This window comes from Parahaemophilus parainfluenzae (genome assembly GCF_001055095.1).
Taxonomy (GTDB): Bacteria; Pseudomonadota; Gammaproteobacteria; order Enterobacterales; family Pasteurellaceae; genus Haemophilus_D; species Haemophilus_D parainfluenzae_Z.
The window spans coordinates 1-57,671 of record NZ_JVHG01000002.1; the positions used below are offsets into that span (position 1 = coordinate 1).

Consider the following 57,671-nt stretch of genomic DNA (forward strand, 5'->3'; position numbering starts at 1 on the left):
GTTAAAAGATGAAGCTGAAGATAAAGCTGCTGAAGTGAAAGATGCGGCTGAAGATAAAGCTGTAAAAGCAAAAGAAGCTGTCGAAGATAAAGTTGCTGAATAAAAGATTCGCTTTCAGAGGCAAAAGATGTAATGTCTTCTAAAGTTGAAGCTGCAAAAGATGCCACAGTAAGCGCGGCAGTACAAGTTAAAGATGCTGTGGTTGCAGCAGCTAACTATGTTAAACATGTTGCGGAAAATAAAATGACTGAAGCAAAAGATGCTGTGTGCTCTAAAGCAGAGGAAGTAAAAAATGTAGATTCTGAAACAAAAGATCAATCTGCAGCCGTAAAAAAGTAACTGAAAAGTAAAAGCAATAGTTAAGGATTATTCAAATTAACTGAGTGGGATTGTTCAAAAAAAACACAAAAAAGTGATTTTTTATCTTTACAAAAAATAAAATTTTTATAATGAACTTTTTTACAAATCTTTTAATTTCATTGGGTTATAGTTGTTTTAGAGAGGTATTATAAAAAACTATATCTTTAGAAATGTAAATTTTTTTGGAAGATGTTTTATTTTAAGTTTTTTTTACGTAAACTAGATCACACAAAGCAGATAGCTTTGGATTAATTCTTAATTATAAAATGGAGAATGACAATGAAAAAATCAGTATTAGCCGTATTAGTATTAGGTGCATCTTTAGCCGTAACAGGTTGTTTCGATAAACAAGAAACAGCTCAAAAAGTTGAAGCAGCAAAAGATGCAACAGCAAATGCAGCAACACAAATTAAAGATGCAGCAAAAGAAGCTGCAACTGATGTTAAAGATGCAGCAAAAGAAGTTGCAACTGATGTTAAAAATGCGGCAATTGACGCAAAAGATTCAGCTGCAAATAAAATGGCTGAAACAAAAGAAGCAGTAGCTGATAAAGCTTCTGAAATGAAAGATGCTGCTGCAAATAAAATGGCTGAGGCAAAAGATGCAATGTCTTCTAAAATGGAAGAAGTAAAAAATGCAGCTTCTGAAGCAAAAGATGCTGCAGCAGATAAAGCAGTTGAAATGAAAGATGCTGCAGCAGATAAAATGGCTGAAGCAAAAGAAGCAATGTCTTCTAAAATGGAAGCAGCAAAAAACTCAGTTTCAGAAACAAAAGATGCTGTAGTAGATAAAGCAGCTGAAATGAAAGATGCCGCAGCAGATAAAATGGCTGAAGCAAAAGACGCAATGTCTTCTAAAATGGAAGCAGCAAAAAACTCAGCTTCAGAAACAAAAGATGCTGTAGTAGATAAAGCAGCTGAAATAAAAGATGCGGCAGCGGATAAAGCGGCTGAAGCAAAAGATGCTACATCTGACAAAGCAGCTGAAGTGAAAGATGCTGTGACTAAATAATTAAACTTTTGTAAAATGAAAACCTATCAGAGATTATCTGGTAGGTTTTTCTTTTGGAGCAATAAAATGTTATGTGCAATTTATAAAAGTTTACGTAAACCAGGCTGCTATCTCTATATTTCGAAACGAGATGATTTTTCAGCTGTACCAGACGTATTAATACAAAGTTTTGGTAAGCCTCAGTTTCTTATGCCATTTAATTTGAAAGGAAGCAAACCGCTTGTTCATGTAGATAAAAACGAGGTAATGGAAAAAATTACTCAGCAAGGATTTTATCTCCAAATGCCAAAACAAGATGATGGCTTGTTTAATAGTTTGAGTGAGATCAAATAAGCTTATTATTTTTTCGTAAAAATCTTCAAATATTGCTTTATCTCAATATTTTCTTCAAAAAACTCCTTTAAAATTCATCGCACTTTTAAAAGGAGAATGAAAATGAGTAGTTTCTTTGTGGCAGGTACAGATACCGATGTGGGCAAGACCACCGCCTGCCGTGCCATTATTCAGGCATTACAAGCAAAGGGCGTGCGAATTGTGGGTTATAAGCCAATAGCTTGTAGCTGTGAAGAGGGTATCTATCCTGTCGAAAATCAGTCTAATGAATCCCAAACAGATTATGATGCTGACAATAATTCAGATGTGTTAGCTTTAATGGATGCAACGAATGAGCCCGTATCTTATCAAGAAGTGAATAGCTATACTTTTGCTCATTCCTTGCCGATGCTGACTCGAGATAAATCACGCATTAAATTAAGCAAGATTAATCAAGCCTTAACGATATTAGTTCAAAAATATCAATCTGTTGTCGTGGAAGGTTCATTTGGGTTACTCACACCAATGGCAGAAGGTAAGAGTTTTGCTGATTGGGTTGTTGAGCATAAAATGCCAGTTGTGTTAGTTGTAGGTATTAAAGAAGGCTGTATTAATCATGCATTGCTGACAGCTCAAGTGATTAAACAGCTTGGTGTTCCTTTATTAGGCTGGATTGCAAATCGAATTAACCCTTGTTTAGGGCATTATAAAGAGGTGGTAGATATTTTAGAGGCTCAGATTGATGCGCCTTTGCTAGGTAAAATCCCTTATATTCATAAGCCAGAATCCCAAGAGTTAGGACATTATTTAACGAATATTGATCGTTTGATGTATATGCAAACAGAGTTAGTTAAATAGTAAGTTTGAAATAAAAAGTGCGGTTAAATTTCATTAGATTTAACCGCACTTTTTTTTTATTCTTCGTTTTCTGGAAGTTCTTTTTTCAGGATATCTTCTTCCGCGAGGCTAGATAGGCGAGCAATCGCATTACGGTAAGAGATTTCAAGAGTTTCCCGACTGGTTGCAATAACACCTTGATCTACTAAGAATCCATCATTTACATCATATACCCAGCCATGTAGGGAGAGTTTTTGTCCACGTTCCCAAGCGCTTTTTACGATAGATGTGCGTCCTAGGTTATAAACTTGCTCTGCAACATTTAATTTAGTGAGCATATCTGAACGTTTTTCTGCTGAAAGATTGCCCAATAGATGCCCGTGTTTAAACCAAATATCACGAATGTGGAGCAACCAGTTATTGATCAATCCAAGATCGTGATCTTGCATAGCAGCGTTGATACCGCCACAATTTGTGTGGCCACAAATAATAATATGCTCGATTTTTAGTACATCAACGGCATATTGCACAACCGAAAGACAGTTAAAATCTGTATGAATAACTTGATTGGCCACATTACGATGTACAAATAACTCACCTGGTTCAAGATTTGTGAGTTTTTCAGCTGGAACACGGCTATCAGAGCAGCCAATCCAAAGATAATGAGGTGTTTGGTGATCGGCAAGTTCTTTAAAATAAGTGGAATTTTCTTCTTTCATTCTTTGCGCCCAACTGTAGTTGTTAGCAAAGAGTTGTTTAATTTTGTCCATTTCTACTTTCCTTAATGTGATGTATTTGAAAGATTGATTCAAATACAATAAATGAAATAGGGGATAAATTTATCGCCTAAAATGATGACCGCACTTAAAAGAAAGTGCGGTCAATTTAAACAATATTTTTAGAAATTTGCATTTCTTGGTGCGCGAGGGAATGGAATCACATCGCGAATATTTTGTACGCCAGTTACATAAACAATTAAGCGTTCAAAACCAAGACCGAAACCTGAATGTGGTACAGTACCATATTTACGAAGATCGCGATACCACCAGTAATCTTCAGGATTTAAGCCCATTTCTTCCATACGTTTATCTAATACGTCTAAACGTTCTTCACGTTGTGAACCACCGATGATTTCACCAATTCCTGGGGCGAGAACATCCATTGCCGCAACAGTTTTACCATCGTCATTTAAACGCATGTAGAACGCTTTGATATCTTTCGGATAGTTTTTCACGACAACAGGTGATTTGAAATATTCTTCTGCTAAGAAACGTTCATGTTCAGAAGATAAATCGATACCCCAAGAAACAGGGAATTCGAATTTCTTACCTGATTTTAATAACACGTCGATCGCATCGGTATAGTCGATTTGAGCAAAATCAGAGTTTACGAAGTTTTCTAAACGAGTAATCACATCTTTATCTACGTGTTTTTCAAAGAATTTTAAGTCATCTTTGCGTTCAGCAAGCACGGCACGGAATACGTATTTCAACATGTCTTCTGCTAATTTCGCATTGTCAGCAAGCGTTGCAAACGCAACTTCAGGCTCAACCATCCAGAATTCTGCAAGGTGACGAGTTGTATTTGAATTTTCAGCACGGAATGTAGGACCGAAAGTATAGATTTTGCTTAATGCGCACGCATAAGTCTCACCATTTAATTGGCCAGAAACCGTTAAAAATGATTCTTTACCGAAGAAATCTTGGCTGAAATCAACTTTACCATCTTCACCACGAGGAAGATTTTCTAAATCAAGTGTTGAAACACGGAACATTTCACCCGCACCTTCAGTATCTGAAGCGGTAATTAATGGGGTTGCGACCCAGTAGAAACCTTGTTCATGGAAGAAACGATGAATAGCTTGTGCTAAACAGTGACGAACACGCGCCACGGCACCGATAATATTGGTACGAGGACGTAAGTGAGCTACTTCACGTAAGTATTCAATTGAGTGACGTTTTGCTGCCATTGGATAAGTATCAGGATCTTCTACAAACCCTGTCACTTCTACTTTTTCAGCTTGAAGTTCAACAGTTTGACCTTCAGCAGGTGACTCAACAATGGTACCAGTTACGATAACAGAGCAACCCGTTGTTAAGCGTAATACTTCACTTTCATAATTTTCAATATCGTTATTGACGATGACTTGAATAGGATCAAAGCAAGAGCCGTCATAAACAGCGAGGAAAGAAAGACCCGCTTTAGAATCACGACGAGTACGAACCCAACCGCGTACGGTAACTTTTTCGCCAATAGCGATTTTACCTTGTAACACATCAACAATGGATGCAACTTTAGACATATAAACCTCTGTAATTTATTATAAATTAGGCAATAAAACTGCGTTAGTTTACCTTAAATCGCAAAATTTTCCATAAAAAGTTAGTGTAAATCAGGCTTGCACAGTAAAATAATGCCTTCACTTTATTTAGGAGAAAAACTATGTGGTCTGATATTTTGACCGGCTATGGCATTTTTATTTTGGAGATTTTAACGATTTTACTTGTGATTGCCGCTATTGTCGCAATGATTATTTCAGCAAAACAGCGCAATGCAACACATCATGGTGAATTGGTCGTGACAGATCTTTCGGAAGAATTTAAGGAAACAATAAAGCATTTACGCGACTTCCAGCTTTCAGAAGAAGAACTTAAACAAGCAGAAAAAGCGCAGAAAAAAGTGAAAAAGCAAGAGGCAAAGGCGTTAAAAGCGAAATTAAAAAATGGTGAGAAAGAAACGCCTAAACCTTGTGTTTATGTGCTCGATTTTAAAGGTGATATTTCGGCATCAGAAACGACCGCACTTCGAGAGGAAATTTCGGCGATTATTAATGTAGCAAAAGCCGATGATGAGGTCTTACTACGTTTAGAAAGTCCTGGAGGTGTTGTTCATGGTTATGGTTTGGCCGCCTCGCAGTTAGCTCGCTTAAAACAAAAAGGGATTAAATTAACGGTTGCAGTTGATAAGGTTGCTGCAAGTGGTGGATATATGATGGCTTGTGTGGCAGATAAAATTATTTCCGCACCTTTTGCGATCATCGGTTCTATTGGTGTTGTAGCTCAAATTCCCAATATTCATCGTTTATTGAAAAAACATGATGTCGATGTTGATGTGATGACAGCAGGAGAATTTAAACGCACCGTTACAGTATTAGGTGAAAATACTGAAAAAGGAAAACAGAAATTCCAAGCCGAACTTGAAGAAACTCATCAATTATTTAAACAATTTGTCACTCAAAATCGACCGCACTTAGATGTGGATAAAGTCGCAACTGGTGAGCATTGGTTCGGTCAGCAAGCTCTAGCGCTTCAGCTAGTCGATGAGTTAGCAACTAGCGATGATATTATTCTTGAAAAAATGAAAGATAAGTCTGTGATCGCTGTGAAATATAAAGTGAAAAAGCCACTTTTACAAAAAATAGGTAAGCAAGCTGAAGAGAGTATTGAGGGAATTATCTATCGAAATTTAACAAAAAATGGACAGGATTTTATTCAATAAGAAAAAAATTTACTTATTTGACAACTCTTTACACAACTTTACAAAAAAGTTCCATAAAAAATCATTTTTTAATGTTTTTTTATTTACAAGTTAAAGAATTATGACTACCATACGCTATGAAACTTTTTATAGTTTTATTTGTAAAATTTATAAAGTTTAGTTGTGTAGGTTCTTCTTGCAAGGATTGCACCTTAACAGTAAAAAGGTAAAGAAATGAAATTATCTCGTATTTTATTATCTGCAGTAGCAGTAGCGACAGTTGCTGCTTGTGGTAACTTAAGCAAAGTTACAGAAGCTGGTACTCCAGAATATAAAGAAGTTGATGGTCAACAAGTACCACAACTCGTATGGCCTAAGATTGATAAAGCTGGTTTCAACCATGACGGTAGCCAATTTGGTTCATGGCCAAACTGGGATAACGTTCGTATGATCGAACGTGGTATGAACAAAGACCAATTATATAACCTAATCGGTCGTCCACACTTCTCTGAAGGTTTATACGGTGTTGAAGAGTGGGATTATGCGTTCAACTATCGTGAGAACGGTGTTCACAAAATTTGTCAATACAAAATATTATTTGACAAAAACCACAATGCTCAAAGCTTCTTCTGGTATCCAAACGGTTGTAACGGTAACTCAGCATTTACTTTAAGTGGTGACTTCTTATTCGACTTCGATAAAGATACTTTAACTCCACGTGGTAAAGAAGTTGTTGATAACGTTGCAGCACAATTAAAAGAAACTGGTGCTAAAGAAGTTAAAGTTGCAGGTTATACTGACCGTTTAGGTTCTGATGCTTACAACTTAGATCTTTCTCAACGTCGTGCAAACCGTGTTAAAGCTCGTTTAATTGAAGATGGCGTAACATCTGAAATTACAGCTGTTGGTTACGGTAAAGTGCCACAAGTTAAAGCTTGTAATGGTTACAAACACGCAAGTAAAGCTGAGAAAGACTGTTTACGTCCAAACCGTCGTGTAGAAATCACTGCTTCTGGTTCTGTATTAAAATTACAAGAAGGTGGTCAAGTTAACGGTGGAACTCAAGGTCCAGCACCTCTTTATCAAAAATAATTAGATAGAGAAGACAAAAAGAGCGTAATAAAAATTACGCTCTTTTTTATTTTATGTTAAGAAATTATTCAAGTAAAAGTTCTTCAATCAATTTAGTGGTTAAGTTGATATAACTTCCATTAAAACGATGGCTGAAATTTAGTAAATAATAGAGCTGATAAAGGTGTTTTCTTTCTTCAAAACCTTCTTTATCAAGTGGGAAAGTACGGTCATAAATTTCATAGAATTCAGCTGAGAAAGGTTGGAAAAGCTCACTGAATGCTAAATCGCACTCTCTATCACCCCAGTAGCAAGCAGGATCGTAAGTAAAGGTTTGATTTCCTACAATAGCGGTATTTTCAATCCATAAGTTACCATGTAACAAAGAAGGTTTAGGATTATGTTTTGAAAGTTTGTGTTTTACTTTTTCAATAATTAAATCAATATGACCAAAGTCTAAACCTTTATCTTTGCAGAGTTGTAATTGCCATCCAATACGCTGTTCTGCAAAAAACTTCGCCCAACTTCCATTCCATTTATTTGGCTGATACTCAGGACCAAGCCAAGTATCAAAATCTAATCCATAGTTTTTAGTGCCAGACACTTGATGGAGTTTTGCTAATTCTTCAGCAAAATGTGGCGTTGCATTGGTTTGTTGAGTAATAGGAAGCGCTTCTAATAATAAGAAACTATGGTTTTGAGAACAGCCTACGCCATATACTTGCGGAAGTCGGATTGTATTGGTTTTGCCTAGTAGGTTTAATTGGTCAGCTTCTGCACGAAACATTGAACGATAGGACCGTTCATTCACTTTAACAAAGACCGGTTGGATTCCATCCGTAATGAGCCAAGTTTCATTTACTTCGCCACCAGGCACTTTGTTTTTTTCTTTGATGTTATAGTAAGCACCAAATTGATCAGCTAAGACTTGAGAAATTGATTTCCACATAATACGCCTCCTAGACATGGTCGATTCTTCTTCATTCTAACGAAAGCACTAAAAATTACTGTGATATATCTCAAAAAATAGCAAAAATTTTTGTCATTTTTTATCTGAAACATCAATTCACCAATAAACGCGTGATTTTTTAATGAGTTAGTATTATCATTAGGTGTATTTTAGTTAGAAAAGATAATCAGGGGAAACTATGCAACATCTGAAAGATCTTGTTGAGAAAGCAAAATCGGCGATTGAACAAATCGAAAATAAAAGCTTAACCACATTAGATGAAATTCGTGTGGAATATTTTGGTAAAAAAGGGCATTTCACCCAACTTATGCAAGAATTGCGTAATGTTGCTGCAGAAGAGCGTCCAGCAATGGGCGCTAAAATCAATGAAGCCAAACAAGCAGCATTAGATTTTTTGAATGCTAAAAAAGCAGAGTGGGAACAAGCTGAACTCAATGCGAAATTAGAGAAAGAACGTATTGATGTGAGCCTTCCAGGTCGTAAAACAGAAACAGGTGGTTTACACCCAGTGACCATTACCATCAATCGCGTAACAAAATTCTTTTCAGAGTTAGGTTTTTCTGTGGAAACCGGTCCCGAAATTGAAAGTGATTATTACAATTTCGATGCATTAAATATCCCTAAACATCACCCAGCACGTGCTGATCACGATACATTCTGGTTTAATCCTGAATTATTACTTCGTACACAAACCTCAGGTGTACAAATTCGTACCATGGAAAAAATGCAGCCACCTATTCGTATTATGGCGCCAGGTCGTGTATATCGTAACGACTACGATCAAACGCACACACCAATGTTCCATCAAATTGAATTGCTTTATGTAGATAAAAAAGCAAACTTCACCGAGTTAAAAGGTTTATTACACGATTTCTTACGTGCATTTTTTGAAGAGGATTTACAAGTTCGTTTCCGTCCTTCTTATTTCCCATTTACTGAACCTTCTGCAGAAGTCGATGTAATGGGTAAAAATGGTAAATGGTTAGAAGTATTAGGTTGTGGTATGGTACATCCTAATGTGTTACGTAACGTAGGTATTGATCCAAATGAATATTCTGGCTTCGCTGTAGGCATGGGTGTTGAGCGTTTAACTATGTTACGCTACAACGTCACAGATTTACGTTCATTCTTTGAAAACGACTTACGTTTTTTAAAACAATTTAAGTAATTAACCGTTTGGTTAAATTGACGATAATGATTAATTTAGAACGTAACACGTTCATCAATAAGGGATACAGAGATAATGAAATTTAGCGAAAATTGGGTGAGAGAATGGGTTAATCCATCAATTTCAACAGAGCAGTTATGTGATCAAATCACGATGCTTGGTTTAGAAGTTGATAGTGTTGAAAAAGTAGCAGGCGACTTTACTGGAGTAGTTGTAGGTGAAGTTGTTGAATGTGCACAACACCCAGATGCAGACAAATTACGAGTCACTAAAGTAAATGTTGGTGGCGACCGTTTATTAGATATCGTTTGTGGTGCACCAAATTGCCGTCAAGGTTTAAAAGTGGCATGTGCAACTGAAGGTGCGGTATTACCTGGTGATTTTAAAATTAAGAAGACTAAATTACGTGGCCAACCTTCAGAAGGGATGCTTTGCTCATTCTCTGAATTAGGCATTGATGTAGATGCAGATGGTATTATTGAGCTACCGTTAGATGCACCAGTGGGTACAAATCTACGTGAATATTTAGATTTAGATGATAAAGCCATTGAAATTAGTTTAACGCCAAACCGTGCAGATTGTTTAAGTATTGCAGGTGTTGCACGTGAAGTTGGTGTGGTGAATAAACAAGTTGTTAATCAACCGCACTTTGATGCCGTACCTGCAACGATTTCAGATAAAGTTCAAATTGAATTAAAAGCGCCAGAAGCATGCCCTCGTTATTTATTGCGCGTGGTGAAAAATGTCAATGTTAAAGCGCAATCACCAATTTGGTTACAAGAAAAATTACGTCGTTGTGGTATTCGTTCTATCGATCCTATTGTAGATATTACCAACTATGTTTTACTTGAATTAGGTCAACCAATGCATGCTTTTGATGCATCAAAAGTGTCTCAACCTGTTCAAGTACGTTTAGCTAATAACGGCGAAGAACTTGTTTTATTAGATGGTACAACCGCAAAATTACAATCGAATACTTTAGTGATTGCAGACCAAACAGGCCCATTAGCAATGGCAGGTATCTTTGGTGGTCAAACTAGCGGTGTAGATGCTGAAACAACAAAAGATGTAATTTTAGAAGCAGCATTCTTTGCACCATTAGCGATTGCGGGACGTGCAAGACAATACGGTTTACACACTGATTCTTCACATCGTTTTGAACGCGGTGTTGATTTTACGCTACAACGTCACGCAATAGAACGTGCAACAGCATTGTTACTTGAAATTTGTGGTGGTGAAGCAGGCGAAATTTGTGAAGTCGTGAGCGAGCAATATTTACCAAAAGTCAATGAAGTCACTTTACGTCGTGAAAAATTAGATAGCTTATTAGGCCATCATATCGAAACTGAAACCGTGACCGAGATTTTTGAGCGTTTAGGTTTTGCGGTGAAATATGCTAATGATGTTTGGACCGTGATTTCAGCAAGCTGGCGTTTTGATATTGAAATCGAAGAAGATCTCATTGAAGAAGTAGCACGTATTTATGGCTATAACAGCATTCTAAATAATGCACCATTAGCACATCTTCGTATGCGTGAACATAAAGAGTCTGATTTAGACTTAAGCCGAATTAAGACCGCACTTGTTGACGCAGATTATCAAGAGGCAATTACTTATAGCTTCGTTGATCCAAAAGTACAAACTTTACTTCATCCAGAAATTGAAGCACTTGTATTACCAAATCCAATTTCAGTTGAAATGTCAGCAATGCGCGTTTCATTGTTAAGTGGATTACTCGGTGCAGTACTATACAACCAAAATCGTCAACAAAACCGCGTGCGTTTATTTGAAACAGGACTACGTTTTGTTCCTGATGCCAATGCAGAATTTGGTGTGCGCCAAGAATTTGTTCTTGCAGGTGTGATTACCGGTACAGCAAAATCAGAATGTTGGACAGGTAAAGCAGAAACGGTTGATTTCTTTGATCTTAAAGGTGATTTAGAAAGTATTCTTTCTCTTACCGAAGTGGGTAATCGAGTTAAATTCGTGGCAAAAGCATACAGTGCCTTGCACCCAGGTCAATCTGCATCAATTGAATTAGATGGAAAAGAAATTGGTTTTATTGGAACTATTCATCCACTTATTGCTCAAAAACTAGGATTAAATGGCAAAGCGGTTGTTTTTGAAATTTTATGGGATGCCATTGCAAATCGTCGTGTGGTTCAAGCCAAAGAGATTTCAAAATTCCCAGCGAACCGTCGTGACTTAGCTTTAGTTGTTGCAGATAATGTCCCAGCAGGCGATATTATCGAAGCATGTAAACAAGCCGGCGGAGAAAAATTAACACAAGTCAATTTATTCGACGTATATCAAGGCATTGGCGTTGCTAGCGGACATAAGAGCTTAGCAATCAGTTTAACCATTCAAGATAATGAAAAAACGCTTGAAGATGATGAGATTAATGCGGTAATCTCTGCTGTATTAAACGAAGTTAAACAACGCTTTAATGCAGAGCTTAGAGACTAAACAGGAGACTAACATGGCAACGATTACAAAAATTGATATTACTGAATACTTATTAGATAAGTATCAATTACAAAAAGCGGAAGCTAAAGCATTAGTGGAAGACTTTTTTGAGGAAATTCGTTTATCGTTAGAATCTGGTGGTGAAGTGAAATTATCCGGTTTTGGTAATTTTGAACTTCGTAATAAAGCTTCCCGTCCAGGGCGTAATCCAAAAACAGGTGAAAGCATTCCTGTTTCTGCGCGCCGTGTAGTGGCATTCAAGCCAGGACAAAAATTACGTGCTCGCGTGGAAAATACCAAGCCAAAACAATAGTAAGAAAAGTGCGGTCGTTTTTGACCGCACTTTTGTCAGGGTTGAACATGAATAAGATTAAATGTGCTTTTTTAGTCGCAGGAAGTTTTTTGCTTTTTGCTTGTTCAAGTGGTGTTCGTGAAGAATATGCCATGAACTATAAAGGTCAGATTGGTGATCCGATTATAGCCATTGCCATGTTAAGCGAACAACAATATGAATGGGCGGGGACACCTTATATTTTAGGTGGGCAATCTCGAGATGGTATTGATTGTTCTGGTTTTGTGCAAAAGACCTTTATTGATCGTTTTAATATCAACCTTCCTCGAACTACGAAAGATCAAGCGGGTTACGGAAAACTTGTTCGTAAAGAAGATATCCAAACAGGCGATTTAATTTTCTTTAAAACGGGACGCGGACCAAATGGCTATCATGTTGGGATTTATGTGAAAGAAGATAAATTTTTACATGCTTCAACCAAAGGTGGTGTGATTTACTCTTCGATGAATAGCCCTTATTGGAAAAAAGCTTTTTGGCAAGTTAGACGAGTATAGTGGAAATAAAAAAGTGCGGTTAATTTTAACCGCACTTTTTCTTTATGGATTTGTTGTAGGGCGAATGCCTAATGTGTGGCAAATCGCATAAGTGAGTTCACTACGATTTAATGTGTAGAAGTGGAAGTCATTTACGCCTTCACGAGAAAGGATTTTTACCATATCCATTGCCACACTCGCCGCGACGAGATTGCGAGTAGTCGGATCATCATCTAATCCCTCATACGCTTTAGCCAACCATGCTGGAATTTTTACATTCGTAAATGATGCCATTTTTTGAAGTTGTTTGAAGTTAGTGACAGGGAGAATACCCGGAACAATTTCAGCCTCAATACCAATGGATGCACAGCGGTCACGGAAGCGAAGATAACTATCAATATCAAAGAAGAATTGAGTAATGACATGATTAGCGCCTGCATCAATTTTACGCTTCAAATTGATTAAATCTGCTTGTGCTGATTTTGCTTCAGGGTGAACCTCTGGGTATGCTGCAACCGAGATATCAAAATCAGCTACGGAGCGGAGTAGTTCAACTAAATCAGCCGCATAGAAAGGTTTTTTCGCATAGCCTTTGGGCTCATCACCGCGTAATGCCACAATGCGACGAATACCGCTATCCCAATAATCTTTTGCAATTTCTTTTAATTCTTCAGGTGTGGCATCAATACCTGTTAAATGTGGTGCAGCTTCTATGCCTGTTTCTGCTTTAATGGCTTTCACGATGCTATGTGTACGATCACGCTCGCCAGAGTTTGCGCCATAAGTGACGGAAACAAATTTAGGATTTAATACTTTTAAGCGATGGATAGAATCCCAAAGCATGCTTTCCATTTTTTCATTTTTAGGAGGAAAGAACTCAAAGGAGACATTAATTTTTTTGTTAGTATCAGCAAGATGTTGATTTAATGTGTTAATTTCGTTTGCGTAGCTCATAGCATGCCTTCTTACGTTTTTTATTAGAATGCACTTATCATAAGATAAGAACTAATATGCGTCAATTTCAATGATTTCATCAAAATAATGAATGAAATTAATGATTGTTTATTGTGCGTTGTATTTTAAAAGAAAATCAATTTATTTGCACAAAAAGTTAGCATTTTTTCTAAAAATAGGTATAATACGCCGACCCTGTAAATGCACGGATTCCCACCGTGCATTATTTTATCGAGATCACACTCGAAGGGGTGGAGATTAAGATTAATGGTTGTGTTTCAATCAATATGGAACACTGGGTATCAAACTTATATTTTGGTAATTAATTAATGAAAACTTTTGTAGCAAAACCGGAAACAGTAAAACGTGACTGGTATGTGGTAGATGCGACAGGTAAAACTTTAGGTCGTTTAGCTACTGAATTAGCACGCCGTCTTCGTGGTAAACACAAGGCTGAGTACACTCCACACGTAGATACTGGTGATTACATCATCGTTATCAACGCAGACAAAGTGGCAGTAACTGGTCGTAAAGAAACAGATAAACTTTACTACTGGCACACTGGCTATGTAGGTGGTATCAAACAAGCGACTTTCAAAGAAATGATCGCTCGCCGTCCTGAAGCGGTGATTGAAATTGCGGTTAAAGGTATGTTGCCAAAAGGTCCATTAGGCCGTGCAATGTTCCGTAAATTAAAAGTGTATGCGGGTGCAGAACACCAACACGCAGCACAACAACCACAAGTATTAGACATTTAATCACGAGGTTTAGGAAATGGCAGAGAATCAAAACTACGGCACTGGTCGCCGCAAAAGCTCTTCAGCTCGTGTATTTATCAAACCGGGCAGTGGTAAAATCACTATCAACCAACGTGAATTAGACGTATATTTCGGTCGCGAAACAGCTCGTATGATCGTACGTCAACCGTTAGAATTAGTGGAATTAACTGATAAATTAGACCTATACATCACTGTTAAAGGTGGTGGTATTTCTGGTCAAGCGGGTGCAATCCGTCACGGTATCACTCGTGCATTAATGGAATATGATGAGACTTTACGTCCTGCTCTTCGTGCAGCTGGCTTCGTTACTCGTGACGCACGTCGCGTTGAACGTAAAAAAGTTGGTTTACACAAAGCACGTCGTCGTCCACAATACTCCAAACGTTAATTTTTTATTATCGTTTCAAGAAAGCAGAGAGCAATCTCTGCTTTTTTTGTGTCTGTAAAAAATAAATTAATTAAAAATTACCATTCTTTGATTTCTTGTTATGTATTTGTAATTGATTGATTTTAAAACAAAAACAAGAAAATATTGGCAATTTGGCTCTCGGTTATGTTAAAATAATCGCCCACTTTTAGTAGAAGTATATAGATTATTTTGGATCTTCGGAGGAATAAATGTCCAATGCATCAAGTAAACGTTCAGTAATGACTCTTTTTTCAAATAAAAATGACATTTACTGCCATCAGGTAAAAATTGTCTTAGCTGAAAAAGGTGTCGCTTACGAAAACGAAGAAGTTGATTTGCAAGCATTATCAGAAGATTTAATGGAATTAAATCCTTACGGCACATTACCAACATTGGTGGATCGTGATTTAGTATTATTTAGCTCACGCATTATTATGGAATATCTTGATGAGCGTTTTCCACATCCTCCACTTATGCCAGTTTATCCCGTTTCTCGTGCGAAAAGCCGTCTTTTAATGTTACGTATCGAACAAGATTGGTATCCAACATTAGAAATTGCTGAAAAAGGCACAGAAGTTGAACGTGAAGAAGCATTAAAACAGTTAAAAGAAGAATTGCTAGCGGTATCGGTTATCTTCCAACAAACTCCTTATTTTATGAGCGAAGAGTTTGGCTTGGTTGATTGCTATGTTGCACCATTATTATGGAAACTACGTAATATGGGCGTTGAATTTAGCGGTACAGGAAGCAAAGCAATCAAAGGCTATATGGATCGAGTATTTAGCCGTGATTCATTCTTACAATCTGTAGGTGAAGCTGCACCTAAAAATTTAATGGATGATAAATAATGACCCATACACCTTCTCCAAAACGCCCTTATTTACTAAGAGCCTATTATGATTGGTTAGTGGATAACGATTTCACCCCATATTTAGTGGTGGATGCTAATTATTATGGTACCAATGTGCCTGTGGAATACGTGAAAGATGGGCAAATCGTCTTAAATCTTTCTGCTGGGGCGACAGGGAATTTGCAATTAACGAATGATTTTATTCAGTTTAATGCGCGTTTTAAAGGTGTTGCTCGTGAGTTATATATTCCGATGGGCGCAGCTTTAGCTATTTATGCACGTGAAAATGGTGATGGCGTGATGTTTGAGCCAGAAGAAATTTACGATGAATTAAATCGTGAGCCAACATCAGAACAGCCATTAAGCTTTGCAGAAGCGGTAGATAAGCCTAAAACTGAAAAGAAACCACAGAAATCAGCATCTCATTTACGAATTGTGGATTAATGAAAGAAAAATAAAAGTGCGGTTAATTTTAACCGCACTTTTTTTATTTATTATTTGGTTGCAGCTTTCATATTGCGAACAAATTCGGCTAGTTCAGATAAGCACTGAGCCTGATTATCTAAGTTTCGCTCAATAATTTTTACAGTTGCAGAACCAGAAATCGCGCCTGCTGCACCTAGTTGAAGGGCTTCTTTCACTTGAGCAGGTTGAGCAATACCAAAACCTTGTAGAATTGGTGGAGCCTTGTGGGCTTTAAGTTGTTCTACAAGTGTATCTAAGTTTGCGGCATGAGCTTGATTCTCTGCACTTGTTACACCTGCACGAGAAACTAAATAGGTATAGCCTTCGCTGCTTTCAGCAACGCCTTGTACTGTTTTTGCATTAGCATTTGGTGGGCAAATAAAGACAGGTTGAATGCCATGCTTTTTAGCGGCTTGAATATAGTCTTCTTTTGCCAATAGTGGAATATCTGCCACTAAAACCGCATCTACACCGACTTCTGCACAACGTTGATAGAAATTATCTAAGCCTTTTGCAAAAATTAAATTCGCACAAAGGAGTAAGCTAATCGGAATTTCTGGATATTTTGACCGCACTTTAGCGAGTAATTTAAAGCTGTCTTCAGTGCTATGGCCCGCATTGAGTGCACGGTTATTAGCTGCCTGGATAACGGGACCGTCTAATAGTGGATCAGAAAATGGAAAGCCTAATTCCAAAGCATCTGCGCCATTTTCGACTAAAGTGCAAATAATCTCAAAAGAGCGATCAAATGTTGGATCGCATAATGTCACGAAAGGTACAAAAGCCCCTTCTTTTTTCGCTGCAAGTTCTGCAAATTTAGTTTCAAAACGGCTCATTATTGCATTCCTTTTTCTTTTAAAACTTTATCAACGGTGAAAATATCTTTATCTCCACGACCAGAGAGATTCACCACTAAAATTTGTTCTTTATTCGGTTCTTGATGAATCATTTTTAATGCATGTGCTAATGCATGCGAACTTTCCAATGCAGGAATAATGCCTTCATGTTTTGCTAATTCTTGGAAAGCATTTAACGCTTCATCATCTGTAATACTTGGGTATTCGGCACGACCAATGCTTTGTAAATAAGCATGTTGAGGCCCTACAGAAGGGAAGTCTAATCCAGCAGAAATAGAGTAGGATTCTTCTACTTGACCATCTTCAGTTTGCATTAACGGTGATTTCATACCGAAATAAATACCGACTTTTGCATGACCTAATGGTGCACCATGTTCACCACTTTCAATGCCGTGACCAGCGGGTTCTACACCAATTAAGCGTACACTTTTTTCATCAATAAAGTCAGTAAACATACCAATCGCATTCGAACCACCACCAACTGCAGCAATGACAGCATCCGGTAAGCGCCCTTCTTTTTCTAAGATTTGACGTTTAGTTTCTTCACCAATCATTTTTTGGAATTCACGTACAATGGTTGGGAATGGATGAGGGCCTGCCGCCGTACCCAATAAATAATGGGTGTTTTCATAGTTGGCTGACCAATCACGCATTGCTTCACAGCATGCATCTTTCAACGAGCAAGAACCTTTTTGTACAGGAATTACTTCAGCACCCATTAAACGCATACGGAATACGTTTGGTGATTGGCGTTCCACGTCTTTAGCCCCCATGTAAACACGGCAAGGCATATCTAACATTGCACAAGCAAGGGCTGTCGCCACACCATGTTGGCCCGCACCGGTTTCGGCGATAATGCGTGTTTTACCCATGCGTTTCGCTAATAAAATTTGACCTAACACTTGGTTGGTTTTATGGGCACCACCGTGAAGTAAATCTTCACGTTTTAAATAAATTTTTGCTTTTGTACCTTTGGTTAAATTACGGCAAAGGGTAAGTGCGGTTGGTCTGCCCGCATAATTTTTAAGTAAATCTTGAAATTCACGTTGGAATTCAGGATCGTCTTTTGCTTCAACAAAGGCTTTTTCTAGCTGTTGTAGTACCGGTACGAGAATTTCCGGTACATACATTCCGCCAAATTCACCGAAATAAGGATTTAAAAGGGTTTCTGACATAATATTTCCTTGTTATTTTTGAATTCTTGCGACATTAAGTGGTGCAAAGGTTTGTGCAGTAGGCATCACTTCAATGCGATTAATATTGACATGTTCAGGTTGTTGATTGAGCCATAACACAATATTAGCAATATCTTGTGGGCTGACATATTCTACATTTTCATAGAGTTTTTTAGCTCGGGCATCATCACCTTTAAAGCGGATATTAGAAAATTCAGTTCCACCACAAAGACCGGGTTCAACATTGGACACGCGAATTTGTGTACCAGCAAGATCGGCTCGAAGATTTAAACTAAATTGTTTAATAAAAGCTTTAGTGCCACCGTATACATTGCCACCTGGATAAGGATAAGTACCTGCAATTGAGCCTAAATTAATAATATGGCCTGAATTGCGTTCAACCATTTGGGGTAACACAAGACGAGTAATGGTGACGAGTCCTTTAATATTGGTATCAATCATTTGCATCCAATCGTCTAAACTCGCTTTATCTGCACTTTCTAAGCCTAATGCTAATCCTGCATTATTCACCAATAAATCAATGGATTGCCAAGTAGCGGGAAGGGAATGGAAAGCATCTTCTGTTGCTTGGCGATCTGAAATATCAAAGGCAAGAAAGTAGAAGTTTTCACCTAATTCTTGTTGTAATTGTTCTAAACGAGCTACGCGGCGCCCCGTGCCAATTACACGATAGCCATTTTCAATGAGTGTGCGACAAATTGCCGCACCAAATCCGGCAGTTGCGCCGGTTACTAACGCTGTTCTTTGCATAATGCTTCCCCTTAGCAATCGGATTAATTTGATAAAATCTTATTAAAAACTGACCGCACTTTTTCGCTATCTTTCACGCCAGCGGCAGCTTCTACACCAGAATTGAGATCAACGCCTAAGCAACCTTGCTTAATGGCTTGTTCAATATTGTCAGGCGAAATGCCACCAGCCAAAATAATTTTGTGTTTCAAGTTTTCAGGAATGAGTGACCAATTAAAGGTTTTTCCTGTACCACCTTGTTGATTAGCGGATTGGCTATCGAAAATATAGCGAGTGATATTTAAATCATCCGTAAAATCAACCGCACTTTGTGCTTCAGTATCTACTGAAATAGCTTTCCAAATTTGAGTTTCCTCTGGTAGTTGATGGCGAAGTGCCGTAATAAATTCAGCGGTTTCTGAACCATGTAGCTGAACGGCATAAAGCTGCAATTGTTTAGCGATTTTTACAATAAAATCAATTTCTTGATTCTGGAATACGCCCACAAAACGAAGTGGTGATGCTGTCACTAATTCTTGGGCTTGACGTAGGCTCACACAGCGTTTTGAATGTTCGACGAAAATTAAGCCGCCGTATAATGCTCCGTTTGCGTAAACCTCTTTGACATCTTGCGTGCGAGTTAAACCGCATACTTTATTTTCTCCAAAAATCACTTCACGCACAGCATTGTTTAAATCTGCACTGCCCATTAGGCTGCTACCGATTAAAAAGCCATGTGCCACTTTTTGCAAATCACGAATTTGGCTGTGATTATAAATCCCCGATTCGCTGATAATACGTGCATCAGCAGGAATGCGATCAGCATATTTTTGTGTGAGTTCTACCACGCGGTTTAAATCAACAGTGAGATCGTGAAGATTACGATTGTTGACGCCGATAATTTTTGCACCTAATGCAAGGGCACGTTCAAACTCTTCTTCGTTGCTGGTTTCCGTCAATACGCCCATGCCAAGAGAATGCGCCAGATCAGCCAGTACTCGATAGGTTTCATCATTCACCACTGAAAGCATTAATAAAATAGCATCAGCTTGATAGTAGCGTGCAAGATAAACCTGATATTCGCTGATCATAAAATCTTTGCACAATACAGGTTGTGAGACAACGTCACGTACTTGCGGCAAATAGTCAAATTTACCTTGGAAGTATTTCTCATCCGTTAGCACCGAAACAGCTGATGCATAATGTTTATACACATTGGCGATTTCGTCTAAATTAAATTCATCACGAATTAATCCTTTAGAAGGGGACGCTTTCTTACATTCCAAAATATAAGCGGGCTTTTGATGTGTGCCTTTAGCCAACGCATCATAAAAAGAGCGGTCAGATTTTTGAATGTTTTCTTTAAATTGTGAAAGCGGAAATTCAGCTTCCTTTGCCTTAACCCATTGTGCTTTGTCTAAGACGATTTTTTGTAGCACCGTCGCAGAGTCAATTGGTTTGGTGAAATCTTGCGTGATCATAATCTTTCTTCTTATTGTGGCTTATCAAATCAGCCTTTATCTTAATATCTTGTTAAATGTTGTAATGTCTCAAACGCTTTGCCTGATGCAAGATGAGCCAACACATGTTGAACATTTTGTTTTAAGTCATCATGACCAAATAATTTCAACAATAATGCCACATTCGCCGCTACTGCATTAGCGTGTTCAGCTTTACCTTTACCTTGTAAAAGCGCGGTCAGATATTGGGCATTTTCTTGCGGTTCGCCACCACGTAAACTTTCTAAAGATTGTGTTTTTAAACCAAAATCTTCTGGTGTTAAGGTGAAGTAGTCAATTTTACCGTTTTTAATTTCAGCCACTTGAGTTTCACCATGTACCGCGACTTCATCAAGACCCGCACCATGCACAACAAAAGTATGTTGATGACCTAATGCAACAGCAGTTTCTGCATAGGTTTTCACTAATTCAGGGGCATACACGCCAAGTAAATGATAAGTTGGGCGAGCAGGATTGATTAATGGACCTAAAATATTAAAAAGCGTACGTGTTTTTAATGCCGCACGAACAGGGGCAACATGTTTAAACCCACTGTGGTATTGCTGAGCAAATAAGAAACATACCCCAATATCGTCAAGCGCTTGACGAGCTTGTTCTGGCGTGACATTCACATTTACACCGAGAGCAGTTAATACATCACTGGCACCTGATTTGCTTGATACGCTGCGATTACCATGTTTGGCTACTTTGGCTCCCATCAAGGCTGCAACAATCGCACTCGCCGTAGAGATATTAATCGTGTTTTGACCATCACCGCCAGTACCCACGATATCCGCAAAAGGGTAGTCAGGGCGAGGGAATGATTTGGCATTTTGCAAAGACGCAGATACCGCACCACTTAATTCATCGATGGTGGCACCACGTACTTTTAACGCAATCAGCATGGCAGCAATTTGTTCGTTATTCAGTTCGCCTTGCATAATAGCATTAAAAATGACCGCACTTTCTTCTTTGTTAAGTGTTTTTCCGTTGTAAAGTTGTTCTAATAATTGAGCCGTTTGCATAATCTCGTCCCTTATACGTAAATATCGTAATCCAAATCGCGCGCTTCATCGCCAGTCATGCCACGGAAGCCCCAGCAGTGCGCAGGTTGTTCTTTAATCGTAATTTCAACGTTGTGAGATTTAATCCCAATTTTGTATTCGAGTTCGCTGAAGAGCATTTTGATTAAACGTTTTTTTGTACCTTCCATACGACCTTGCATGAGGTTAATCTCAATAACAGTATAATCATCATTACGATCGATAGGATAAAGGAAATCTTCTTTATCTAAACATAAAAAACGAATTGCATGTTTTCCGCGAGGAATGTCTAAACCAAGGTTTAAACAGTTATAAATTACTTCAGCAATATCTTGGCGACGAGGCGCAAGCACTTCTTTTAATCCATATACGGTAATCATTTTTCTTCCTTAATCTCTGTTTAATAACCATTCCACAGATTGTTGTAATAATTTGGAACCTTGCACAGTAAGAATGCTTTCTGGATGGAATTGGAAAGCACAAATTGGCAAGGTTTTATGACGAATCGCCATCACAATACCATTGTAATCTGCATTAACAATAAATTCGTCAGGCAAATTTTTACCCATTAAAGAGTGATAACGTGCCACTGGCATTGGGTTGGCAATATCTTTAAACATGGCTTGGTTATCGTGTTGAATGCGCGATACTTTACCATGTAATACTTCGCCTGCATGTACAACCTCTCCACCAAAGGCTTGAATAAGCGCTTGGTGGCCCAAGCAAATCCCGATAATTGGCACATCATTTTTTAAACGTTCAATGAGTGGGAGTAAGATGCCCGCTTCTGCCGGGGTACCTGGACCCGGTGAGAGCGCAAGAATTGTATCGGGTGTATTTAATGCCTCTTGTACCACTTGTTCTAAATTGGTGTCATTACGATAAATTTTTACGTTATGTCCAAGCACACGGAATTGATCCACTAAGTTATAAGTGAATGAATCAAAATTATCTAAAAAGAGAATATTAGCCATAATTTATCGTCCTTATTTTGCTTGGGTATTGATTTGTTTAATTGCTTTAAGCACTGCAGCCGCTTTATGGCAAGTTTCATCCGCTTCCATTTGAGGATCAGAATCTAATACTTCACCACAACCTGCTTGAATATGGGCAATGCCATTTTGTACAAAGGCAGAACGAATCACGATACAGGTATCAAAACGGCCGTCAGAGGTGAGATAACCTACCGCACCACCGTAGCTGTGACGTTTTTGCTGTTCAAATTGATAGATTAACTGCATCGCTTTGATTTTAGGTGCACCAGTTAACGTCCCCATATTCATACAAGCTTGATAAGCGTGTAAGGCATCAAGTTCAGGACGAAGTTTACCCACTACGCGAGAAACCAAATGCATGATGTGAGAATAGCGATCCACTTGCATTAATTCAGCGACTTTACGTGTACCGCTTTGGCAAACACGAGCAATGTCATTACGGGCTAAATCCACCAACATTAAATGTTCAGCTTGTTCTTTATGATCAAGGCGTAATTCTAATTCCAAGCGTGCATCCAATTCTGGGTCAATATTACCATGCGCATCAAAACCACGTGGGCGAGACCCCGCAATTGGATAAATTTCTAATTGACGATTATCCGGTGCATATTTCAATGCACTTTCTGGTGATGCACCGAATAAAATGAAATCCTCATCGTTCATGTAGAACATATAAGGGCTTGGATTGTTAAGTTTTAATTGTGCGTAGCTCGCAAGCGTATTCGGGCAAGCTAATGAAAAACGGCGGGATGGTACGATTTGGAACACATCACCAATATTAATGTGATGTTTTAACGCTTTAACGATACCTGTAAATTCAGGATCTTCAAAGTTAGTGCTGATCTCATCACTTGCTGCTTTAATGGAAAGTACGCCATCAATATTTTTTAATTTTTGTGCAATAGAAAGTGCTGTTTTCGCGACTTCCACTTGTTCTTCTTGACTAAAACAGAAGCTTTTTAATGTAGCTTGTTGGCTTTGATGATCGATGGTAATTAAGTTTTCTGCGAGATAGAAACTGTAATCAGGGCAGCGAATACCATCATCTTTTAATTCAACACCTTGCATTGGAATAAAATTTGCCACCAAATCATAAGCAAATAAACCACCTAAAAAGACTGGCGTGCTGCTATGTTGATAATGGTTAGAAATTACACGAAGACCATCAAAGATTGTTGCAGCTTGTAATTTACTGTCTTCATCTAATTGATTATCGAGCGGCGCAAATTGTACAGAAAATTCATTATCAAAATTGACCGCACTTACGGTACCGAGTTGGCTTAATACGGGATGAATTTCTTTTAAGACTTGTTTTCCGTTCGCATTCAGTGCTCTAAAGGTCACCTGATTGCCTAAGCAAGTAATTTTAACGGCCGCATTAATTAGAATAAGGCTCTGTAAGCTGTTTTTACTGCCAATTTCGGCAGAATCGAGGAGAAGAGAATTTGAGTTCTGTTGGCATAATGTATTAAAAATTGCGGTGGTATCGGCATGGTAGGGAACCAGTTGAGAGGTCACCGCAATAAATGGGGTGTTTTTCATAATGAATCCTTTATTCTGAACTTTTGCACTATTAAACTAGTACATAACACATAAGTCAAGAAAATAATCAAAAAATTGGTGTGATTTTACAATATTTTTTTAATTTTTAACCAAAGATATTAAAAATAGAGGAAGTTGATTATAAAAAAGCCATTTCGAGGCATATCTCAAAATGGCTTAATAGAGGGAATAGATTCAGAGATTAGAGAGAAGCAACGATCTCATCAATTTTATTTCTTGCTGAACGTTGTGCTTTTTCAATCGCTTCAGCACCTAATCCGATACCTTTTGCATAAGCAAACTGAACATCGGTAATGCCAACAAAACCTAAAATCGCTTTTAAGTAATTTGTCACATTATTGTTTTCATCATACATGCCACCAAAGCTTGCTAACACAATCGCTTTTTTACCTTGAAGTAAACCTTCAGGGCCATTTGCAGTGTATTGGAATGTTACGCGAGGGCGAGCGATAAAATCAAAATAAGATTTAAGTTGTGTTGGGATGCCTAAGTTATACATTGGCGCCCCAATAACGATGATATCCGCTGCTTTTAATTCAGCTACTAATTCATCAGATAAGGCTAAAAGTGCATTTTCTTCTGCTGTTTTAGGTTCACCACGTACCGCAGTTGCCGCCGTTGCATCAAAATGGGGAAGTTGTTGCGCCGCTAAATCACGTACCACAATGTTGTGACCTTTTAATTTTTCAATGGTGTAATCGGCTAATTTGTTGCTTTGAGAATTATCTGCAAGGATGCTTGATTTTAATACTAATACGTTCATGGAGTTTCCTTTAATTTGTGTTTATCAAAAGTGCGGTCATTTTATCGGAAATTTTGAATAGATAAAGTAACTATTAGGAAAATCATTGTTTACTCATTGGAAAGAATTCAGCGAGATATTAACAAGTGTGGTGGAAAGTGCTAAAATTCTCCGCCGCACTTGGTTTGCTCAATAGTGGGAGTGAATGAAAGTGCGGTTTGTTTTTAATCATTATTTGCATGTTGCCTTTCGTATGGGCGACCACTGTATAAGGAAAAATTATGCCTATTATTACTTTACCGGACGGTTCTAAACGTGAATTTGATCGTCCAGTTTCTGTGTTAGAAGTGGCTCAAGATATCGGAGCCGGTCTTGCCAAAGCAACCATCGCTGGCCGTGTAAACGGTGAACGTCGTGATGCCTGCGACATCATCAATGAAGATGCCAACCTTGAAATTATTACGGCAAAAGATGAAGACGGTTTGGAAATTATTCGTCACTCTTGCGCACACTTGCTTGGTCACGCAATCAAACAATTATTCCCAGATGTCAAAATGGCAATCGGTCCGACAATTGAAAATGGCTTCTATTATGACGTGGATTTAGACCGTTCTTTAACGCAAGAAGACATTGATGCTATCGAAAAACGTATGCTTGAATTGGCGAAAACCAATTATGACGTCATCAAAACTCCGGTAAGCTGGCAAGAAGCAAGAGATACTTTTGAAAAACGCGGTGAGCCATACAAAATGGCTATTTTAGATGAAAATATCGAACGTACCGCAACGCCTGCGCTTTATCATCACGAAGAATACATTGATATGTGTCGTGGGCCACATGTGCCGAATATGCGTTTCTGTCAATACTTCAAATTAATGAAAGTGGCAGGTGCGTACTGGCGTGGTGATAGCAAAAATAAAATGTTACAACGTATCTATGGTACGGCTTGGGCAGATAAAAAACAATTAGCGGAATACTTAACTCGCTTAGAAGAAGCCGCAAAACGTGACCACCGTAAAATCGGTAAAGCGTTAGATTTATATCATATGCAAGAAGAAGCACCGGGTATGGTGTTCTGGCATAACGATGGTTGGACAATTTTCCGTGAATTGGAAACCTTCGTACGTACTAAATTAAAAGAATACGATTATCAAGAAGTGAAAGGTCCGTTTATGATGGACCGTGTGTTATGGGAAAAAACAGGTCACTGGCAAAACTACGGCGATTTGATGTTTACTACACAATCAGAAAACCGTGAATATGCGATTAAACCGATGAACTGCCCAGGACACGTTCAAATCTTTAACCAAGGTTTAAAATCTTACCGTGATTTACCAATCCGTATGGCAGAATTTGGTTCTTGTCACCGTAATGAACCATCGGGTTCTTTACACGGTTTAATGCGTGTACGTGGCTTTACTCAAGATGATGCACACATTTTCTGTACTGAAGATCAAATTGAAAGCGAAGTAACCAGCTGTATCAAAATGGTTTACGACATTTACAGCACTTTCGGTTTCCAAAATATTCAGGTGAAATTATCCACTCGACCTGAAAAACGTATCGGTGCAGATGATATGTGGGATCGAGCAGAAGCGGGTCTAGCAGCAGCATTAGCGCATAACGGTCTTGAATATGAAATTCAAGAAGGTGAAGGTGCATTCTATGGTCCAAAAATTGAGTTTGCATTACGTGACTGCTTAGATCGTGAATGGCAATGCGGTACCATCCAATTAGACTTTGCATTACCAGGTCGTTTAAACGCATCTTATGTTGCAGAAGACAATGATCGTCGTACACCGGTTATGATTCACCGTGCGATTTTAGGTTCGATTGAACGTTTCATCGGTATTATTACCGAAGAATATGCGGGTTTCTTCCCTGCATGGTTAGCACCAGTTCAAGCGGTTGTGATGAATATTACAGACAGCCAAGCGGATTACGTGCAAAAAGTAGTAAAACAACTTTCTGATGCAGGATTACGCGTTAAAGCAGATTTACGTAATGAAAAAGTCGGCTTTAAGATCCGCGAACACACCTTACGTCGCGTACCTTATATGCTAGTTTGCGGTGATAAAGAAATCGCTGAAGGCAAAGTGGCAGTTCGTACCCGTAAAGGTGCAGATTTAGGTACTTTCACGATTGAAGAGTTTGCTGAAATCTTAAAATCCCAAGTAAGACAACGTGAGTTGAAATTATTGGGTGAAGAGTAATTGACTCTTTAAAATCTTAATTAAAAATGACCGCACTTTGATGTGCGGTTTTTTTATATTCACGATATAAAAATAAACTCAACTCTCTCTTTCTTCTATATAATAGCCTTATCACAAGGAGGCGAATATGACAGCTCAAATTCAACAATTAACACCAGAATTAACTTTAGAACATATCAATGAAATTCCTGTTTTAACCTTAAATCATCCAGTGGGTTCAGCTAGAATTGCATTACAAGGGGCTCAGCTATTAAATTGGCAGCCTAAAGGGGCAGGGCAGGATGTCTTTTGGTTAAGTGAGATTGAACCTTTCACACAAGGTGTGGCAATTCGCGGCGGTGTACCGCTTTGTTACCCTTGGTTTGGAGGTGTTAAACAGCCTTCACACGGTACTGCTCGTTTACGTTTGTGGCAATTAAGTGATTATGATCTCCAAGCGAATAAAGTGCGGTTAGAATTTTCACTGTTTTCTGAATATGGTGTGATTGAAGCCAAAATGAAAATGGAATTTACCGATAAATGCACAATGACTTTAACGCATTTAGGGCAAGAACCTGCTCAAGCCGCATTGCACAGCTATTTTAATATTGGTGATATTTCACAAATTGAGGTCCAAAATTTACCAAGTCGTTGTTTTGACTCATTACAAGGTAAACATACAGAAGTACCTACAACTCGCAGAATTGAACAGGGCGTAGATTGTATTTATTCATTAGAAGAAAATAAAACATTGTTGGTGGATAAAGCATTTAATCGACGTATTCAAATTACCCATCATCATGCAGATTCAATTGTGCTATGGAATCCTTGGGAGAAAACGCCAAGTGCGATGCATCCTGAAGGGTATAGAACAATGGTATGTATTGAAACAGCAAGATTAGAGAAATTACTTCAATTTGGTGAAAGTATTTCTGCTGAAATAAGTGCTTTAACCACTGATATTTAAAGGAATAGAAATCCTTGTTGCATAAACGTGGCAAATACTATAAAATTTTGCCCGTTTTTTGCTTGTTTTTATAGCAAATGATTGAAGAAATCTTCTGTTTTAAATGCAGTGGGTTTTATCTTAAATAAATAGAAGGAATAACATTATCAAAACCGTAAAAAAAGCTCCGGCAGCTAACCGCCCGAATCGCATTAACGATGAAATTCGAGTAAAAGAAGTTCGTTTGATTGACCAAGATGGTGAACAAGCGGGGATTGTATCGATTCAACAAGCCTTAGATATGGCAGAACAAGCAGCGCTTGATTTAGTTGAGATCAGTCCGAATGCCGAACCACCGGTTTGTCGTATTATGAACTACGGCAAGTTCCTCTATGAAAAGAGCAAAACCGCAAAAGAACAGAAGAAAAAACAAAAAGTTGTACAAGTGAAGGAAATTAAATTCCGTCCAGGTACTGATGAAGGTGACTACCAAGTTAAATTACGTAGCTTAATTCGTTTCTTAGAAGATGGTGATAAAGCGAAAATTACCGTACGTTTCCGTGGTCGTGAAATGGCTCACCAAGATATCGGTTTAGACGTGTTAGAACGCGTTAAAAATGACTTAGCTGATATTTCTGTTGTGGAATCTGCACCGGGTAAATTAGAAGGTCGCCAAGCGGTAATGGTGTTAGCACCTAAGAAAAAATAATTTTTTATTTAGATCTAATCTAGATAATCGAATTTTCACTTCGGTGAGAATACAACTGCACATTGGGCAAACTACGCAGCCTAATTGCTTTTGGAGAAGGCAATTCAATTTGCCATATTGGAATAATTAGTGCCTACAAGTAATCTTCGGATTCGCCTAATTATGTGTTTAACTTAAAATGCGGAGTTATTTTAACAATGCCTAAAATTAAAACAGTACGTGGTGCTGCTAAGCGTTTCAAAAAAACAGCTTCTGGCGGTTTCAAACGTAAACAATCTCACTTACGTCATATTTTGACTAAAAAGACAACTAAACGTAAACGTCATTTACGTCATAAATCAATGGTTGCGAAAGCAGACCAAGTTTTAGTAGTAGCTTGCTTACCATACGCATAAGCCGTTATTTAAGCAAAACGTACGATTAGTTAAATTAGTTAAAAATATTACATAGGAGATTAAATAATGGCTCGTGTAAAACGTGGTGTTATTGCAAGAGCACGCCATAAGAAAGTTCTTAAGGCTGCTAAAGGTTATTATGGTGCACGTTCACGCGTGTATCGCGTTGCTTTCCAAGCGGTGATCAAAGCTGGTCAATACGCATATCGTGACCGTCGTCAACGTAAACGTCAATTCCGTCAATTATGGATTGCACGTATCAACGCTGCGGCTCGTCAAAATGGTTTATCTTACAGCAAATTCATCAACGGCTTGAAAAAAGCGTCTGTTGAAATCGACCGTAAGATCCTTGCTGATATCGCTGTATTCGACAAAGTGGCGTTCGCTGCATTAGTTGAAAAAGCAAAATCTGCACTTTAATTTTTTAAAGTTTAGATCCAAAAAATTAGGACGCTGAAAAGCGTCCTTTTTTATTACCTCCCAAAAAGAAAAAACCGCTACTCAAAACTTGAATAGCGGGGAGGTCTTAATTATAAGAAACTTCAAAAAGATAACTGCAATATGCAGTGCACTAGCAATGTATCAGACTGTGCGTTTTTGAAATAGTTCGATATTTTTGAAAATTTTTTTAAAAATATCAAAATTAAACCAAAATGAACGAATTTAACCCTTTATAAAGGCAACAATTTGCTCTTCAATCCCTTTTTCATCTAATTGAATTTCAGCAAGTGCTTCTTGTTGTGTGCCTTGTGGAATAAAAATATCAGGTAAACCAAGCTGTAAAAGTGCGGTTGTTTTTCCATGAGAATTTAGCACTTCGGAAACAGCAGAACCTGCACCACCTTGAATTGCATTTTCTTCCAATGTCACAATGATGTCATGTGTATTCGCCACTTCTAGGATACGAGCTTCATCAATTGGTTTCACAAAGCGCATATCGACAACTGTCGCATTGAGTTTTTCTGCCACAGATAAAGCGGCAGGTAAGAGTGTGCCAAAATTCAGAATCGCGATTTTTTCACCTTGACGAACCATTTTTGAACGACCAATTTCTAATTCAGCAAGTGGGGTTAATTCTACACCGATTGCATTTCCACGCGGATAACGTACCGCAGCTGGTTTACCACATTTATAACCAGTATAAAGCATTTGGCGACATTCATTTTCATCACTTGGTGTCATGATGATCATATTTGGAATGCAGCGCATAAAACTTAAATCAAATGCACCTTGGTGAGTTTGTCCATCAGCGCCTACAATACCGGCACGATCGATGGCAAAGAGAACAGGTAAGTTTTGAATAGCAACATCGTGAATAAGCTGATCATAAGCACGTTGTAAGAAGGTAGAATAAATGGCTACAACAGGTTTATAACCGCCAATTGCAAGACCGGCTGCAAAGGTAACAGCATGTTGCTCTGCGATGGCAACATCAAAATATTGTTGTGGGAATCGTTCTGAAAATTCTACCATGCCAGAACCTTCACGCATTGCCGGGGTAATACCGACTAATTTATCGTCTTGTTCCGCCATTTCGCATAACCAATCACCAAAGATTTTTGAATAGGTTGGTTTGGCATTTGATTTAGGCAGTTGTCCACTGATTGGGTCAAATTTGGGTACACCATGGAAGCCAATTGGATCTTTTTCTGCGGGCTCGTAACCTTTCCCTTTTTTGGTTTTAATGTGTAAGAATTGGGGCCCTTTGAGATCGCGCATATTACTTAAAGTAGCAATTAATTCATCAATGTTATGCCCGTCAATTGGTCCGATATAGTTAAAACCGAGTTCTTCAAAGAGCGTGCTTTCTGGAGAGAACATTACGCCTTTCATGTGCTCTTCAGTTTTCTTCATAAAGTTTTTAACAGTTGGCACCTTATCTAAGATTTTCTTACTGCCATCACGAACGGTTGAATATAATGAACCAGAGAAAATACGGGCAAGGTGATTATTCAATGCCCCCACATTTTCAGAAATAGACATTTCATTGTCATTTAAAATGACCAACATATCAGTATGTAAAGAGCCTGCATGATTTAAGGCTTCAAATGCCATACCCGCAGTGATTGCACCATCACCAATCACACAAACAGTTTTACGACCTGCATTTTCACGTTCTGCCGCGACAGCAATACCCAGTCCTGCACTGATTGAAGTAGAAGAGTGGCCAACACTTAATACATCAAATTCACTTTCTTCACGCCAAGGGAAGGGATGAATACCACCTTTTTGGCGGATGGTGGACATTTGATCACGACGACCTGTCAAAATTTTATGTGGATAAGCTTGATGGCCCACATCCCAAATTAATTGATCAAAAGGGGTTTTGAAAATGTAGTGTAGTGCAACAGTCAATTCAACAGTACCAAGACCTGATGCCAAATGACCACTGGTTTGACTAACGGATTCCAACAGATAACTCCGTAATTCCTGACAAAGCTGCGGAAGCTGATCTTTATTTAAAAGACGCAAATCTTCCGGCGAATTAATTAAGGATAAAAGAGGATAGTTGTTCATATATTCGTTAGTCCTAAAATGTGAAAAAAGTGACCGCACTTTGAAAAATCAAAGTCAGTGCTGTCACCATTAACTTTTACGATTGACAATAAATTCAGCTAATGCACGCAATGCAGTGGTATCAAAAGGTAAATTGTCTAATTCATGTAAGGCGGTTTGATAGAGTTCTTGGGCTTTTTGTTTCGCGCCCTCTAACCCTAGCAGCTTTGGATAAGTACTTTTATCTAAATCTAAATCAGATCCCACCGGTTTACCGATTTCCGCACTGTCGCCTTCAATATCTAAAATGTCATCTTGCACTTGGAAAGCTAAACCAATAGCTTGTGAATAACGTTCTAGTTGTTGCTCTAATTCTTTGTTTTCAAAGTGAGGAGAGCAGATAAAACCCAGTTTTAATGCAGCTGTTAGCAACGCACCAGTTTTATTGCGATGAATAAGTTCTAATTCGGCTAAATTAACTTGTTTATGCTCAGAAATTAAATCTAAACTTTGCCCTAAACACATGCCTTGTACGCCAGATGCTTGAGCTAAGACTTTCACTAATTGCAATTTTTGTTCTGCAGAAAGAGAAGGGGCTTCAGTAAGAATTTCAAAGGCAAAAGTTTGTAACGCATCGCCAGCTAAAATGGCCGTGGCTTCATCAAAAGCAATATGACAAGTTGGTTGACCACGACGAAGTTCATCGTTGTCCATGGCAGGCAAATCATCATGGATTAAAGAATAAGCATGGATAGATTCAATGGCTGCGGCAGCGTAATCTAGAGCTGGCATTTCTGCCCCCAGCATTTTACCCGTTGCATAGACAAGGAAAGGACGAACGCGTTTGCCGCCTAGCAATAAGCCATATTTCATGGCATCACGCAAAGGGGCATTATAAGAGTCAATTTCTTCAAATTGATTGGCTAAAAACTGATTAATACGATCTTGAACTTGTTTGAGTTCAGTGCTGAATTGATAACTCATGGATTACTCGTCCCCTTGATAATCATTTAATGGGGCGGTTTCGCTTTTTTGTAACAAAATTTGAATACGTTGTTCTGCTTGTTGTAAGCGTTCTTGACCAAGTTGAGCCAATTTAATGCCGTTCTCAAATTCTTTCAGCGCATCTTCCAATGGTAATTCACCGCTTTCAAGTTTTGTCACAATGGTTTCTAATTGTGCAAGTGTTGTTTCAAAATCAGGTTCAGCATTTGCTGGTTTACGCGCCATTAAATTATCCTTTTCAGATGAATAAATTGCTCCGTATTGTACTTGATTTTTATAGGGATGTTAAAAACTTATTTCAAAGTGCGGTCAGTTTTTCGTGAGAATTTGAACTTTGTGGGATCTGGAATTTAGCGTACAATACGGCCATTTTTTATTATTCACAGATTATTATGAAATTTATCATTAAACTTTTTCCTGAAATTATGATTAAAAGCGAAACCGTGCGAAAGCGTTTCGCGAAAATTTTGACCTCAAATATCCGCAATATTTTACAAAAATATGATGAAGAAACGGCAGTTGTTCGTCACTGGGATTACATCGAAGTGCGCTCAAAAAATGAAGCCAATCGTAAAGAGTTGATTGCACTTTTACAACGTATTCCAGGGATTCATCATTTTTTAGAAGTGGAAGAAAAACCGTTTACCGATTTACATCACATCTTTGAATTGACCTTAGCGGATGTAGGCACTCAACTTGAAAACAAAACCTTTTGCGTGCGTGTAAAACGTAAAGGGAAACATGATTTCAGTTCCATTGAAGCTGAACGTTACATCGGTGGTGGTTTAAATCAGCATATTGAAAGTGCAAAAGTACGCTTAAAAAATCCTGATGTGACGGTGCGTATTGATATTGAAGATGACAAAATGATGCTGGTGAGAGCTCGTCATGTTGGTCTAGGTGGTTATCCAATTGGGACACAAGAAGATGTGCTTTCATTGATTTCAGGTGGCTTTGACTCTGGTGTATCCAGTTATATGCTTATTCGCCGTGGTTCACGTGTGCATTATTGTTTCTTCAATTTAGGTGGCGCAGCCCATGAAATTGGCGTGAAACAAATGGCTTACCATATTTGGAATCGCTATAGCTCATCTCATAAAGTCCGTTTTATTGCCATTCCTTTTGAAGGCGTAGTGGGCGAGATTTTAGAGAAAGTCGATAATGGCCAAATGGGCGTCGTGTTAAAACGAATGATGGTGCGAGCTGCAAGTAAAGTTGCACAACGTTTTGATATTCAAGCCATTGTTACCGGCGAAGCACTCGGACAAGTTTCTAGCCAAACCTTGACCAATTTACGTTTAATTGATGAAGCATCTGATGCGTTAGTATTACGTCCACTTATTACTCATGACAAAGAACAAATTATCGCAATGGCGAAAGAGATCGGCACAGATGATATTGCTAAATCAATGCCGGAATTCTGTGGAGTGATTTCTAAAAATCCAACGATTAAAGCGGTACGTGAAAAAATTCTTGAAGAAGAAAATCACTTTGATTTTGACGTGTTGGAAAGTGCGGTTGAAAATGCACAATATTTAGATATTCGCCAAATTGCAGAAGAAACAGAGAAAGAAGTGGTAGAAGTGGATACCATTTCAGTGCTTGGTGAAAACGATATTATTTTAGATATTCGCAGCCCTGAAGAGACAGATGAAAATCCATTTGAATCAGACGAGCATCAAGTAATGCAGTTGCCGTTTTACAAATTATCTTCACAATTCGGCTCATTAGATCAAAGTAAAAATTATGTGCTTTACTGTGAAAGAGGCGTGATGAGTAAATTGCAAGCGCTTTATTTAAAAGAAAATGGTTTCACGAATGTGAGAGTTTTTGGGAAAAAATAAGCAAAAAATGACCGCACTTTAACGTGCGGTTTTTTTATTCGTAATCTAATTCACCTACTAATTCATCGATAGCTTTGGCAAGTAATGTTCGATCATGACGATAGCTAATATCATCCGCATTCAAGCGTTTAGCTAAGATTTTAACGGAAGAAATGGCAGATAAATCGACCGCACTTTGTTCACGATAAGGGGTTATAGCACCATCAATAACGGATTCGCCGACGATTTCATTAATTTTCTGAATACGATCGGCCAGTGAAAGATGAGAGGCAGCGCCAATTTCTACCCCTAAATTATCAATAAAAATCACTTTTGCTTTGCTATTACGCAGGGCAGTCGCTAATTCAGGTAATAATAATGGTGGCATAATGCTCGTCATGAAACTTCCTGGACCAAGTAAAATGACTTCCGCTTGCTCTAATGCTTGGATGGCTTCTTGTGCGGCTTTAACCATAGGCACTAAGAAAAGTGATTGAGGTAATTCCGTTAAATTATCAATGCTCACTTCACCGACAATACTGGAGCCTGAACCTAAACTCGCAGCAAGATGAACCGGTTCTTCTGACATGGGAATAATGTGAGATTTTACTTTGAGTAATTCACGAATTAAGTTAATGGCTTCAATAGGGCGAATATGCATATCTTCTAAGGCTTTGAGCATTAAATTGCCTAAATTATGCCCAGAAAGTTCACCTTCACCAGTAAAGCGGTATTCAAATAATGCAGATGCCGTGCTTGGCTCAATGATGATTTGGTTTAAACAATTACGTAGATCGCCCCATGCGATACCACCTTGTTCTTGGCGAATACGACCCGTTGAACCGCCGTTATCTGTGGTGGTAACAATACCGGTTAAACGCTCTTTCATAAAACTAAGCGCCGATAATACACGCCCTAATCCATGACCACCACCAATGGCAACAATATGTTTGATTTCGTCTAAATGTTCATGACGGCTGTGACGAGATAAATCGGACATTTTTCTTCCTTTTTTACCTATAAATAATTATAAAAAATAATGTTATATATTTTTTTATATAAGTTAATGCTGTTATTTTTATTAATATAGTAGGGTTATTCTATCAAATTATTGCTATTAACCGCTTGATTTTATTACAATACCAACACAATTTATTTTTAACGCATAACTCCGAGCTTGTTTAGCCTAAGTTTCATAAGAAATACGGTGGCAAGCCAATAACGCGGTACGTTATTCAGGGATACGCTGGAAACGGTTTATCCTCTCCATATTTAGAAAGGTGTAAAATGCAATCCATTCCTATCAAGAACGTAGGAGAGTCTCGCTTAGTCGATCCTTTCCAACGCCAATATTACTATCTACGACTGTCGATTACCGATCAGTGTAATTTTCGTTGTACCTATTGTTTACCTGATGGTTATCAACCCGAAGCTAACAAACCAAGTTTCTTAACCTTAAAAGAAATTACCCATCTTGCTCAAGCGTTTGCTGAAATGGGCACAGAGAAAATCCGTTTAACAGGTGGCGAACCGACTTTACGCAAAGATTTTATTTCTATTGCTGAAAGCATTGCTAATATTGATGGAATCCGTCAATTAGCCGTCACGACAAATGGCTATCGCATGGCAAAAGATGTGGCTGATTGGAAGAAAGCAGGGATTACGTCCATTAACGTCAGTGTTGATAGCTTAGATCCAAAAATGTTCCACCAAATTACGGGTATCAATAAATTTGATGACGTGATGCGTGGTATCGATCGTGCATTTGAAGTGGGCTACAACAAAGTTAAAGTTAATTCAGTTTTGATGAAAAATTTGAATGACAAAGAGTTTGAGCAATTCCTTGTTTGGGTGAAAGATCGCCCAATTCAAATGCGCTTTATCGAACTCATGCAAACGGGCGAAATGGATAGTTTCTTTGATAAATTCCATCTTTCAGGACAAGTATTAGCGGATAAATTGCTGCAAAATGGTTGGCAATTACAACACAAATCCCATACTGATGGCCCTGCTAAAGTATTCACGCATCCTGATTATGCAGGCGAAATTGGCTTAATTATGCCTTATGAGAAGAATTTCTGTGCAAGCTGTAATCGTCTCAGAGTATCAGCGAAGGGCAAACTTCATCTCTGTCTATTCGGTGAAGAAGGCATTGAATTACGTGATTTATTGCAATCCCATGAACAGCAAGATATTTTGCAAGCACGTATTTTTTCTGCATTGCAAGGCAAACGTGAACATCATTATTTGCATATCGGTGATAGTGGTGTAAGAAATCATTTAGCCTCTATCGGTGGCTAAAAGAAAATAGGTGAATTTGCTATTCACTTATTTTGCTTTTGTCACACATGTAAAACATTCAATATTTTAACCGCACTTTATTTTATTATGACTACATTTACGCATATCAATTCTCAAGGCGAAGCCAATATGGTGGATGTTTCTGCAAAAGCAGAGACTGTTCGTGAAGCTCGTGCTGAAGCTATTGTGACCATGTCAAAAGAAACCCTTTCTATGATCGTGGAAGGCAAACATCACAAAGGCGATGTATTTGCTACTGCTCGTATTGCAGGGATTCAAGCGGCAAAACGTACTTGGGAACTTATCCCGCTTTGCCATCCCTTATTACTTTCTAAGGTAGAAGTGAATTTAGAACCGTTACTTGAAACCAATCAAGTTCGCATTCAATCTTTTTGCAAATTAACCGGAAAAACCGGCGTAGAAATGGAAGCATTAACGGCAGCAAGCGTAGCAGCCTTAACCATTTACGATATGTGTAAAGCCGTACAAAAAGACATGGTAATTGAGCACGTTCGCCTGTTAGAAAAGAGCGGTGGAAAATCTGGTCATTTTATTGCGGAGGAAAAATAAGATGCTAAATGTTTTATTTTTTGCTCAAACTCGAGAATTAATTGGGGAAGATTCTATTCAGCTTGAAGGCGATTTTGCGACAGCGGAAGCGGTGCGTGAACATCTTGCTCAAAAAGGTGATAGATGGGCGTTAGCGTTAGAAAAAGGGAAGCTTTTAGTCGCCATTAATCAAACCTTGATGCCATTAGAAAGTGCGGTCAAAAATGGCGATGAAATTGCATTTTTCCCACCGGTAACGGGGGGTTAAATGACGGATATTCAAATTTCAGTACAAGAACAACCTTTTGATCAAAATGCCGTTTACCAATGGCTTTCTGAACAACATTCGGTTGGTGCAACAGTTATTTTTGTGGGTAAAGTACGCGATCTTAATTTAGGTGATGAGGTATCTAGCTTATATTTAGAACATTATCCCGCCATGACAGAAAAAGCCTTACGTGAAATTGTAGAACAGGCGAAAGCCCGTTGGGATATCCAGCGAGTGTCAGTGATTCATCGAGTAGGTCTTTTACATACTGGCGATGAAATTGTTTTGGTTGGAATTAGTTCCGCTCACCGAGGCGATGCCTACCACGCTAATGAATTTATTATGGACTTCTTAAAATCTAAAGCCCCGTTCTGGAAAAAAGAACAAACCAATCAAGGCGAACGTTGGATTGAAGCAAGAGAAAGCGATAAAGAAGCGTTAAATAAGTGGTAATTCAATATAAAAAATATGGTCATTTTTATGGCCATTTTTACTTTTATTAGCAGAATAAGTATATAATTATACATATACTTTAAGTTATTAATTTATCTTTAATTTATCTTTAATTTATCTTTAATTTATCTTTACATTACATTTAACTTTTCCATAAAAAACTATTCTTTGTCAGCTTTTGTAAAATCTTGTAAATTATCTGTTAATTGCTGAGTTTCGTATTATACTTATACAGAATCAAGATCTTGTTTGTCTTGACTAGTTATTTTTAGATTATAGGAAACTTTAATATGAATCATGTTTTTAAAATTATTTGGAATAAAGTAAATCAATGCTGGGTTGCTGTTTCAGAACTAAGCAAATCTGTGAGTAAATCATCTCAAACTGACAAACGTAAAGCATTAAATGTAATTATTGGCGCTGCAGTTTTAGCAGGTGCAACCACAAGTGCGATGGCTGAAACCAATGTTGTTGTCAATGATAAAGGTACTGTTATTGGCGGAGCTGGTGCAGGAGCTGATCGAACTAACGCAGTTGTTTTAGGTAATAGTGCTAATTCTAATACGGCAGACTCTATTGCTATTGGTACAGGAGCTAAAGTAGAGGGAGATGCTGATTACAACAAATACAATATTGCAATTGGTAATAAAGCTCGATCAACCAATAGAGAAACAGTTGCCATTGGTAACAATGCAGATGGTTGGGGAACTGGTGGTGTTGCAATTGGTGGTGGTAGTAATGCATCCGGACGTGGTACGGCAATTGGTTATGGCGCAAAAGCTAGCGGCGTAGAAGGTTTAGCAACCGCTATCGGTAATGAATCAAATGCAAGTGGTCGTGGCGCGATCGCTATGGGTAATGGCGCAAAATCATCAGGAAATGATGCTATTGCTTTAGGCTTTATAGCTAATGCGAGTGGAGAAAATGCGGTTACTATTGGTGTGCGTTCAGTTGCAAGTGGCCAAGCTTCTGCTGCTTATGGTATTCAAGCTCAGGCGACAGCCGAGCGCTCAATTGCTTTAGGGGTTGTATCTAAGGCAACAGGAGGTCATAGCGTTGCATTAGGTGATTCCTCAAGAGCATATGGGCATTGGTCTACTGCAATTGGTTCTATTGCTGTTGCTAAAGGTTATTCTGCAACTGCTGTAGGTGATATGGCTCACGCTGATGGATCTGCTTCTAGTGCTTTAGGTCATTCATCTAACGCAAGTGGATCTTCTTCTATTGCAATTGGTGATCAAGCGAATGCAAAAGCGCGTAATACTGTTGCTATAGGATCGAATTCAACCTCATCTGCCGCGGATGCTATGTCATTTGGTAGCGGAAGCAATGCTTCAGGTATGAGTTCTATTGCTATTGGTGATAGCACCAAAGCTGAGGGTTATAATTCTGTTGCGATGGGTAGAAATTCTAAGGCGAGTGAAACTAATTCTGCAGCTATTTTAGGAAATGCGACTGGTATCAGCAGTATTGCTATTGGTGGTAATGCGACTGCAGCAAATTCTGTTGCATTAGGTTCTGATTCTACTAATACTCATGAAGATTCAGTTGCTCTAGGCTCAAGTTCTGCAGGGGCAAAAAATGTGTTTAATGATGCTGCTACTAAATTAGAATCTTTTGATGATGGTGCAAATTCAAAAACAATTAATTATAACGGCACTTCTTCATATAAAACGATAATTGATTTTGATTTTGGTGATTCTTTCACTAAAGAATCAACCGGTGCAGTATCTGTCGGTGATGGCTCTCTTGTTCGCCAGATCCAAAACGTAGGTGCAGGTCGAATTACTGCTGAATCAAACGATGCCGTAAATGGTAGCCAGTTATATCAAGCCTATTACAATGCAGGTTTTAACATTAAAAATAATGGTGAAGAAACATCACGTATTAATACCCATGGCAAAGTAAATTTTGTGAATGGTAAAAATACCGAAGTGGTTGTTAAAGACGGTGAAAATGCTGCTGATATTACAGTGAATTTAAAAGATGATATTACTGTTAATAATGTTACAGCTAAAAATGTCACCGTGGGGCCTGTTACGATCAATAAAGATGGTATTAATGCAGGTGATAAAAAAATCACGAATGTATCAAATGGTACAATTTCAGCAGATAGTAAAGATGCTGTGAATGGTAGCCAATTATATGCAGCGAAGAACGAGCTTAATACCAATATTACTAAAGCCGCAGCGGCAGCTAAAACAGAAGTAAAAGCTGGAACGAATGTAGAGGTGACTTCTGAAACTGGTGCGAATAATCAAACGATTTACACGGTTAACGCAAAAGACACTTCAGCTTCTGTTGAAGCTGCTTCTGATGCTGTTACAGTAACAGTTGGTGAAAAAACAGAAGTTAAAAATGGTATTTCTGTCACAACAGTAACCAATTACAAAGTGGATCTTTCACAAAAAACCAAAGATGAAATCAAAAATGCAGGTGGTCGTGGATTTAACGTGACTGCAAGTGCATCTGAAGGTACTGTTGTAAATGAAGTGACAGAAGAAACGGTTCAGTCTACTGCAACAAAAATGGATAAGTTAACACTTGATGCGGGTAAAAACATTAAATTAACCCACAAAAAAGGCAAAGTGTTAAGTGTTGCAGTATCTGACACACCGACATTCAAAAATGTGACAACAAAGGGTGATCTTAACGTTGGCGGTACTGTCCATGCACACGGTGGCTTGGATGTTCATAATAATCGTATTGTGAATGTGGCTGATCCGAAAGACCCAACTGATGCAGTAAATAAACGTTATGTTGATAATGCTGTGAAAAACATTAATAACAACATCAATCGTTTAGACAATAAAATTGATCACGTTGATCGTAAATTACGTGCAGGTATTGCAGGTGCAACGGCGATTTCTTTCTTACAACGTCCAAATGAAGCGGGTAAAAGCTTAGTTTCTGTTGGTGTTGGTGGTTATCGCAATGAAAATGCCATCGCAGTTGGTTATGGCCGAAATTCTGATAATAATAAAATTTCGATTAAAGTTGGTGCAAGTATCAATAGCCGTAGTGATGTAAACTGGGGTGGAAGCATCGGTTATCAATGGTAATTATTTAATAAAAAGGCAGAGTAAAATCTGCCTTTTCTTTTGTTATGTTGAGATGAAAAAGTGCGGTCAAATTTAACCGCACTTTTTGTTTTTATTGATTAAAGCACTTTAACGATGCTTTCGCATAAATAACGAATATTGTCTTCAGTGATACCGGCCACATTGATACGACCAGAACGAACAGCGTAAATCGCAAATTCTTCTTTTAAGCGATCAACTTGTTCAGGTGATAAGCCGCTGAAAGAGAACATACCGTTTTGTTCCATAATAAAGCTGAAATCTTGTTCTGCACCATATTCTTTTAATAACTGAACGAATAAATGACGCATTTTTTTGATACGTTCACGCATTTCAGTCAATTCATTTTCCCATTCTTGACGAAGTTGTGGATCATTTAACACCGTTGCTACGGTTGCACCACCATGAGACGCAGGGTTAGAGTAGAGAGTGCGAATAATTGATTTCACCTGTGTTAATGCAGTTGAAGCAATTTCGGCATTTTCAGCCACAAGGGTAAAGGCACCTACACGCTCATTGTATAAACCAAAGTTTTTAGAGAATGAACTTGCCACTAATAATTCTTTATGATTTGCCGCAAAAGCACGTAAACCGTAAGCATCTTGGTCTAAGCCATTTGCTAAACCTTGATAAGCAAAGTCAAAGAGTGGCAACCAGCCATTTTTTGCTGAAAGTGCGGCTAATTCTTGCCATTGCTCAGGAGTTGGGTCAATACCGGTTGGATTGTGGCAGCAACCGTGTAAAAGCACGACATCACCTTCGCTTGCTTGGCTTAAATCTTCAAGTAAATGTTCCCAGTCAAGGGCTTTGCGTTCAGCATCATAATAACGATATTCACGAATCGTCATGCCTACCGCATTGAAAATTGCATTGTGGTTAGGCCATGTTGGTGTACTAATCCACACATTTTGTGCTTTGGTTTGGCGTTTAATGAATTCTGCCGCAATGCGTAGTGCACCTGTGCCACCTAAACTTTGCGCAGTTCTTGCACGGTTTGCTTTAATGACTTCGGAATCTTTACCGAAAAGGAGCTCTTTTGTGCGTTCGTTATAATCGGCAATACCATCGATAGTCAGATAGTTTTTAGTCTTTTCGTTATCAAATAAGCGTTTTTCGGCTTCTTTTACCGCGCGCATAATCGGCGTTGTACCTTGTGCATCTTTATAAACGCCAATACCTAAATTGATTTTATTTTCACGTGTTTCAGATTTGAATGCTTCGCCTAAGCCTAAGATAGGATCGGCCGGAGCCGCTTTGATATGTTCAAACATAGCTTTTCCTTATGTATGTGTTGTGAGATAAGTAATTTTATACTTCAGCCGATAGATTTTATCAAGAAGAACCTGATAAAAATTAACCGCACTTTGATGTTTTTAGATATTCATCAAAAAGTGCGGTTGTTTTTTTTGATTATTTTAATTTCTCAATCGCCCAATTTAAACCAGATTGATAGTCATCAGGGAGTTCGTGACGAAGTTTTTCAAGCTGTTGAATAATGATCGTTTTGTCTGGATGCGTAATATTGATATGACCTAATTTCCGACCAGGACGAACTTCCTTACCATACCAATGTAACTGAGAGAAAGGCGTGTTCAACCATTGTGAATTATGTTCTGTACCAATCAAGTTGACCATGACACTTGGTGCAATGGGTTGTAACGATGGAGTGGGTAAATCTAGTAAAGCACGTAGATGCAATTCAAATTGACTAATAGCACAACCTAATTGTGTCCAATGCCCACTGTTATGCACACGAGGGGCAAGCTCATTAATTAATAATTTATTCCCCACCACAAAGCATTCCATCGCCATTACTCCCACATATTCAAGCTTGTCCATGATTTTTCCAAGCATAGATTCAGCCTGAGTTTGTTGGCTTTGTTGTTGAGGGAATGAAATATCTGTCACACTGTAACGTAAAATGCCATTTTGCTGTAGGTTATGCGTCACTGGGTAGAAACGTTTTTCACCATTTTTAAATCTAGCGCCTACAATAGACACTTCATAATCAAAAGGAATAAATTTTTCTGCAATAATTTCACCAAATAAATCGTCCGTAATATCACGTTGATTATTTTCAGTGATAATCCATTGACCTCGGCCGTCATAACCACCGGTACGACGTTTTACCACGACTTTTTCACCCACGTTTTTAAATACTTCAGACCATTGCGTTTTATCTTTTAATAAACACCATGGCGAGGTAGAGAGATTGAGTTCATCTAGTAAAGATTTTTGGGTAAAGCGATCAGCCAATAAGCCAAAAACATTCTGATTAACGAAATTCTTATGATGGCCTAATAACTCGGTTAAAGGTGTTTTTTCCCAACGTTCAATTTCTGCGGTGATGATGGCATCTTTAGGTAAATCAAATACGGGCGCATTGAACTCAAGCGGTTGAACGTGAATATCTAAAGGTGCGCCTGCATAACGTAACATTCTGCCGAGTTGACCATTACCAAGCACATAAACGGTAGGATATAGGGTAGAGTTTTGCATAAAATTTCTCATCAAATCTAGCTAAAAAAACAACCGCACTTTAAAAAGTGCGGTCAAATTGAAAGGCGTTTTATGTACGTGGATCAGGATTATCCAATACCATATTAGTTTGATTTTCGCGGAATACTTGTAGGCGAGCGAATAACGCATTATCCCAACCTGCAAGAATTTGTGCGGCGAGTAATCCTGCATTAGCAGCACCAGCAGGGCCAATCGCTAACGTACCGACAGGAATGCCTTTAGGCATTTGTACGATAGAATAGAGACTATCAACACCGCTTAACATAGAACTTTTAACTGGGACACCCAATACCGGTACAAGCGTTTTAGCTGCAATCATACCGGGTAAATGAGCAGCGCCACCCGCACCCGCAATAATCACTTTGTAACCATTCTTTTGTGCATTTTCGGCAAATTCAAACAGTTTGTCGGGGGTTCGATGTGCGGAAACGACTTCAACATGATATGCCACATTGAGTTCATCTAAAATTTGAGTGGCTTCTTGCATGGTTGCCCAATCGCTTTTTGAGCCCATCACAATAGCAATTTGTGCGGTATTTGACATATTTTTAAAAAATTATCTGATAAAAAACGATGCGTAGAATAGCATATTTACCTACTTTTAAGCAAACGTTTGCTATGTGGTAAAAACTGAAAATTCCATTGCAAGTTTTGTCATAAAATCTTATCCTAATATGAGTTTTTTTCTTAGAAATAGAGCAGATTATGTTAGCTAAAGCGAAATATAGAAAAGATTACAAACAACCTGATTTTACGGTTACGGATATTTTCCTTGATTTTCAATTAGATCCTAAGCATACCGTTGTCACTGCAAAAACAACATTTCAACGTTTAAATGATGAAGCAACCCATTTACGATTAGATGGTCATGGCTTCCAATTTGCCTCCATTAAATTCAATGGCGAAGATTTCAAACATTATCATCAAGACCACGAAAGTTTAACGTTAGATTTAACCAATCAAAGTGCGGTCAATTTTGAACTTGAAATTGTGACGAATTTAGAGCCTGCACAAAACACCTCTTTACAAGGGCTTTATCAATCTGGCGAGGGCATTTGTACACAATGTGAAGCAGAAGGTTTCCGTCAAATCACTTATATGCTTGATCGCCCAGATGTATTGGCGCGCTATACAACCAAAATTACCGCAGATAAGACTAAATATCCTTACTTACTTTCTAATGGCAACCGCATTGCAAGTGGTGAATTAGAAGATGGTCGTCATTGGGTTGAATGGAATGACCCATTCCCGAAACCAAGCTATTTATTCGCTTTAGTGGCGGGTGATTTTGATTTATTACAAGATACCTTTACAACAAAAAGTGGTCGTGAAGTGGCCTTAGAGCTTTATGTTGACTGTGGCAATCTTGATCGTGCTTCGTGGGCAATGGAAAGCCTGAAAAAATCCATGAAATGGGATGAAGACCGTTTCAATTTAGAATACGACTTAGATATTTACATGATTGTTGCTGTGGACTTCTTCAATATGGGTGCCATGGAAAATAAAGGGTTGAATATTTTTAACTCTAAATTTGTGTTGGCAAATCCACAAACCGCAACCGATGATGATTATCTCGCTATTGAAAGCGTAATTGCGCATGAGTATTTCCATAACTGGACGGGAAACCGTGTAACTTGCCGTGATTGGTTCCAATTAAGTTTGAAAGAAGGTTTAACGGTTTTCCGTGATCAAGAATTTTCATCTGATACAGGCTCTCGTGCCGTTAATCGCATTAATAACGTGAAATTCTTACGTACGGTGCAATTTGCCGAAGATGCAAGCCCAATGTCACACCCGATTCGCCCTGAAAAAGTCATTGAGATGAATAACTTCTATACCGTGACCGTATATGAAAAAGGGGCAGAAGTGATTCGTATGTTGCACACTTTATTAGGTGAACAAGGTTTCCAAAAAGGGATGCAACTTTATATTGCTGAAAACGATGGTAAAGCGGCAACCTGTGAAGATTTTGTTTCTGCAATGGAACGTGCAAATGACGTTGATTTAGCACAATTCCGTCGTTGGTATAGTCAATCAGGTACACCAGAATTATTGATTAGCGATGCCTATGATGAACAAACTCATACTTATCGTTTAACGGTTTCGCAATCTACGCCACCAACAGCGGACCAAATGGAAAAAGTAAACTTACATATTCCATTGAAAATTGCGCTTTACGATGCCAAAGGCACGAAACAAATGTTACAGCATAACGGTGAGTTGCTAAGCGATGTGTTAAATGTGACAGAAAAAGATCAAGTCTTTGAATTCCATGGCATTTATGGTCGCCCAATTCCTGCGTTATTATGTGATTTTTCTGCACCGGTGAAGCTCGATTATGATTACACCACAGAACAGTTATTAGGTTTACTTAAATTTGCAGATAACCAATTTGCTCGTTGGGATGCAGCACAAATGTTGTTTACTCAAGAATTACGTCGTAATGTGGCGCATTTCCAACAAGGCGAGGCCTTTGACATTTCACCAGATGTTTTGACCGCACTTGCGCATGTATTGGAAAATTACGAACAGGATATCGAATTAGCCACATTAATTCTAACCTTGCCAAAAGATATTGAGTTTGCTGAAAACTTCAAAACGATTGATCCAGATGGCATTTCTGCTGCAAGAGAATTTATGTTGGTACAAATCGCAGAATACTTGAAAGAAGATTTGCTACGTATTTATACACATATTCGTCTTGAAAATTATCGAGTGACGCAAGAAGATATTGCCTTACGAGCGATGCGTAATCTTTGTTTAAGTTACTTGGCTTACACCAATTTAGGCAACAATGTAGTTCAAAAACATTACAATAATGCCAATAATATGACAGATACGTTGGCTGCATTAAATATGGCAACCAAAGCGGCATTACCTTGCCGTGATGCCTTGTTAGCAGATTTTGAACAAAAATGGCAACATGATGGCTTAGTCATGGATAAATGGTTTGCTTTACAAGCCACTCGCCCAGATGAAAACGTATTGGAAATTGTACAAGTGTTAATGGATCACCCAAGCTTTAACTTCAACAATCCAAACCGTTTACGTTCATTAGTGGGTAGCTTTGCAAATCACAACTTAAAAGCATTCCATCATATCAGTGGTTCAGGCTATCGTTTCTTAACGGATGTCTTAATTCGTTTAAATGAAACAAATCCACAAGTAGCAGCGCGTTTAATTGAACCATTAATTCGTTTCTCACGTTTTGATGCACAACGTCAAACACTAATGAAACGAGCCTTAGAACGCTTAAGTGCTGTTGAAGATCTCTCAAAAGATTTATTTGAGAAGATTGAAAAAGCATTGCAATAATCTCTGCACAGATACTTCATAAATTCAATACGGGATGTCTAAGACATTCCGTATTTTTTTCAAATTTGTTAACTATATCAATCTTTTCTTTTATTGCCTTTGATAGAATGATTAATGGCATTTCGCCATATTAGTTAATAAGGATTTTATATGAAAACATACAAAACATCAGTGCTGGTCAGTATGATGCTTGGCATTTTTTCAACAACAGCATTTTCAGCCACTGTGCCTGCTAGTACAACACTTTCTGAAACACAGATTTTCCGTCAAAATACACATAGTGATCCTGGTTCTCTTGATCCCCAATTGGTACAAGAAAATACCGCTGCCCAAATTGTGATTGATTTATTTGAAGGGTTAATTTGGTTGGATGAAAATGGTCAAGTGCAGCCTGCACAAGCAGAAAAATGGACAGTCTCTGACGATGGGAAAATTTATACCTTTTCATTGCGTGATGCAAAATGGTCGGACGGTACACCAGTAACTGCTCGAGATTTTGTGCTAGGTTGGCAACGTGCAGTTGATCCTAAATTTGGTAGCCCTAATGCAAATTATTTAACAAAGGCACATATTTTAAATGCAGAAGAAGTGATGCAAGGTAAACAGCCTATAAGTGCGTTGGGTATTAAGGCGATTAATGATAAACAACTTGAAATCAAACTAACCCAAGCCACACCTTACTTCTTACAACTACTGGCATATCCAACAATGTTCCCTGTTCCCCATCATAAATTGACACAATTTGGTGATAAATGGGCAACTCCTCAAAATATCGTGAGTAATGGTGCTTATAAATTAAAACAATGGACAATTAACGAGAAAATTACAGCGGAACGTAATCCATTTTATTGGAATGATAAAAATACGCTCATTAATACTTCAGAATATCTATTTCAAGAAAGTTTGGCTTCTGCCTATCAACGTTACCAAGCTAAAGAATTGGATTTAACTTGGATACCAGTGGAGCAAATACCGCATATTCAAAAACACACACCGGATGCACTGATTGTCGTGCCTCGATTAACCACGGAATTCTATACATTCAACGTGGCTAAACCTCCATTTGATAATGAAAAAGTACGCAAGGCGTTATATCTTACTTTAGATAGATCATTGATTGCCGAGCATATTATTGGTTTGCGCAAACCAGCAGCAACATTGACACCACCAGAAGTTGATGGTTTTAATGCGCCAAATATTGCTGAATTAAATCAGCCATTAACAGAAAGAATAGCGCAGGCTAAAAAATTATTAAATGAAGCGGGGTATAGTGAAAAAAAACCGCTTCAATTTGAAATTTTTTATAATAAGTATGCAACTCATGAAAAAGTGGCGTTGGCGCTCGCTTCTGAATGGAAGAAACAATTAGGTGCAGATGTAAAATTACGTACGATGGAATGGAAAACCTACTTGTGGGAACGCAATGTCGGTAATTTCCAATTATCCCGTATGTCAATTGATGCAGAATATAATGAACCATCAGCATTTCTTAATTCATTAGTTTCAACATCTCCAGAAAATGTGGGGCATTGGAAGAATGAGAAATTTGATCAAATCATGAAAGAAGCACAAAGTACTTTAAATGACAAGACGCGTGCCGCATTATATCGACAAGCAGAGCTAATTATTGCGGAAGACGCGCCTCTAATCCCAATATTCTATTCACCATTGATTAAAGTCATCAACCCAGCAGTAGGTGGATTCCCAATGCATAATCCACAGGATTATGTTTATACCAAGGAGCTTTATATTCGCAAGTAGAGTTATCTAAGTACCTTTCGTTGCATATACTTTGCTTTCATTTTAAAATGCAACACAACTTTTCAACAAAAGTGCGGTAAAATTAACCGCACTTTCCATTTACAGTGAACTATCCTGAGAGATAAACGAGTATGTATTCTTTAATCCGTAAAGCCATTTTTTCCCTTGATCCTGAAACCGCCCATGATTTAGTGATTAAATCATTGCATTTAGCGGGTAAATCACCTTGCCAATTTTTATTAAAGCAGCTTTTGGCTTGTCCACAAGGCACACCTAAGCAAGTAATGGGCATTACCTTTAAAAATCCTATTGGGTTAGCAGCGGGCGCAGATAAAAATGCCGAAGCCATTGATGGATTTGGTGCGATGGGATTTGGTTTTATTGAAGTAGGAACGGTTACGCCTTTAGCGCAAGAGGGAAATGCAAAACCTCGTCAATTCCGTTTAGTGGAAGCAGAAGGGATTATTAACCGTAACGGATTCAATAATTATGGCATTGATTACGTGGTCGAAAATGTTAAAAAGGCAAAATTTGATGGCGTAATTGGGATTAATATTGGTAAAAATAAAATCACGCCCCTTGAAAAGGGTAAAGATGATTACTTATTTTGCTTAAACAAAGCTTATAACTATGCGGATTATATTACAGTAAATATTTCATCACCGAACACTCCGGATTTACGCCAATTACAGTATGGTGATTACTTTGATGATTTATTGCAAAGTATAAAACAGCGTCAAAAAGTATTAGCTGAGCAATATAACAAATATGTACCGATTGCAGTAAAAATCGCACCTGATTTATCCGAGAGCGAGCTCGTTCAAATTGCAGATACCTTACTTCGTCATCAAATGGATGGGGTAATTGCGACTAATACGACGATTTCACGTGACAACGTCGCAGGTTTGAAAAATGCGGAACAACAAGGTGGCTTAAGTGGAAAACCATTACAGCAGAAAAGTACAGAAATTATTCAAAGATTGCATCAAGAGCTGAAAGGTCAAATTCCGATTATTGGGAGTGGTGGTATTGACGGTGTACAAAATGCACAAGAGAAGATTGCAGCAGGTGCTGAATTGTTACAAGTTTATTCGGGTTTGATTTATCACGGTCCAAGCTTAGTTAAAGAATTAGTGAAAGCGATTAAATAAATGACAAAAAAATATGATTTACATTGCCATAGTACGGCCTCAGATGGTGTTTTAACGCCTACGGAGCTTGTGCAACGAGCTCATGAGCAAGGTGTCAATGTGCTTGCTTTATGTGATCACGACACCGTGATGGGTATTGATGAGGCTAAAATTGAAGCAGATAAATTAGGTATTGAGCTGATTAATGGCGTGGAAATTTCAACGAATTGGGAAGGTCGTGGCATCCATATTGTTGGATTAAATTTTGATAAAACACATCCTAAAATGACCACACTTTTAGCCGAACAAAAATCATTGAGAGAAAAAAGAGCGGTTGAAATTGGCCATAAATTAGAAAAAGCAGGCGTTCCCAATGCCTATGAAGGCGCAAAAGCGTTAGCCAATGGGGAAGTGACTCGTGCCCATTATGCGCGTTATTTGGTACAAATCGGAAAGGTTTCAAATGATGGCCAAGCCTTTAAGCGTTATCTAGGCGGTGGCAAATCGTGTTTTGTCAAAGCTGAATGGGTGAATATTCCAACGGCGATTGATACGATTCATGCAGCAGGTGGTGTCGCAGTCATTGCCCATCCTATGCGTTATAACATGACAGGAAAATGGATTCGTCGACTAATTATTGATTTCAAACAATGGGGCGGTGATGGTATGGAAGTCGCAGATAGTGGACAAACTAAAGATCAGCGTCAATATCTTGCGCGTTTAGCCAATGAATATGACTTAGCCGCCTCTTTAGGCTCGGACTTTCATTTTCCTTGTGGATGGATTGAACTTGGAAAGAATTTGTTTTTACCTGAAGAGGTAAAACCGATTTGGACATTATTTGAATAATAAAGGGCGGTTAAATTCGCCCTTATTTTTTATATTTGACTGTTCTCACACAAACCGAGGCTCGCGAGAAATTCAATAAATGCGCGAACTTTAGCTGGTAAATGACGACGATTTGGGTAAACCACATAAATATCTAAAGGTTTTTGTTTATATTCAGACAAAATTTCAACTAACTCACCTGAAGCAAGCGCATCTTTGACAAAGAAACTAGGTGAGTTACTGATGCCCAATCCCGCTTTTGTCATTTCTAACAATGCCATACCATTATTGGAAACCACTTTAGATTGAATTTTATACCGTTGAATTTGATTGGCTTTTGTTGATTGCCAATGTACTTGATTTAACGATGATTTATAAAGTAAACCTTGGTGATATTCTAAATCGTCAGGTGTAAATGGTGTGCCTCGTGCTTCTAAATAACTTGGAGAGGCAACAAAATGCATAGGGGAGCTACTAATTTTACGCGCAACAAGTGAGCTATCTTGCATATAGCCAATCCGTAATGCTAAGTCATAGCCCTCAGCAACAAGATCGACACGTTTATCTTCAAATTCAATTTCTACGTGTAAATTGGGATGAAGTTCAATAAATTTAGGCAAGTTAGGCGATATATAAAGCAAGCCAAAATCACGAGGCACAGAGATTAATAAATTACCTTGTAAGCTTGTCGCCATATTACTAATGCTAGAATCAGCCTCGCTTAAATCTAATAAAATAGCTTGGCAACGTTGATAATAAAGCATACCAGCTTCAGTTGGTACAATTTTTCGTGTTGTACGTTGTAATAATCGTGTTTTTAAATGTTCTTCTAATTGTGAAACTAGTTTACTCGCCATGGCCACAGAAATATTCTGTTGGTTTGCGGCTTGTGTAAAACTTTGCGTTTCGATTACTTTACAGAAAACCGAAATTGCATTGAGTTTATCCATTTATAAATCCTTTTTGAAAAAAAGCTTGATTTTATCGGCGTAAGTTTGCAGTATATCGCCAATTTTACAGAATTCTAGTTATATTTTAGGTAAGCAAATGAGCAAATCTTTAGTGATTGTGGAGTCGCCGGCCAAAGCGAAAACCATCAATAAATATTTAGGTAGCCAGTATGTGGTGAAATCCAGCGTAGGGCATATTTGTGATTTGCCTACAGCAGGGAGTAGCACAGGCGAGAAAGCTAAACCAGTTTCCACTAAAGGATTAAGTGCGGAAGAAAAAAACAAAATTAAAGCAGAAAAAGACCGTGCGGCCTTAGTGAAACGTATGGGGGTTGACCCCTATGACGATTGGAAAGCCAATTACCAAATTCTACCAGGCAAAGAAAAAGTGGTAGCCGAGTTAAAATCCCTTGCTAAAAAATCCGATCATATTTATCTCGCAACCGACTTGGATAGAGAAGGAGAGGCTATCGCGTGGCATTTACGCGAAGTGATCGGCGGTGATGATAGCCGTTTTAGTCGCGTTGTATTTAATGAGATTACGAAGAAAGCGATAGAAAAAGCATTCCAGCATCCTGCACACATTAATATGGATCAGGTTAATGCTCAGCAAACCCGTCGTTTCTTAGACCGCGTGGTAGGCTTCATGGTGTCGCCATTATTATGGAAAAAAGTGGCACGAGGACTATCTGCCGGACGTGTGCAATCTGTTGCCGTGAAATTGGTGGTAGAGCGTGAACGTGAAATCAAAGCATTCCAACCGGAAGAATTTTGGGAAATTGAAGCGCTGACCCAAACGAGAAAGAAAGAAGACTTGCGTTTGGATGTTGTGCAATATAAAGGCAAGAAATTTGAGCCTAAAAATGAAAAAGAAGCCCAAAGTGCGGTCGATTTCTTAAACAAATCACATTACGTTGTCACAGATTTAGAAACAAAACCAACAGGTTCTAAACCAAGAGCACCATTTATTACTTCAACCTTACAACAAACTGCAAGTACGCGTTTAGGTTTTGGGGTGAAGAAAACTATGATGTTGGCACAACGTTTATATGAAGCCGGTTACATCACTTATATGCGTACGGACTCTACCAACTTGAGCCAAGATGCATTAAATATGGCTCGCTCTTATATTGAAAGTCATTTTGGCAAAGACTATTTGCCCGCTAAACCGAATTTCTACTCGAGCAAAGAAAACGCACAAGAAGCGCACGAAGCGATTCGTCCTTCTGATGTAAAAACGCTCGCAGATCATTTAAGTGGCATGGATAAAGATGCGGTGCGCTTGTATGATTTAATCTGGCGTCAATTTGTAGCCTGCCAAATGCCGGCTGCACAATATGACAGTACAACCGTTACCGTAATGGCTGGCGATTATGAATTGAAAGCCAAAGGCCGTATTTTACGTTTTGATGGTTGGACAAAAGTCTTGCCACAATTAGGTAAAAATCCCGAAGACCAAATTTTACCGGCTGTGAGTTTGAACGAAACATTAGCACTAAAAACGGTTTCACCAAGCCAACACTTTACCAAACCGCCCGCTCGTTTTACCGAAGCAGCATTAGTTAAAGAATTGGAGAAACGTGGTATTGGTCGCCCTTCCACTTATGCGGCAATTATTTCGACTATTCAAGAACGTGGTTATGTGCGCATTGAAAATCGCCGTTTCTACGCAGAGAAAATGGGCGAAATCGTTACAGATCGCTTAAATCAATCTTTTACTGATTTGATGAGCTATGATTTCACTGCCAACATGGAAAACGTACTAGACCAAATTGCGTCCGGTGAGAAAAATTGGAAGGCTGAGTTAAATCAATTCTTCAAAGATTTCTCTACCCAACTTTCTACGGCTGAATTGGACGAATTAGAAGGTGGAATGAAGCCGAATAGCCTTGTACTCACCGATATTGATTGTCCAACTTGTGGCCGAAAAATGGCGATTCGCACAGCAAGTACCGGTGTATTCCTTGGTTGTTCTGGTTATGCTTTACCACCGAAAGAGCGTTGTAAAACCACGATTAATCTCATTCCAGAAGCAGAATTACTCAATGTATTGGATGAGGCTTCTGAGACCAAAGCCTTAATGGATCGTAAACGTTGTCCGAAATGTGGCACGGCGATGGATAGCTATATCATTGACCCATATCGTAAATTACATATTTGTGGTAATAATCCAAATTGTGATGGTTATTTGGTTGAACAAGGCCAATTCAAAATTAAAGGCTATGACGGTCCGATTGTAGAATGCGACAAGTGTGGTGCTGATATGCACTTGAAACTCGGTCGTTTTGGGAAATATATGGGCTGTACCAATTGTGATAACACCCGTAAGATTTTGAAAAACGGCGAGGTTGCACCGCCAAAAGAAGAGCCGGTTCATTTCCCTGAATTGAAATGTGAAAAATCTGATGCGTATTTTGTATTGCGTGATGGTGCTAGTGGTGTGTTTATGTCTGCACATAACTTCCCGAAATCACGTGAAACACGCCCAGCAAAAGTGGCGGAATTAGCCCTTTATCGTGATCGTTTACCAGAAAAATTACGTTATTTAGCCGATGCGCCACAAAAAGACCCAGAGGGCAATGAAGCGATTATCCGTTTCAGCCGTAAAGAAAAACATCAATATGTGACTTCTGAAAAGAATGGTAAAGCCACAAAATGGATTGTGGATTATATTGATGGAAAATGGGTAGAACGGAAAAAGTAGGATGAACATCACGGTTTATTGCGGTGCGAGTTTAGGTAATGATTCTGCCTATCAGACTGCCGCAGAAAAATTAGGTAAATGGATTGCAGATGGTCAACATACTTTAGTTTATGGTGGCGGAAAATTAGGATTAATGGGCGTGGTTGCTGATACTGTGCTCGCTCATCAAGGCAAAGTAATTGGCATTATTCCTCAATTTTTACAAGACAGAGAAGTTTCACATCCTAATTTGACCAAGACCGTGGTTGTTGAAAGCATGTCTGAGCGAAAAAATAAAATGGTTGAGCTTGGTGATGCTTATATTGCTTTGCCTGGCGGACCAGGCACTTTAGAAGAGATTGCTGAAGTGATTTCTTGGGCGCGAATTGGAAAAAATAACAATCCTTGTATTCTGTTTAATGAAAAGGGGTATTTTGATTCACTAAAGTCCTTTTTTAGCCATATGGTGAAAGAAGGCTTCTTTACTCAAGGTGATTTTGAGAAGATTTTATTCTCGAATAATCTTCAAGAAATCGAAACCTTTATTGAACATTACCAACCTCCAGCGTTAAGAACATATTAAAAAAGTGCGGTTAAATTTGACCGCACTTTTTTTATGATTAATGGTGATGATGTTCTGGTTTTGGTGGTAATTTAGCACGCGCTTTACCAACAGGTAAAATTAACGTTGCGTAATTTGCCGATTGTTGGCACACCTTTTGATCTTCAAATGGTTCTTTGTGAATCACTTTAAGTTTCCAAGCACCTTCAATTAATGGGATAAAGTTAACTTTACCTTCACTATCTGTTTTACCTGAAAACGCTTGTGGTTCACGGTGAGATGTTGCCGCTTCCATATCTTTTACGACAAAGGTATCAGACGTTGCAATAATCGTTTCGCCCGCAAGTGGTTTGTCTTTATAGAAAATTTGAAGAGGGAAAGCTTCGCCTGCTTTAATTGTTTTTGGATCTTTGAGTGGCACAATTTCAAGTGGTAAGCCGAGGCGTGTCATTGCCATATCTGCATTTAATGGTTTTTTGCCCACTACAGTAAAGGCTTTACCAAACATTTGAGTTTGTTCGCAATAGAATGCATTTGGTGTGTCTTGTAAGTTATCCATTTTCCAACCTTCATTATTTTGTGACCAGAAAGTTGGTTTATAAGTAGCTGTTACCCAATATGAACCGTCTTTTAACGGTTTTTCTGATTGATATTGGTAGTTTTCACCTTTTTGTACTAATGTTTGCATTTCACCATCTTGATTGATGAGTTCCATCGGTGGAAAAATCGCGAGACGTTTTTCAGGAATTTTTTCAACGTAGGGGTAGTCACCATAAGCTAAATCAGCTTTTAAAACGCTATTAGAAGCAAGTTGTGCTGGTGTTGCAACCCAAACTTCATGGGCTTGCGCAAGCGCAGAGAAGCCAAGTAGTGCTGCAATTAATGTTTTTTTCATTATCTTTCCTTTTTAATAATAAATCAATTTATAGAAAGTCTTCGATAGGGCGGACGAGTATAACGAAAAAGAAATGATGAGACGAATGAAAAAAGTTGATTTTGTGAGGAACTTCACATTTTTTTAACAAAAAAGTGCGGTCAATAAAACCGATTTTTTTCTGACCGCACTTATTTTAAATAAAAAGCTAAATAGGCTTATTTTTTAGATGGTTTAATGGCTAATAAATTACAGCTTAATTTACTAATTACATGTTCAGCCGTATTACCTAATAACGCTGCAGATAAGCCTGTTCTTCCCACTGTGCCTAAAATCACTAATTCAGCTTCAATTTCTTTCGCCACTTCAGGAATCACCTCTTCAGGGAAACCTTCGCGTACATGGGTATGATCCTCATCAATACCAAATTTTTGACGTAAGGCTTTCATATTGATAAGGTGTTGACCACGAATACCATTTTCATAACCTGAAGTATTAAATTCAGGTAAATCAATCGCCATATTAATTGGCGCAACAGGGTAGGCGGCCACTAAATGTACATTACCACGGTTTAAATTTTCCGCTAAACTCATGCCTGTTGAAACTAACTCTCGGTTAAATTCATCTTGATATTCTTGCTCACCCGATACATTCACGGCGACTAAAATACGGCGTTGGTGTTTCCAGTCACCATCACGGACCATTAATACTGGAATTGGACATTTACGTAATAATTGCCAATCTACTGGTGTGAAAATCAATGAAGTGAAGCTTTCTTCATCTTTGGTGTATTTTACAACGAGGTCGTATTGATTCTTTTCAACTTCTTCGCGAATTGCATCTGCTTCATTACTGCTCCATACAATGTGAGATTCAAACTCAATTTCTGGATCTGCATATTTATCTAAATAAAATTGTACGGCTTGACGTTGTTGCTCAATGGCTGTTTCATGCATTTGACTACGTTCTTCTGAAGAAAGAAGTGCAGACATTTCATAAGATAAGTCATAGACACTCAACAGAGCGGTGATTTTTACTTTTGTTTCATTTTGTTGCTCTTTAACAAGACGAACTGCACGGGCAAGTGCATATTGTTTTTCATTATCAGGATTAAGTACAACAAGAATATTATTAAATTTCATAAAGCCTCCAAGATATGAGATATCAATAGGATAGAAAAGATTTTAAGTGATGACAAGAACCTATTATAAAAAAAGTGATTTTGTACAAGTTTTTTGTCTCAAATACTAAAAAAGCGTGAAAACTCACGCTTTTTATCTATTCCACTAACTGGATTTTGGTTTTATGTACACCTGTTAAATCAATCAAGGCATTAATATCATTAATGGTAATGTATTTACCTTGCACAGAGAGTACACCTAATTTTTGGAAACGACCGAGCAAACGACTGATCGTCTCAACAGTTAGGCCGAGGTAATTACCAATATCGCTGCGAGTCATGGTTAAACGGAATTCTTTCGCTGAGAAACCTCGAGCAGAATAGCGTTTAGATAGGTTATGGATGAATGCGGCTAAACGTTCTTCAGCATTCATTTTAGACAGTAATAAAATCATTTCTTGATCGCTTTTGATTTCACTACTCATTAAACGCATAATTTGCTGACGAAGTTTCGGCATTTTGCCAGATAAATCATCTAAGATATCAAAGGGAATTTCACATACCATTGCCGTTTCCAATGCTTGTGCAAAACTCGGATGTTGCATATTCGTGATCGCATCGAAACCGACTAAATCGCCTGGTAAGTGGAAAGAGGTAATTTGTTCTTCACCGGCTTCGCTAATGGTATAAGTTTTAATGGTACCGGAACGAATCGCATAAATAGAATTGAGCGTGTCGCCCGCTTTAAAAAGGACTTGAGATTTTTGTATAGGCTTTTTACGCTCGATGATGTTATCAAGCTGATCGAGCTCATGTTCGTTCAATGTGAAAGGAATACAAAGTTGACTAATGCTGCAATCCTGGCAGTGAATCGCACAACCACCAGATTGAACTCTGCGCCCTGATTTGGTTTCTGAAACGAAATTCTTCATTAGTTCCTCAAATCGATAAATATAGTGTAAAATTGATCTAACGCAATTATTCTACCACTAAATAGTCAATTTAAGAAGTTATCTACGAGTAAATAGGTATGGCAGCAGAAAAATTAACCAAAAAACGTTTAATACAAATTATTATCATGTTGATTATTTTGGTCAGTGCATTTGTTTGGCGATATATATTGCAATAAGTGC

The 57,671-nt window shown here is 38.4% G+C and carries 55 protein-coding genes and 1 riboswitch; of the genes, 31 read left to right on the forward strand and 24 right to left on the reverse strand.

Annotated features, from left to right (window positions below; translation table 11 throughout):
* The first annotated feature begins 132 nt into the window (after nt 1-132).
* The 4 genes from ADA56_RS00465 to bioD all read left to right on the forward strand — a co-directional run bounded on the left by ADA56_RS00465 (nt 133) and on the right by bioD (nt 2,541).
* Nucleotides 133-339, forward strand: a complete 207-nt coding sequence (locus tag ADA56_RS00465; RefSeq protein ID WP_049365434.1) for a hypothetical protein — start codon at nt 133-135, stop codon at nt 337-339.
* Nucleotides 340-639: 300 nt separating this feature from the next.
* A complete protein-coding gene (locus ADA56_RS00470; RefSeq protein WP_065420060.1) occupies nt 640-1,371 on the forward strand; it encodes a histone in 732 nt (243 codons plus the stop codon).
* Nucleotides 1,372-1,437: 66 nt separating this feature from the next.
* Nucleotides 1,438-1,704, forward strand: a complete 267-nt coding sequence (locus ADA56_RS00475; RefSeq protein ID WP_049368719.1) for a YcgL domain-containing protein — start codon at nt 1,438-1,440, stop codon at nt 1,702-1,704.
* Nucleotides 1,705-1,806: 102 nt separating this feature from the next.
* The gene (gene bioD / locus ADA56_RS00480; RefSeq protein ID WP_049365439.1) at nt 1,807-2,541 is read left to right on the forward strand and encodes a dethiobiotin synthase; all 735 of its coding nucleotides are present in this window, start codon (nt 1,807-1,809) and stop codon (nt 2,539-2,541) included.
* 56 nt (nt 2,542-2,597) lie between these two features.
* Here bioD and can read toward each other — a convergent pair whose 3' ends face one another.
* Both can and asnS read right to left on the reverse strand, forming a co-directional pair.
* Nucleotides 2,598-3,290, reverse strand: coding sequence for a carbonate dehydratase (can, locus tag ADA56_RS00485; RefSeq protein ID WP_049365440.1), 693 nt, complete (start codon nt 3,288-3,290; stop codon nt 2,598-2,600).
* A gap of 128 nt (nt 3,291-3,418) precedes the next feature.
* A complete protein-coding gene (gene asnS / locus ADA56_RS00490) occupies nt 3,419-4,822 on the reverse strand; it encodes an asparagine--tRNA ligase (protein ID WP_049368720.1) in 1,404 nt (467 codons plus the stop codon).
* A 140-nt stretch (nt 4,823-4,962) separates the two neighbouring features.
* Here asnS and sohB point away from each other — a divergent pair, with 140 nt between their 5' ends.
* Entirely contained in the window at nt 4,963-6,018 is a 1,056-nt protein-coding gene (gene sohB, locus ADA56_RS00495) for a protease SohB (RefSeq protein WP_049368721.1), read from the forward strand.
* A 213-nt stretch (nt 6,019-6,231) separates the two neighbouring features.
* Nucleotides 6,232-7,089 carry an OmpA family protein gene (locus tag ADA56_RS00500; protein ID WP_049365443.1) on the forward strand — a complete coding sequence of 286 codons (858 nt, stop codon included), beginning with the start codon at nt 6,232-6,234 and terminating at the stop codon, nt 7,087-7,089.
* Nucleotides 7,090-7,153: 64 nt separating this feature from the next.
* Here ADA56_RS00500 and ADA56_RS00505 read toward each other — a convergent pair whose 3' ends face one another.
* On the reverse strand, nt 7,154-8,017 hold the full coding sequence (locus ADA56_RS00505) for a fructosamine kinase family protein (protein ID WP_049368722.1): 864 nt from the start codon (nt 8,015-8,017) through the stop codon (nt 7,154-7,156).
* 199 nt (nt 8,018-8,216) lie between these two features.
* Between ADA56_RS00505 and pheS the strand changes: the two genes are divergently transcribed.
* From pheS to ADA56_RS00525, 4 genes are all read left to right on the forward strand, one after another.
* Nucleotides 8,217-9,206, forward strand: coding sequence for a phenylalanine--tRNA ligase subunit alpha (gene pheS, locus ADA56_RS00510; protein ID WP_049365446.1), 990 nt, complete (start codon nt 8,217-8,219; stop codon nt 9,204-9,206).
* 75 nt (nt 9,207-9,281) lie between these two features.
* Complete coding sequence (pheT, locus tag ADA56_RS00515; protein ID WP_049368723.1) at nt 9,282-11,672, forward strand: phenylalanine--tRNA ligase subunit beta; 2,391 nt, start codon at nt 9,282-9,284, stop codon at nt 11,670-11,672.
* A 13-nt stretch (nt 11,673-11,685) separates the two neighbouring features.
* Nucleotides 11,686-11,985 (forward strand): integration host factor subunit alpha, encoded by a 300-nt coding sequence (locus ADA56_RS00520; RefSeq protein ID WP_005697518.1) that lies wholly within the window; start codon nt 11,686-11,688, stop codon nt 11,983-11,985.
* A 47-nt stretch (nt 11,986-12,032) separates the two neighbouring features.
* Nucleotides 12,033-12,518 (forward strand): C40 family peptidase, encoded by a 486-nt coding sequence (locus ADA56_RS00525; RefSeq protein WP_049368724.1) that lies wholly within the window; start codon nt 12,033-12,035, stop codon nt 12,516-12,518.
* Between the two features lie 42 nt (nt 12,519-12,560).
* Here ADA56_RS00525 and metF read toward each other — a convergent pair whose 3' ends face one another.
* A complete protein-coding gene (metF, locus tag ADA56_RS00530; RefSeq protein ID WP_005697527.1) occupies nt 12,561-13,451 on the reverse strand; it encodes a methylenetetrahydrofolate reductase in 891 nt (296 codons plus the stop codon).
* 329 nt (nt 13,452-13,780) lie between these two features.
* On the opposite strand from metF, the gene rplM reads away from it, so the two are divergent.
* The 4 genes from rplM to ADA56_RS00550 all read left to right on the forward strand — a co-directional run bounded on the left by rplM (nt 13,781) and on the right by ADA56_RS00550 (nt 15,933).
* The gene (gene rplM, locus ADA56_RS00535; protein ID WP_005628896.1) at nt 13,781-14,209 is read left to right on the forward strand and encodes a 50S ribosomal protein L13; all 429 of its coding nucleotides are present in this window, start codon (nt 13,781-13,783) and stop codon (nt 14,207-14,209) included.
* A gap of 16 nt (nt 14,210-14,225) precedes the next feature.
* A complete protein-coding gene (gene rpsI, locus ADA56_RS00540; protein ID WP_005696173.1) occupies nt 14,226-14,618 on the forward strand; it encodes a 30S ribosomal protein S9 in 393 nt (130 codons plus the stop codon).
* A gap of 230 nt (nt 14,619-14,848) precedes the next feature.
* Nucleotides 14,849-15,487 (forward strand): stringent starvation protein SspA, encoded by a 639-nt coding sequence (sspA, locus tag ADA56_RS00545; protein ID WP_005696172.1) that lies wholly within the window; start codon nt 14,849-14,851, stop codon nt 15,485-15,487.
* Nucleotides 15,487-15,933, forward strand: a complete 447-nt coding sequence (locus tag ADA56_RS00550; protein WP_049368725.1) for a ClpXP protease specificity-enhancing factor — start codon at nt 15,487-15,489, stop codon at nt 15,931-15,933. The genes sspA and ADA56_RS00550 overlap by 1 nt, the downstream gene beginning before the upstream one ends.
* A gap of 50 nt (nt 15,934-15,983) precedes the next feature.
* Here the strand turns inward: ADA56_RS00550 and trpA are convergent, their stop codons facing one another.
* The 9 genes from trpA to ADA56_RS00595 form a co-directional block, all read right to left on the reverse strand.
* Nucleotides 15,984-16,790: a tryptophan synthase subunit alpha gene (gene trpA, locus ADA56_RS00555; RefSeq protein WP_049368726.1), complete on the reverse strand. Its 807-nt coding sequence runs from the start codon at nt 16,788-16,790 to the stop codon at nt 15,984-15,986.
* Nucleotides 16,790-17,986 (reverse strand): tryptophan synthase subunit beta, encoded by a 1,197-nt coding sequence (gene trpB / locus ADA56_RS00560; protein ID WP_049368727.1) that lies wholly within the window; start codon nt 17,984-17,986, stop codon nt 16,790-16,792. Before trpB ends, trpA begins: the two co-directional genes overlap by 1 nt.
* Nucleotides 17,987-17,998: 12 nt before the next feature.
* The gene (locus ADA56_RS00565; protein WP_049368728.1) at nt 17,999-18,757 is read right to left on the reverse strand and encodes an SDR family oxidoreductase; all 759 of its coding nucleotides are present in this window, start codon (nt 18,755-18,757) and stop codon (nt 17,999-18,001) included.
* A gap of 23 nt (nt 18,758-18,780) precedes the next feature.
* The gene (gene trpCF, locus ADA56_RS00570; protein ID WP_049368729.1) at nt 18,781-20,217 is read right to left on the reverse strand and encodes a bifunctional indole-3-glycerol-phosphate synthase TrpC/phosphoribosylanthranilate isomerase TrpF; all 1,437 of its coding nucleotides are present in this window, start codon (nt 20,215-20,217) and stop codon (nt 18,781-18,783) included.
* Between the two features lie 41 nt (nt 20,218-20,258).
* Nucleotides 20,259-21,260, reverse strand: coding sequence for an anthranilate phosphoribosyltransferase (gene trpD / locus ADA56_RS00575; protein WP_049368730.1), 1,002 nt, complete (start codon nt 21,258-21,260; stop codon nt 20,259-20,261).
* Between the two features lie 11 nt (nt 21,261-21,271).
* Entirely contained in the window at nt 21,272-21,658 is a 387-nt protein-coding gene (locus tag ADA56_RS00580; protein WP_005629316.1) for a tautomerase family protein, read from the reverse strand.
* Between the two features lie 9 nt (nt 21,659-21,667).
* Nucleotides 21,668-22,252, reverse strand: coding sequence for an aminodeoxychorismate/anthranilate synthase component II (locus ADA56_RS00585; RefSeq protein WP_005697516.1), 585 nt, complete (start codon nt 22,250-22,252; stop codon nt 21,668-21,670).
* Nucleotides 22,253-22,264: 12 nt separating this feature from the next.
* Complete coding sequence (gene trpE, locus ADA56_RS00590; RefSeq protein WP_049368731.1) at nt 22,265-23,815, reverse strand: anthranilate synthase component I; 1,551 nt, start codon at nt 23,813-23,815, stop codon at nt 22,265-22,267.
* A gap of 202 nt (nt 23,816-24,017) precedes the next feature.
* On the reverse strand, nt 24,018-24,599 hold the full coding sequence (locus tag ADA56_RS00595; protein ID WP_049368732.1) for an FMN-dependent NADH-azoreductase: 582 nt from the start codon (nt 24,597-24,599) through the stop codon (nt 24,018-24,020).
* 260 nt (nt 24,600-24,859) lie between these two features.
* Between ADA56_RS00595 and thrS the strand changes: the two genes are divergently transcribed.
* The 5 genes from thrS to rplT all read left to right on the forward strand — a co-directional run bounded on the left by thrS (nt 24,860) and on the right by rplT (nt 29,240).
* Nucleotides 24,860-26,791, forward strand: a complete 1,932-nt coding sequence (gene thrS / locus ADA56_RS00600) for a threonine--tRNA ligase (protein ID WP_049368733.1) — start codon at nt 24,860-24,862, stop codon at nt 26,789-26,791.
* 127 nt (nt 26,792-26,918) lie between these two features.
* The gene (locus ADA56_RS00605; protein WP_049368734.1) at nt 26,919-27,737 is read left to right on the forward strand and encodes a D-hexose-6-phosphate mutarotase; all 819 of its coding nucleotides are present in this window, start codon (nt 26,919-26,921) and stop codon (nt 27,735-27,737) included.
* 145 nt (nt 27,738-27,882) lie between these two features.
* Nucleotides 27,883-28,425 (forward strand): translation initiation factor IF-3, encoded by a 543-nt coding sequence (gene infC / locus ADA56_RS00610; RefSeq protein WP_080351268.1) that lies wholly within the window; start codon nt 27,883-27,885, stop codon nt 28,423-28,425.
* A 197-nt stretch (nt 28,426-28,622) separates the two neighbouring features.
* Nucleotides 28,623-28,820: a 50S ribosomal protein L35 gene (gene rpmI / locus ADA56_RS00615; protein WP_005596065.1), complete on the forward strand. Its 198-nt coding sequence runs from the start codon at nt 28,623-28,625 to the stop codon at nt 28,818-28,820.
* Between the two features lie 66 nt (nt 28,821-28,886).
* On the forward strand, nt 28,887-29,240 hold the full coding sequence (gene rplT / locus ADA56_RS00620; protein WP_005596075.1) for a 50S ribosomal protein L20: 354 nt from the start codon (nt 28,887-28,889) through the stop codon (nt 29,238-29,240).
* Between the two features lie 243 nt (nt 29,241-29,483).
* Here rplT and dxs read toward each other — a convergent pair whose 3' ends face one another.
* The 3 genes from dxs to xseB all read right to left on the reverse strand — a co-directional run bounded on the left by dxs (nt 29,484) and on the right by xseB (nt 32,546).
* Nucleotides 29,484-31,337: a 1-deoxy-D-xylulose-5-phosphate synthase gene (gene dxs, locus ADA56_RS00625; RefSeq protein ID WP_049368735.1), complete on the reverse strand. Its 1,854-nt coding sequence runs from the start codon at nt 31,335-31,337 to the stop codon at nt 29,484-29,486.
* 69 nt (nt 31,338-31,406) lie between these two features.
* Nucleotides 31,407-32,300, reverse strand: a complete 894-nt coding sequence (gene ispA, locus ADA56_RS00630) for a (2E,6E)-farnesyl diphosphate synthase (protein ID WP_049368736.1) — start codon at nt 32,298-32,300, stop codon at nt 31,407-31,409.
* A gap of 3 nt (nt 32,301-32,303) precedes the next feature.
* Nucleotides 32,304-32,546, reverse strand: coding sequence for an exodeoxyribonuclease VII small subunit (gene xseB / locus ADA56_RS00635; RefSeq protein ID WP_049368737.1), 243 nt, complete (start codon nt 32,544-32,546; stop codon nt 32,304-32,306).
* Nucleotides 32,547-32,713: 167 nt separating this feature from the next.
* On the opposite strand from xseB, the gene thiI reads away from it, so the two are divergent.
* A complete protein-coding gene (gene thiI / locus ADA56_RS00640) occupies nt 32,714-34,165 on the forward strand; it encodes a tRNA uracil 4-sulfurtransferase ThiI (protein WP_049368738.1) in 1,452 nt (483 codons plus the stop codon).
* 34 nt (nt 34,166-34,199) lie between these two features.
* Here thiI and ADA56_RS00645 read toward each other — a convergent pair whose 3' ends face one another.
* On the reverse strand, nt 34,200-35,144 hold the full coding sequence (locus ADA56_RS00645) for a gluconeogenesis factor YvcK family protein (RefSeq protein ID WP_049368739.1): 945 nt from the start codon (nt 35,142-35,144) through the stop codon (nt 34,200-34,202).
* A 157-nt stretch (nt 35,145-35,301) separates the two neighbouring features.
* A riboswitch (molybdenum cofactor riboswitch) is annotated at nt 35,302-35,443 on the forward strand.
* Here ADA56_RS00645 and moaA point away from each other — a divergent pair.
* The 5 genes from moaA (at nt 35,432) to ADA56_RS00670 (ending at nt 40,777) form a co-directional block, all read left to right on the forward strand.
* Entirely contained in the window at nt 35,432-36,445 is a 1,014-nt protein-coding gene (moaA, locus tag ADA56_RS00650; protein WP_049355725.1) for a GTP 3',8-cyclase MoaA, read from the forward strand. Its footprint overlaps the riboswitch before it by 12 nt.
* Before the next feature lie 87 nt (nt 36,446-36,532).
* The gene (gene moaC, locus ADA56_RS00655) at nt 36,533-37,015 is read left to right on the forward strand and encodes a cyclic pyranopterin monophosphate synthase MoaC (protein ID WP_049368740.1); all 483 of its coding nucleotides are present in this window, start codon (nt 36,533-36,535) and stop codon (nt 37,013-37,015) included.
* Between the two features lies 1 nt (nt 37,016).
* On the forward strand, nt 37,017-37,262 hold the full coding sequence (moaD, locus tag ADA56_RS00660; RefSeq protein ID WP_005625813.1) for a molybdopterin synthase sulfur carrier subunit: 246 nt from the start codon (nt 37,017-37,019) through the stop codon (nt 37,260-37,262).
* The gene (gene moaE / locus ADA56_RS00665; protein ID WP_049368741.1) at nt 37,263-37,715 is read left to right on the forward strand and encodes a molybdopterin synthase catalytic subunit MoaE; all 453 of its coding nucleotides are present in this window, start codon (nt 37,263-37,265) and stop codon (nt 37,713-37,715) included.
* A gap of 290 nt (nt 37,716-38,005) precedes the next feature.
* The gene (locus ADA56_RS00670) at nt 38,006-40,777 is read left to right on the forward strand and encodes a YadA-like family protein (RefSeq protein WP_049368742.1); all 2,772 of its coding nucleotides are present in this window, start codon (nt 38,006-38,008) and stop codon (nt 40,775-40,777) included.
* A 98-nt stretch (nt 40,778-40,875) separates the two neighbouring features.
* Here the strand turns inward: ADA56_RS00670 and ADA56_RS00675 are convergent, their stop codons facing one another.
* From ADA56_RS00675 to purE, 3 genes are all read right to left on the reverse strand, one after another.
* Nucleotides 40,876-42,066 carry an amino acid aminotransferase gene (locus tag ADA56_RS00675; RefSeq protein WP_049368743.1) on the reverse strand — a complete coding sequence of 397 codons (1,191 nt, stop codon included), beginning with the start codon at nt 42,064-42,066 and terminating at the stop codon, nt 40,876-40,878.
* A 139-nt stretch (nt 42,067-42,205) separates the two neighbouring features.
* Nucleotides 42,206-43,294, reverse strand: a complete 1,089-nt coding sequence (gene purK, locus ADA56_RS00680; RefSeq protein ID WP_049368744.1) for a 5-(carboxyamino)imidazole ribonucleotide synthase — start codon at nt 43,292-43,294, stop codon at nt 42,206-42,208.
* 70 nt (nt 43,295-43,364) lie between these two features.
* Nucleotides 43,365-43,859 carry a 5-(carboxyamino)imidazole ribonucleotide mutase gene (purE, locus tag ADA56_RS00685; RefSeq protein WP_049368745.1) on the reverse strand — a complete coding sequence of 165 codons (495 nt, stop codon included), beginning with the start codon at nt 43,857-43,859 and terminating at the stop codon, nt 43,365-43,367.
* Nucleotides 43,860-44,020: 161 nt separating this feature from the next.
* On the opposite strand from purE, the gene pepN reads away from it, so the two are divergent.
* From pepN to rnm, 4 genes are all read left to right on the forward strand, one after another.
* Entirely contained in the window at nt 44,021-46,630 is a 2,610-nt protein-coding gene (pepN, locus tag ADA56_RS00690) for an aminopeptidase N (RefSeq protein ID WP_049368746.1), read from the forward strand.
* A gap of 150 nt (nt 46,631-46,780) precedes the next feature.
* The gene (locus ADA56_RS00695) at nt 46,781-48,391 is read left to right on the forward strand and encodes an ABC transporter substrate-binding protein (RefSeq protein WP_049368747.1); all 1,611 of its coding nucleotides are present in this window, start codon (nt 46,781-46,783) and stop codon (nt 48,389-48,391) included.
* A 131-nt stretch (nt 48,392-48,522) separates the two neighbouring features.
* Entirely contained in the window at nt 48,523-49,542 is a 1,020-nt protein-coding gene (gene pyrD / locus ADA56_RS00700) for a quinone-dependent dihydroorotate dehydrogenase (protein WP_049368748.1), read from the forward strand.
* On the forward strand, nt 49,543-50,370 hold the full coding sequence (rnm, locus tag ADA56_RS00705) for an RNase RNM (protein ID WP_049368749.1): 828 nt from the start codon (nt 49,543-49,545) through the stop codon (nt 50,368-50,370). It abuts the gene before it with no gap.
* A gap of 29 nt (nt 50,371-50,399) precedes the next feature.
* Here the strand turns inward: rnm and ADA56_RS00710 are convergent, their stop codons facing one another.
* The gene (locus tag ADA56_RS00710) at nt 50,400-51,299 is read right to left on the reverse strand and encodes a LysR family transcriptional regulator (protein ID WP_049368750.1); all 900 of its coding nucleotides are present in this window, start codon (nt 51,297-51,299) and stop codon (nt 50,400-50,402) included.
* Nucleotides 51,300-51,396: 97 nt separating this feature from the next.
* On the opposite strand from ADA56_RS00710, the gene topA reads away from it, so the two are divergent.
* Nucleotides 51,397-54,003, forward strand: a complete 2,607-nt coding sequence (topA, locus tag ADA56_RS00715) for a type I DNA topoisomerase (protein ID WP_049368751.1) — start codon at nt 51,397-51,399, stop codon at nt 54,001-54,003.
* A 1-nt stretch (nt 54,004) separates the two neighbouring features.
* Nucleotides 54,005-54,565, forward strand: a complete 561-nt coding sequence (locus ADA56_RS00720; RefSeq protein WP_049368752.1) for a TIGR00730 family Rossman fold protein — start codon at nt 54,005-54,007, stop codon at nt 54,563-54,565.
* A gap of 37 nt (nt 54,566-54,602) precedes the next feature.
* Here the strand turns inward: ADA56_RS00720 and ADA56_RS00725 are convergent, their stop codons facing one another.
* The 3 genes from ADA56_RS00725 to ADA56_RS00735 all read right to left on the reverse strand — a co-directional run bounded on the left by ADA56_RS00725 (nt 54,603) and on the right by ADA56_RS00735 (nt 57,470).
* Nucleotides 54,603-55,439 carry a DUF4198 domain-containing protein gene (locus ADA56_RS00725; RefSeq protein ID WP_049368753.1) on the reverse strand — a complete coding sequence of 279 codons (837 nt, stop codon included), beginning with the start codon at nt 55,437-55,439 and terminating at the stop codon, nt 54,603-54,605.
* 197 nt (nt 55,440-55,636) lie between these two features.
* The gene (uspE, locus tag ADA56_RS00730; RefSeq protein ID WP_049368754.1) at nt 55,637-56,560 is read right to left on the reverse strand and encodes a universal stress protein UspE; all 924 of its coding nucleotides are present in this window, start codon (nt 56,558-56,560) and stop codon (nt 55,637-55,639) included.
* A 136-nt stretch (nt 56,561-56,696) separates the two neighbouring features.
* Entirely contained in the window at nt 56,697-57,470 is a 774-nt protein-coding gene (locus tag ADA56_RS00735; protein WP_049365484.1) for an FNR family transcription factor, read from the reverse strand.
* Nucleotides 57,471-57,671 lie beyond the last annotated feature (201 nt).

Excerpts from the sequence above, each read along its gene's own strand:
- ADA56_RS00465 (WP_049365434.1), top strand. The coding sequence starts at position 133 with ATGTCTTCTAAAGTTGAAGCTGCAAAAGATGCCACAGTAAGCGCGGCA.
- ADA56_RS00470 (WP_065420060.1), top strand. The coding sequence starts at position 640 with ATGAAAAAATCAGTATTAGCCGTATTAGTATTAGGTGCATCTTTAGCC.
- ADA56_RS00475 (WP_049368719.1), top strand. The coding sequence starts at position 1,438 with ATGTTATGTGCAATTTATAAAAGTTTACGTAAACCAGGCTGCTATCTC.
- bioD (WP_049365439.1), top strand. The coding sequence starts at position 1,807 with ATGAGTAGTTTCTTTGTGGCAGGTACAGATACCGATGTGGGCAAGACC.
- can (WP_049365440.1), bottom strand. The coding sequence starts at position 3,290 with ATGGACAAAATTAAACAACTCTTTGCTAACAACTACAGTTGGGCGCAA.
- asnS (WP_049368720.1), bottom strand. The coding sequence starts at position 4,822 with ATGTCTAAAGTTGCATCCATTGTTGATGTGTTACAAGGTAAAATCGCT.
- sohB (WP_049368721.1), top strand. The coding sequence starts at position 4,963 with ATGTGGTCTGATATTTTGACCGGCTATGGCATTTTTATTTTGGAGATT.
- ADA56_RS00500 (WP_049365443.1), top strand. The coding sequence starts at position 6,232 with ATGAAATTATCTCGTATTTTATTATCTGCAGTAGCAGTAGCGACAGTT.
- ADA56_RS00505 (WP_049368722.1), bottom strand. The coding sequence starts at position 8,017 with ATGTGGAAATCAATTTCTCAAGTCTTAGCTGATCAATTTGGTGCTTAC.
- pheS (WP_049365446.1), top strand. The coding sequence starts at position 8,217 with ATGCAACATCTGAAAGATCTTGTTGAGAAAGCAAAATCGGCGATTGAA.
- pheT (WP_049368723.1), top strand. The coding sequence starts at position 9,282 with ATGAAATTTAGCGAAAATTGGGTGAGAGAATGGGTTAATCCATCAATT.
- ADA56_RS00520 (WP_005697518.1), top strand. The coding sequence starts at position 11,686 with ATGGCAACGATTACAAAAATTGATATTACTGAATACTTATTAGATAAG.
- ADA56_RS00525 (WP_049368724.1), top strand. The coding sequence starts at position 12,033 with ATGAATAAGATTAAATGTGCTTTTTTAGTCGCAGGAAGTTTTTTGCTT.
- metF (WP_005697527.1), bottom strand. The coding sequence starts at position 13,451 with ATGAGCTACGCAAACGAAATTAACACATTAAATCAACATCTTGCTGAT.
- rplM (WP_005628896.1), top strand. The coding sequence starts at position 13,781 with ATGAAAACTTTTGTAGCAAAACCGGAAACAGTAAAACGTGACTGGTAT.
- rpsI (WP_005696173.1), top strand. The coding sequence starts at position 14,226 with ATGGCAGAGAATCAAAACTACGGCACTGGTCGCCGCAAAAGCTCTTCA.
- sspA (WP_005696172.1), top strand. The coding sequence starts at position 14,849 with ATGTCCAATGCATCAAGTAAACGTTCAGTAATGACTCTTTTTTCAAAT.
- ADA56_RS00550 (WP_049368725.1), top strand. The coding sequence starts at position 15,487 with ATGACCCATACACCTTCTCCAAAACGCCCTTATTTACTAAGAGCCTAT.
- trpA (WP_049368726.1), bottom strand. The coding sequence starts at position 16,790 with ATGAGCCGTTTTGAAACTAAATTTGCAGAACTTGCAGCGAAAAAAGAA.
- trpB (WP_049368727.1), bottom strand. The coding sequence starts at position 17,986 with ATGTCAGAAACCCTTTTAAATCCTTATTTCGGTGAATTTGGCGGAATG.
- ADA56_RS00565 (WP_049368728.1), bottom strand. The coding sequence starts at position 18,757 with ATGCAAAGAACAGCGTTAGTAACCGGCGCAACTGCCGGATTTGGTGCG.
- trpCF (WP_049368729.1), bottom strand. The coding sequence starts at position 20,217 with ATGATCACGCAAGATTTCACCAAACCAATTGACTCTGCGACGGTGCTA.
- trpD (WP_049368730.1), bottom strand. The coding sequence starts at position 21,260 with ATGCAAACGGCTCAATTATTAGAACAACTTTACAACGGAAAAACACTT.
- ADA56_RS00580 (WP_005629316.1), bottom strand. The coding sequence starts at position 21,658 with ATGATTACCGTATATGGATTAAAAGAAGTGCTTGCGCCTCGTCGCCAA.
- ADA56_RS00585 (WP_005697516.1), bottom strand. The coding sequence starts at position 22,252 with ATGGCTAATATTCTCTTTTTAGATAATTTTGATTCATTCACTTATAAC.
- trpE (WP_049368731.1), bottom strand. The coding sequence starts at position 23,815 with ATGAAAAACACCCCATTTATTGCGGTGACCTCTCAACTGGTTCCCTAC.
- ADA56_RS00595 (WP_049368732.1), bottom strand. The coding sequence starts at position 24,599 with ATGAACGTATTAGTATTAAAATCAAGCATCCTTGCAGATAATTCTCAA.
- thrS (WP_049368733.1), top strand. The coding sequence starts at position 24,860 with ATGCCTATTATTACTTTACCGGACGGTTCTAAACGTGAATTTGATCGT.
- ADA56_RS00605 (WP_049368734.1), top strand. The coding sequence starts at position 26,919 with ATGACAGCTCAAATTCAACAATTAACACCAGAATTAACTTTAGAACAT.
- rpmI (WP_005596065.1), top strand. The coding sequence starts at position 28,623 with ATGCCTAAAATTAAAACAGTACGTGGTGCTGCTAAGCGTTTCAAAAAA.
- rplT (WP_005596075.1), top strand. The coding sequence starts at position 28,887 with ATGGCTCGTGTAAAACGTGGTGTTATTGCAAGAGCACGCCATAAGAAA.
- dxs (WP_049368735.1), bottom strand. The coding sequence starts at position 31,337 with ATGAACAACTATCCTCTTTTATCCTTAATTAATTCGCCGGAAGATTTG.
- ispA (WP_049368736.1), bottom strand. The coding sequence starts at position 32,300 with ATGAGTTATCAATTCAGCACTGAACTCAAACAAGTTCAAGATCGTATT.
- xseB (WP_049368737.1), bottom strand. The coding sequence starts at position 32,546 with ATGGCGCGTAAACCAGCAAATGCTGAACCTGATTTTGAAACAACACTT.
- thiI (WP_049368738.1), top strand. The coding sequence starts at position 32,714 with ATGAAATTTATCATTAAACTTTTTCCTGAAATTATGATTAAAAGCGAA.
- ADA56_RS00645 (WP_049368739.1), bottom strand. The coding sequence starts at position 35,144 with ATGTCCGATTTATCTCGTCACAGCCGTCATGAACATTTAGACGAAATC.
- moaA (WP_049355725.1), top strand. The coding sequence starts at position 35,432 with ATGCAATCCATTCCTATCAAGAACGTAGGAGAGTCTCGCTTAGTCGAT.
- moaC (WP_049368740.1), top strand. The coding sequence starts at position 36,533 with ATGACTACATTTACGCATATCAATTCTCAAGGCGAAGCCAATATGGTG.
- moaD (WP_005625813.1), top strand. The coding sequence starts at position 37,017 with ATGCTAAATGTTTTATTTTTTGCTCAAACTCGAGAATTAATTGGGGAA.
- moaE (WP_049368741.1), top strand. The coding sequence starts at position 37,263 with ATGACGGATATTCAAATTTCAGTACAAGAACAACCTTTTGATCAAAAT.
- ADA56_RS00670 (WP_049368742.1), top strand. The coding sequence starts at position 38,006 with ATGAATCATGTTTTTAAAATTATTTGGAATAAAGTAAATCAATGCTGG.
- ADA56_RS00675 (WP_049368743.1), bottom strand. The coding sequence starts at position 42,066 with ATGTTTGAACATATCAAAGCGGCTCCGGCCGATCCTATCTTAGGCTTA.
- purK (WP_049368744.1), bottom strand. The coding sequence starts at position 43,294 with ATGCAAAACTCTACCCTATATCCTACCGTTTATGTGCTTGGTAATGGT.
- purE (WP_049368745.1), bottom strand. The coding sequence starts at position 43,859 with ATGTCAAATACCGCACAAATTGCTATTGTGATGGGCTCAAAAAGCGAT.
- pepN (WP_049368746.1), top strand. The coding sequence starts at position 44,021 with ATGTTAGCTAAAGCGAAATATAGAAAAGATTACAAACAACCTGATTTT.
- ADA56_RS00695 (WP_049368747.1), top strand. The coding sequence starts at position 46,781 with ATGAAAACATACAAAACATCAGTGCTGGTCAGTATGATGCTTGGCATT.
- pyrD (WP_049368748.1), top strand. The coding sequence starts at position 48,523 with ATGTATTCTTTAATCCGTAAAGCCATTTTTTCCCTTGATCCTGAAACC.
- rnm (WP_049368749.1), top strand. The coding sequence starts at position 49,543 with ATGACAAAAAAATATGATTTACATTGCCATAGTACGGCCTCAGATGGT.
- ADA56_RS00710 (WP_049368750.1), bottom strand. The coding sequence starts at position 51,299 with ATGGATAAACTCAATGCAATTTCGGTTTTCTGTAAAGTAATCGAAACG.
- topA (WP_049368751.1), top strand. The coding sequence starts at position 51,397 with ATGAGCAAATCTTTAGTGATTGTGGAGTCGCCGGCCAAAGCGAAAACC.
- ADA56_RS00720 (WP_049368752.1), top strand. The coding sequence starts at position 54,005 with ATGAACATCACGGTTTATTGCGGTGCGAGTTTAGGTAATGATTCTGCC.
- ADA56_RS00725 (WP_049368753.1), bottom strand. The coding sequence starts at position 55,439 with ATGAAAAAAACATTAATTGCAGCACTACTTGGCTTCTCTGCGCTTGCG.
- uspE (WP_049368754.1), bottom strand. The coding sequence starts at position 56,560 with ATGAAATTTAATAATATTCTTGTTGTACTTAATCCTGATAATGAAAAA.
- ADA56_RS00735 (WP_049365484.1), bottom strand. The coding sequence starts at position 57,470 with ATGAAGAATTTCGTTTCAGAAACCAAATCAGGGCGCAGAGTTCAATCT.